The 57,177-nt window shown below is 69.4% G+C and carries 48 protein-coding genes and 2 pseudogenes (3 of these 50 running past the window's edge); 26 read left to right on the top strand and 24 right to left on the bottom strand.

What is annotated here, in order from left to right; translation table 11 throughout:
• A protein-coding gene (locus DMC64_RS43335) for an HEXXH motif-containing putative peptide modification protein (protein WP_233629812.1) crosses the window boundary here: on the bottom strand, positions 1 to 111 show its beginning. Its footprint begins 879 nt before the window's first position; only the first 111 of its 990 coding nucleotides appear in the window; the start codon lies at positions 109 to 111; its stop codon lies beyond the left edge, outside the window.
• Positions 1 to 923, bottom strand: partial view of a hypothetical protein gene (locus tag DMC64_RS43330; RefSeq protein ID WP_233629811.1) — the 5' portion only. Its footprint begins 4 nt before the window's first position; the window shows 923 of its 927 coding nt (coding positions 1-923); its start codon is at positions 921 to 923; the stop codon falls past the left edge of the window. The genes DMC64_RS43335 and DMC64_RS43330 overlap by 115 nt, the downstream gene beginning before the upstream one ends.
• On the bottom strand, positions 923 to 1,138 hold the full coding sequence (locus DMC64_RS26040; protein ID WP_125735651.1) for a hypothetical protein: 216 nt from the start codon (positions 1,136 to 1,138) through the stop codon (positions 923 to 925). Before DMC64_RS26040 ends, DMC64_RS43330 begins: the two co-directional genes overlap by 1 nt.
• A gap of 58 nt (positions 1,139 to 1,196) precedes the next feature.
• Complete coding sequence (locus DMC64_RS26035; RefSeq protein ID WP_037346295.1) at positions 1,197 to 1,910, bottom strand: Crp/Fnr family transcriptional regulator; 714 nt, start codon at positions 1,908 to 1,910, stop codon at positions 1,197 to 1,199.
• Between the two features lie 185 nt (positions 1,911 to 2,095).
• Between DMC64_RS26035 and DMC64_RS26030 the strand changes: the two genes are divergently transcribed.
• Complete coding sequence (locus DMC64_RS26030) at positions 2,096 to 2,509, top strand: hypothetical protein (RefSeq protein ID WP_125735650.1); 414 nt, start codon at positions 2,096 to 2,098, stop codon at positions 2,507 to 2,509.
• Positions 2,510 to 3,026: 517 nt separating this feature from the next.
• On the top strand, positions 3,027 to 5,558 hold the full coding sequence (locus DMC64_RS26025) for a phosphocholine-specific phospholipase C (protein WP_125735649.1): 2,532 nt from the start codon (positions 3,027 to 3,029) through the stop codon (positions 5,556 to 5,558).
• 10 nt (positions 5,559 to 5,568) lie between these two features.
• Here the strand turns inward: DMC64_RS26025 and DMC64_RS26020 are convergent, their stop codons facing one another.
• Positions 5,569 to 6,075, bottom strand: a complete 507-nt coding sequence (locus tag DMC64_RS26020; RefSeq protein WP_125735648.1) for a MarR family winged helix-turn-helix transcriptional regulator — start codon at positions 6,073 to 6,075, stop codon at positions 5,569 to 5,571.
• A 93-nt stretch (positions 6,076 to 6,168) separates the two neighbouring features.
• On the opposite strand from DMC64_RS26020, the gene DMC64_RS26015 reads away from it, so the two are divergent.
• Positions 6,169 to 7,086 carry an EamA family transporter gene (locus DMC64_RS26015; protein ID WP_125735647.1) on the top strand — a complete coding sequence of 306 codons (918 nt, stop codon included), beginning with the start codon at positions 6,169 to 6,171 and terminating at the stop codon, positions 7,084 to 7,086.
• On the opposite strand, the gene DMC64_RS43555 is transcribed toward DMC64_RS26015, so the two are convergent.
• The 4 genes and pseudogenes from DMC64_RS43555 to DMC64_RS26000 form a co-directional block, all read right to left on the bottom strand.
• Entirely contained in the window at positions 7,043 to 9,724 is a 2,682-nt protein-coding gene (locus DMC64_RS43555) for an SDR family NAD(P)-dependent oxidoreductase (protein ID WP_255432742.1), read from the bottom strand. The genes DMC64_RS26015 and DMC64_RS43555 overlap by 44 nt on opposite strands.
• A gap of 145 nt (positions 9,725 to 9,869) precedes the next feature.
• A pseudogene (locus tag DMC64_RS43550) lies at positions 9,870 to 13,337 on the bottom strand (beta-ketoacyl synthase N-terminal-like domain-containing protein); the annotation flags it as partial.
• An 82-nt stretch (positions 13,338 to 13,419) separates the two neighbouring features.
• Positions 13,420 to 14,259 carry an acetylxylan esterase gene (locus tag DMC64_RS26005; RefSeq protein WP_125735646.1) on the bottom strand — a complete coding sequence of 280 codons (840 nt, stop codon included), beginning with the start codon at positions 14,257 to 14,259 and terminating at the stop codon, positions 13,420 to 13,422.
• A gap of 530 nt (positions 14,260 to 14,789) precedes the next feature.
• Positions 14,790 to 16,004, bottom strand: coding sequence for a cytochrome P450 (locus tag DMC64_RS26000; RefSeq protein ID WP_125735645.1), 1,215 nt, complete (start codon positions 16,002 to 16,004; stop codon positions 14,790 to 14,792).
• Positions 16,005 to 16,137: 133 nt separating this feature from the next.
• Here DMC64_RS26000 and DMC64_RS25995 point away from each other — a divergent pair, with 133 nt between their 5' ends.
• Entirely contained in the window at positions 16,138 to 17,070 is a 933-nt protein-coding gene (locus DMC64_RS25995) for an ATP-binding cassette domain-containing protein (protein WP_125735644.1), read from the top strand.
• Positions 17,067 to 17,810 carry an ABC transporter permease gene (locus tag DMC64_RS25990; RefSeq protein ID WP_037346317.1) on the top strand — a complete coding sequence of 248 codons (744 nt, stop codon included), beginning with the start codon at positions 17,067 to 17,069 and terminating at the stop codon, positions 17,808 to 17,810. The genes DMC64_RS25995 and DMC64_RS25990 overlap by 4 nt, the downstream gene beginning before the upstream one ends.
• On the opposite strand, the gene DMC64_RS25985 is transcribed toward DMC64_RS25990, so the two are convergent.
• The 3 genes from DMC64_RS25985 to DMC64_RS25975 form a co-directional block, all read right to left on the bottom strand.
• Positions 17,794 to 20,919, bottom strand: coding sequence for a BTAD domain-containing putative transcriptional regulator (locus tag DMC64_RS25985; protein ID WP_125735643.1), 3,126 nt, complete (start codon positions 20,917 to 20,919; stop codon positions 17,794 to 17,796). The two genes, DMC64_RS25990 and DMC64_RS25985, sit on opposite strands and share 17 nt — an antisense overlap.
• Before the next feature lie 32 nt (positions 20,920 to 20,951).
• Positions 20,952 to 21,503, bottom strand: coding sequence for a YbhB/YbcL family Raf kinase inhibitor-like protein (locus DMC64_RS25980; protein WP_037346323.1), 552 nt, complete (start codon positions 21,501 to 21,503; stop codon positions 20,952 to 20,954).
• Between the two features lie 341 nt (positions 21,504 to 21,844).
• Complete coding sequence (locus DMC64_RS25975; RefSeq protein ID WP_233629810.1) at positions 21,845 to 22,630, bottom strand: NBR1-Ig-like domain-containing protein; 786 nt, start codon at positions 22,628 to 22,630, stop codon at positions 21,845 to 21,847.
• 231 nt (positions 22,631 to 22,861) lie between these two features.
• On the opposite strand from DMC64_RS25975, the gene DMC64_RS25970 reads away from it, so the two are divergent.
• Positions 22,862 to 23,680, top strand: coding sequence for a peptidoglycan-binding protein (locus DMC64_RS25970; RefSeq protein ID WP_125735642.1), 819 nt, complete (start codon positions 22,862 to 22,864; stop codon positions 23,678 to 23,680).
• Positions 23,681 to 23,726: 46 nt separating this feature from the next.
• Here DMC64_RS25970 and DMC64_RS25965 read toward each other — a convergent pair whose 3' ends face one another.
• Positions 23,727 to 24,401, bottom strand: coding sequence for a helix-turn-helix domain-containing protein (locus tag DMC64_RS25965; RefSeq protein ID WP_125735641.1), 675 nt, complete (start codon positions 24,399 to 24,401; stop codon positions 23,727 to 23,729).
• A gap of 121 nt (positions 24,402 to 24,522) precedes the next feature.
• On the opposite strand from DMC64_RS25965, the gene DMC64_RS25960 reads away from it, so the two are divergent.
• Complete coding sequence (locus DMC64_RS25960) at positions 24,523 to 25,338, top strand: oxidoreductase (protein WP_125735640.1); 816 nt, start codon at positions 24,523 to 24,525, stop codon at positions 25,336 to 25,338.
• 1 nt (position 25,339) lies between these two features.
• On the opposite strand, the gene DMC64_RS25955 is transcribed toward DMC64_RS25960, so the two are convergent.
• Together DMC64_RS25955 and DMC64_RS25950 are read right to left on the bottom strand one after the other, a co-directional pair.
• Positions 25,340 to 25,582, bottom strand: coding sequence for a hypothetical protein (locus DMC64_RS25955; RefSeq protein ID WP_233629809.1), 243 nt, complete (start codon positions 25,580 to 25,582; stop codon positions 25,340 to 25,342).
• A 40-nt stretch (positions 25,583 to 25,622) separates the two neighbouring features.
• On the bottom strand, positions 25,623 to 26,240 hold the full coding sequence (locus DMC64_RS25950) for a TetR/AcrR family transcriptional regulator (RefSeq protein WP_125735639.1): 618 nt from the start codon (positions 26,238 to 26,240) through the stop codon (positions 25,623 to 25,625).
• 67 nt (positions 26,241 to 26,307) lie between these two features.
• On the opposite strand from DMC64_RS25950, the gene DMC64_RS25945 reads away from it, so the two are divergent.
• The 4 genes from DMC64_RS25945 (at position 26,308) to DMC64_RS25930 (ending at position 29,186) form a co-directional block, all read left to right on the top strand.
• Positions 26,308 to 26,937: an MSMEG_1061 family FMN-dependent PPOX-type flavoprotein gene (locus tag DMC64_RS25945; protein ID WP_125735638.1), complete on the top strand. Its 630-nt coding sequence runs from the start codon at positions 26,308 to 26,310 to the stop codon at positions 26,935 to 26,937.
• Positions 26,938 to 26,941: 4 nt separating this feature from the next.
• Complete coding sequence (locus tag DMC64_RS25940) at positions 26,942 to 27,838, top strand: PDR/VanB family oxidoreductase (RefSeq protein WP_199755105.1); 897 nt, start codon at positions 26,942 to 26,944, stop codon at positions 27,836 to 27,838.
• Positions 27,839 to 27,848: 10 nt separating this feature from the next.
• A complete protein-coding gene (locus tag DMC64_RS25935; RefSeq protein ID WP_125735636.1) occupies positions 27,849 to 28,805 on the top strand; it encodes an alpha/beta hydrolase in 957 nt (318 codons plus the stop codon).
• Positions 28,806 to 28,889: 84 nt separating this feature from the next.
• Complete coding sequence (locus DMC64_RS25930; protein WP_016331847.1) at positions 28,890 to 29,186, top strand: DUF1540 domain-containing protein; 297 nt, start codon at positions 28,890 to 28,892, stop codon at positions 29,184 to 29,186.
• A 217-nt stretch (positions 29,187 to 29,403) separates the two neighbouring features.
• Here DMC64_RS25930 and DMC64_RS25925 read toward each other — a convergent pair whose 3' ends face one another.
• The 4 genes from DMC64_RS25925 to DMC64_RS25910 all read right to left on the bottom strand — a co-directional run bounded on the left by DMC64_RS25925 (position 29,404) and on the right by DMC64_RS25910 (position 35,277).
• On the bottom strand, positions 29,404 to 30,072 hold the full coding sequence (locus DMC64_RS25925) for a hypothetical protein (RefSeq protein WP_037346336.1): 669 nt from the start codon (positions 30,070 to 30,072) through the stop codon (positions 29,404 to 29,406).
• 152 nt (positions 30,073 to 30,224) lie between these two features.
• Positions 30,225 to 32,405 carry an RICIN domain-containing protein gene (locus tag DMC64_RS25920; RefSeq protein ID WP_125735635.1) on the bottom strand — a complete coding sequence of 727 codons (2,181 nt, stop codon included), beginning with the start codon at positions 32,403 to 32,405 and terminating at the stop codon, positions 30,225 to 30,227.
• A gap of 160 nt (positions 32,406 to 32,565) precedes the next feature.
• Positions 32,566 to 33,444 carry an AraC family transcriptional regulator gene (locus DMC64_RS25915; RefSeq protein WP_125735634.1) on the bottom strand — a complete coding sequence of 293 codons (879 nt, stop codon included), beginning with the start codon at positions 33,442 to 33,444 and terminating at the stop codon, positions 32,566 to 32,568.
• A gap of 18 nt (positions 33,445 to 33,462) precedes the next feature.
• Entirely contained in the window at positions 33,463 to 35,277 is a 1,815-nt protein-coding gene (locus tag DMC64_RS25910; protein ID WP_125735633.1) for a glycoside hydrolase family 15 protein, read from the bottom strand.
• A gap of 138 nt (positions 35,278 to 35,415) precedes the next feature.
• On the opposite strand from DMC64_RS25910, the gene DMC64_RS25905 reads away from it, so the two are divergent.
• The gene (locus tag DMC64_RS25905) at positions 35,416 to 36,723 is read left to right on the top strand and encodes an MFS transporter (protein ID WP_125735632.1); all 1,308 of its coding nucleotides are present in this window, start codon (positions 35,416 to 35,418) and stop codon (positions 36,721 to 36,723) included.
• Between the two features lie 87 nt (positions 36,724 to 36,810).
• Here the strand turns inward: DMC64_RS25905 and DMC64_RS43320 are convergent.
• Positions 36,811 to 37,050 (bottom strand): annotated as a pseudogene (locus DMC64_RS43320) (ion channel); the annotation flags it as partial.
• 186 nt (positions 37,051 to 37,236) lie between these two features.
• Positions 37,237 to 39,882: a LuxR C-terminal-related transcriptional regulator gene (locus DMC64_RS25895; protein ID WP_370324767.1), complete on the bottom strand. Its 2,646-nt coding sequence runs from the start codon at positions 39,880 to 39,882 to the stop codon at positions 37,237 to 37,239.
• Positions 39,883 to 40,003: 121 nt separating this feature from the next.
• On the opposite strand from DMC64_RS25895, the gene DMC64_RS25890 reads away from it, so the two are divergent.
• Together DMC64_RS25890 and DMC64_RS25885 are read left to right on the top strand one after the other, a co-directional pair.
• Positions 40,004 to 40,348 (top strand): hypothetical protein, encoded by a 345-nt coding sequence (locus tag DMC64_RS25890; protein WP_125735808.1) that lies wholly within the window; start codon positions 40,004 to 40,006, stop codon positions 40,346 to 40,348.
• The gene (locus tag DMC64_RS25885) at positions 40,345 to 40,599 is read left to right on the top strand and encodes a hypothetical protein (protein ID WP_233629808.1); all 255 of its coding nucleotides are present in this window, start codon (positions 40,345 to 40,347) and stop codon (positions 40,597 to 40,599) included. The genes DMC64_RS25890 and DMC64_RS25885 overlap by 4 nt, the downstream gene beginning before the upstream one ends.
• Before the next feature lie 23 nt (positions 40,600 to 40,622).
• Here the strand turns inward: DMC64_RS25885 and DMC64_RS25880 are convergent, their stop codons facing one another.
• Positions 40,623 to 41,129 (bottom strand): DUF1269 domain-containing protein, encoded by a 507-nt coding sequence (locus DMC64_RS25880; protein ID WP_125735631.1) that lies wholly within the window; start codon positions 41,127 to 41,129, stop codon positions 40,623 to 40,625.
• Between the two features lie 199 nt (positions 41,130 to 41,328).
• On the opposite strand from DMC64_RS25880, the gene DMC64_RS25875 reads away from it, so the two are divergent.
• The gene (locus DMC64_RS25875; RefSeq protein ID WP_125735630.1) at positions 41,329 to 41,790 is read left to right on the top strand and encodes a hypothetical protein; all 462 of its coding nucleotides are present in this window, start codon (positions 41,329 to 41,331) and stop codon (positions 41,788 to 41,790) included.
• 113 nt (positions 41,791 to 41,903) lie between these two features.
• Positions 41,904 to 44,384 (top strand): LuxR C-terminal-related transcriptional regulator, encoded by a 2,481-nt coding sequence (locus DMC64_RS25870; RefSeq protein ID WP_125735629.1) that lies wholly within the window; start codon positions 41,904 to 41,906, stop codon positions 44,382 to 44,384.
• Between the two features lie 8 nt (positions 44,385 to 44,392).
• On the opposite strand, the gene DMC64_RS25865 is transcribed toward DMC64_RS25870, so the two are convergent.
• Positions 44,393 to 45,556, bottom strand: coding sequence for an AI-2E family transporter (locus tag DMC64_RS25865; RefSeq protein ID WP_125735628.1), 1,164 nt, complete (start codon positions 45,554 to 45,556; stop codon positions 44,393 to 44,395).
• Between the two features lie 207 nt (positions 45,557 to 45,763).
• On the opposite strand from DMC64_RS25865, the gene DMC64_RS25860 reads away from it, so the two are divergent.
• Together DMC64_RS25860 and DMC64_RS25855 are read left to right on the top strand one after the other, a co-directional pair.
• Positions 45,764 to 47,116, top strand: a complete 1,353-nt coding sequence (locus tag DMC64_RS25860) for a hypothetical protein (protein WP_125735627.1) — start codon at positions 45,764 to 45,766, stop codon at positions 47,114 to 47,116.
• Positions 47,117 to 47,482: 366 nt separating this feature from the next.
• Positions 47,483 to 47,947 (top strand): hypothetical protein, encoded by a 465-nt coding sequence (locus tag DMC64_RS25855; protein ID WP_125735626.1) that lies wholly within the window; start codon positions 47,483 to 47,485, stop codon positions 47,945 to 47,947.
• Here DMC64_RS25855 and DMC64_RS25850 read toward each other — a convergent pair.
• Entirely contained in the window at positions 47,868 to 48,533 is a 666-nt protein-coding gene (locus tag DMC64_RS25850) for a TetR/AcrR family transcriptional regulator (RefSeq protein ID WP_233629807.1), read from the bottom strand. The genes DMC64_RS25855 and DMC64_RS25850 overlap by 80 nt on opposite strands.
• 68 nt (positions 48,534 to 48,601) lie before the next feature.
• Between DMC64_RS25850 and DMC64_RS25845 the strand changes: the two genes are divergently transcribed.
• The 8 genes from DMC64_RS25845 to DMC64_RS25810 form a co-directional block, all read left to right on the top strand.
• Positions 48,602 to 49,327, top strand: coding sequence for an alpha/beta fold hydrolase (locus tag DMC64_RS25845; RefSeq protein ID WP_125735625.1), 726 nt, complete (start codon positions 48,602 to 48,604; stop codon positions 49,325 to 49,327).
• Positions 49,328 to 49,448: 121 nt separating this feature from the next.
• Entirely contained in the window at positions 49,449 to 50,480 is a 1,032-nt protein-coding gene (vanH, locus tag DMC64_RS25840) for a VanH-AOV family D-lactate dehydrogenase (RefSeq protein ID WP_081976009.1), read from the top strand.
• 1 nt (position 50,481) lies between these two features.
• The gene (vanA-Ao2, locus tag DMC64_RS25835; RefSeq protein WP_037346376.1) at positions 50,482 to 51,528 is read left to right on the top strand and encodes a D-alanine--(R)-lactate ligase VanA-Ao2; all 1,047 of its coding nucleotides are present in this window, start codon (positions 50,482 to 50,484) and stop codon (positions 51,526 to 51,528) included.
• The gene (vanX, locus tag DMC64_RS25830; RefSeq protein ID WP_125735624.1) at positions 51,518 to 52,126 is read left to right on the top strand and encodes a D-Ala-D-Ala dipeptidase VanX; all 609 of its coding nucleotides are present in this window, start codon (positions 51,518 to 51,520) and stop codon (positions 52,124 to 52,126) included. The genes vanA-Ao2 and vanX overlap by 11 nt, the downstream gene beginning before the upstream one ends.
• 1,138 nt (positions 52,127 to 53,264) lie before the next feature.
• Positions 53,265 to 54,062 carry a helix-turn-helix domain-containing protein gene (locus DMC64_RS25825; RefSeq protein ID WP_037346381.1) on the top strand — a complete coding sequence of 266 codons (798 nt, stop codon included), beginning with the start codon at positions 53,265 to 53,267 and terminating at the stop codon, positions 54,060 to 54,062.
• Between the two features lie 137 nt (positions 54,063 to 54,199).
• A complete protein-coding gene (locus tag DMC64_RS25820; protein ID WP_125735623.1) occupies positions 54,200 to 55,030 on the top strand; it encodes a prephenate dehydrogenase in 831 nt (276 codons plus the stop codon).
• Between the two features lie 175 nt (positions 55,031 to 55,205).
• Complete coding sequence (locus DMC64_RS25815) at positions 55,206 to 57,158, top strand: ABC transporter ATP-binding protein (RefSeq protein WP_125735622.1); 1,953 nt, start codon at positions 55,206 to 55,208, stop codon at positions 57,156 to 57,158.
• Positions 57,159 to 57,160: 2 nt separating this feature from the next.
• Positions 57,161 to 57,177: the 5' end (the start) of a non-ribosomal peptide synthetase gene (locus tag DMC64_RS25810; protein ID WP_158634255.1), read on the top strand. It continues 6,163 nt past the right edge of the window; only the first 17 of its 6,180 coding nucleotides appear in the window; it begins with the start codon at positions 57,161 to 57,163; its stop codon lies beyond the right edge, outside the window.

Genomic DNA, 57,177 nt, shown 5'->3' with positions numbered 1-57,177 from the left:
GGTTTCGGCGAGGGAGGCCCCGTCGGTGGGCAATCCGACGACCGCGCTGCCGAATGCCTCCCCGGTCGACGCGCTCGGGTTCCGGAAGAGCACCTGGGGTTTCGGAACCAAGAAGCCAATCCCACCGGCATGATGCGGGCCAACCCGGGCAGATGGGTGGCGACCAGACGGCAGGCTTCATCGATCAGCCGTTGCCAATCCGCCAGATCCTTGCCCGGTAACCGTTCCGGTGGGATCGGTTCGTAAAGCCCGCGATAGGGGTCGACGTCGTCGAGCCACAACGAGAACCGGTGCGCGCCGACCTGACTTCGTACCCGTCGGATTCCCCACCAACCCGGGGCGCCGGTGTCGGGTGCGTCCGGCAGATGAATCGTCGCGTCGGCGTTCGACACGGAGTACCGGCCGTTCGCGCCTCGCACGACGACCGAAGAAAACGTTTCGGTGTCCGGAAAGCGGGCCATTCCGAGTGAAGGGAGTATTGCGTTGCCGTGCCACGCCGGGATGACGGTCTCGAAGTCGAGCTCCGCCCGGATCGCCGCGGCCGCCGCGATCGCGTGCGCGTGCCCCAGGTGCATCCACAAAGGACCGACGCCGTCGATTCCGTTGCGGAGCAAGCGAGTCGTGTAGCCGGCCCAGCTTCCGGTATACGGATTGGTGAGCATCCTGTTCACCGAACGGGGTGCTCGTGCTTCGGCACGGGCGAGGAGTTCCCAAGCTGAATCCAGCGGCGGTAACGGGCCTGAATGATCCGGTGCCTTCGCGGCTTCGGTCAGCAAGGCGTGGATCAACAGTTTCCGGCGGCTTCGTTCGGCCCGTCGCAGTCGCCGTGTCATGTCCTCGTCGCCGTCGAGCCGCGCGAGCGCGTCGAAGTCTCGCCATGACAACCGGTGGAACGCGGGACGAGACCCGGCTGCTGCCGGCATCAGTCGATCCGTTCGCCTTGCCCGGCACCGTTGCTTCTGTAGCGTGCGCGGAGGAGGGTGGTGCGTTCGACGACATGGTGAGCCGACTGGCGGAAGGCTTCGCCGTCCAGCTCCCGTAACGCGGTGAAGGAGACCGCGTCGAGATCCATCAACGCGGATTCGATGTCCGGTTCCGTGTCTGCCGAGAAAGAACTCATCTTGCCGATTCCCTCCACCCGTGAAACGGTTGCGAGAGTTGAACCTCGCTCAGGATAGCCGAGATTTCGCGCCGGATCAGGCCTCGGCGGCCGGTGGAGGCCGTCCGGCCGCCAATTCCCGTAGTGCGCGAGGGCTGGTGATGGTGACGCGCTGACGTGCGGTGCGCACCACGCCCAGCCGCCGGAGTTCGTCGAGGCCACGGATCAGGGTGCTGCGCGAGACCCGCGCGAAGCCCGCCAATTCCCCTTGGTTGAAGCGGAGATCGACCTGTTTCCCGGCCGTCCAGTCGACGGCGTGCTGCAGCGCGAGTTCCAGGAGAACGGCGGCGAGGCGTTGCGGGAAATCCGGGCCGCCGGATTCGAGACGCAACCGGTCGGATTGTTGCAGCCGGATCGCCGCGGTCCGGAAGATCTCCTCGGCGATACGTGGTTGCTCGCGTAATACGCCGAGGAATTTGTCCCTCGGTACGACGAGGGTGTGCACCTCGTCGATCGCCGACATCGTCGCGGAACGGGGGAGTCCGCTGATCGGGGCCAGTTCGCCGACGATTTCCGCCGGGCCGCGGGCGGCGAGCGGGGCGTCCTCGCCGCGATAGTTGGTGGCGCTGATCTTCACCCAGCCGTGCAGGACGACGAACATGCTGGTGGGCGGACTGCCCTGGAGGGCGAGGATCTGGCCGGGTCGCCACACTTTCAGGTGGCCGGCGCGCCGGAGGGCGGACTGCTCCGCCGGTGTCAGCCGCCTCCAGGTGCCCAGACTCCCGTTTTCAGCCGCGGAGGAACCGGTCATCCTGGCCCTCCGGTTCCCCGGGAACCGGATCGGTGCTGTGTTCCATTTGACGCATCAGCCACTCCCCCGACTCGTCAGCATGGTCAGTGGGCAGAACGACCCGGAAGTTTCGAACCGCGACCGGTAATTGTGCCAGGCACGGGGTGACTTCACCAGGCCTCGGGCCGGCGACGGGGGAGGGTGTCATGCACAGTGCGGAAAGTGTCATGGGACGGCCGAAGGATCACCGCCGCCTGCCGGTGGGGCAGAACCCGCGGACGCCCAAGGCGTTCGGCCGAAGACCGGCGTTCTTCGCGCCGCATCCGCCGCTGATGTCGGGCGGGTGGTATCAGGGTGACGACCACGAGGTCGTCGGGCCGGGGCGGTATCCGGTGCCCCGGCCGCCCGCCAAATCGGCGAAGGCCGCGCTGCTGTGGGCGCTCTTCTTGGGTCCGTTGGGTCTTTGTTACGTGTCACCCGTCGGTGGGTTGATCGCGACGGCGGTCTCGATCACGGCGATCACCTTCGGCGGCGCCGCGCTGGTGGCCGTGATCTGGCCGGTCGTCGTGGTGCTGTCCCTGGCGGCCTTGTCCGGGCGGCCGGACGACGACAGGAGATGACGTCCGGCCGGTTCCCGGCCGGACGAACCGTGGTGGGGGACGCTCAAGGGGGGCGGCCCCCACCACGGTTCCCGCCTCGTGAGTGGCGATTCGGGTTCTAACCCGAATCGCCACTCACGACCACCTGTACCGATCGGCCGCACTCGCGTGATCGAAGCCGGAACTCGCGTGATCAGCGGCGGAACACCCGAGTGCGGCCTCCAGTCACGCGAGTCACGTGCCTGATCACGCGAGTCACGCCTTCGCTCACACCGCGCCTGGGAGGCCTTCACGGACTTCGGATCGGTAGGTACATAGGGCACGGTGGCTCTAACCGAATCGCCACTCACGACCACCTGTACCGATCGGCCGCCCTCGCGACCATCCGAAAGTCGCGTCCTCTTGCTCCGATCATGCAGCCCCTGGGCCGAACCCTTGAACCGATCAGGCACCTATGTTTCTATCTGCTCGATAGCCGCGTCAAAGGTGCAGTTTCGAACACGATCGAACGGGTTCAACGCAATTCCTGGAGGGCTCCGTGCGCCGTCGTACCCTGCTGAAGGCCGCTGGTGCGGCTTCCGCCTTCACCTTGCTCCCGGCGAGCGTCCGGCAGGCACTCGCCGCCGAAGCGCCGACGGGCGGGCTCGGCGTCATCGAGCACGTCGTGGTGTTCATGCAGGAGAACCGGTCGTTCGACCACTATCTCGGGACGTTGCGCGGCGTCCGGGGTTTCAACGATCCGGCCGCGATCCAACTCCCGTCGGGAGCGTCGGTCTTCCAGCAACCCGACGGCACGGGCACCCTGCTCCCGTACGCGATCGACGATCAGTTCATGGCCGACGTCGACCACAGCTGGTCCGGCGGGCACCGGGCGTGGAACAAGGGCCGGCACGACGCGTGGCGCGCGGCAAAGGGGGTCCGGTCGCTGACCTATCACACCCGTTCGGCGCTGCGGTTCTATCACGAACTGGCCGACGCGTTCACCGTCTGCGATGCCTACCACTGCTCGGAAATGGGGCCAACGAACCCGAATCGGATGTACCTGTTCACCGGCAAACTCGGCTACGAGCCGGACGGGACGACCCGGGCGATCGGCAACGCCGCCTGGCAGAACCCCGGGCACACCGGCTACACCTGGAAGACCTACGCCGAGCGTCTGCAGGCCGTCGGCCGTAGCTGGCGCGTCTATCAGGAATGGGACAATTACGGCGACAACTCGCTGGACTATTTCAGCAGTTTCCTCGCCGTCGGCACCAAGGCGCTGTCGAAGGTGAAGGACTCCGCGGGCAAGGCCTTTCCGAAGCTGGAGTACTTCTACTACGCCCTCGATTCGGCGTCGGCCGCCGAGCGCACCCGGCTGCTCGACGGATTGGCGGCCGGTGTGGCGACCCTGTCCGCGTCCGAACGCGCGTTGTACGACCGCGGGCTGGCGCGGGTCGCGCCGAAGCAATTGTTGAGCGCCTTCAAGAGCGATGTCGACGCGGGCAGGTTGCCGTCGGTGTCGTGGATCGTCGCGCCGGAATCCCAGACCGAACATCCCGCGTGGGGCCCGAACACCGGGGCCGATCTGGTGAAGTCGATCCTCGACACGATCGCGTCCAAACCCGAGGTGTGGAACAAGACCTTGTTCCTGCTGACCTACGACGAGGACGGCGGTTTCTTCGACCACATGCCGCCGCCCGCGCCGCCGGTTTCCGACGACGAGGGCAAGAGTTCCGTCGCCACGACCGACGAATTCGTCTCCGGTGAGCCGATCGGGCTGGGCATCCGGGTGCCCATGTTCGTGATCTCGCCGTGGAGCCGGGGCGGGAAGGTGTGTTCGGAGGTCTTCGACCACACTTCCGTGTTGCGCTTCCTCGAACAGTGGAGCGGTGTCGCCGAGCCGAACATCTCGCCGTGGCGGCGCACCGTCTGCGGTGACCTGACTTCGGCACTGGACACGACATCACCGAGCGCGACCTATCCGGCGCTGACCAAACCGGTGCCGACGAGTGGACCGTGGAACACCCAGCCGCAGCCGCCGTCCGTGCAGAAGCTTCCCGTCGCGGAGACCGGGGTGCGGACCGCGCGCCCCTTGCCGTATCGGCTGACGGCTTCGGGACGGGTGACCGCCGAACGATTCTGGATCGACTTCGCCAACACCGGAACGGCGGGCGCGCACTTCTACGTCTACGCCAACGCACACCGGACCGACGGGCCGTGGCGCTACACCCTCGGCGGTAACGCGACGCTTTCCGACTATTGGCAGGCCGGTTCCCCGGACGGCGCGTACGACCTCACCGCGCACGGCCCCAACGGTTTCGTGCGCCGGTTCGCGGGCAACCGGATCACCGCGACGACCGGCGGCAAGCCGAATCCGGAAGTCGTGCTGCGGCCCGGTTCCGGCGTCGTGTACCTGAAGATGACCAACGCCGGCGCCGCTTGCGAGCTGACCGTGCGGACCGGCAACCGGGGCGGCGGACCGTGGACGTACACGGTCGCCCAGGGCGCGACGGTCGAGGACTGGTTCAGCACCGAAGGCGGCATGGGTGGCTGGTACGACCTGACCGTTCAGGGGCCGGACGGCTTCCTCCGCCGCTTCGCAGGGCATGTCGAGACGGGCGTGGAAACCATCAGCGACCCCGTGATGGGCTCCGGACCGCTCACCGCCACCGTCCGTTCGGCCGACAGTCAGGAGACGGTGGGGGAGAACGGTGCCGCCGCGAACGCCGTCGACGGGAATCCCGCCACCCATTGGCACACCAAGTGGTCCGGCGGGGAAGACCCGCTGCCGCACGAACTGCATCTCGATCTGGGTGCCGCCCGCACGGTCACGGGCTTGGCCTATCTGCCGCGTCAGGACGGCTCCGACCACGGGCGCGTCGGCGGCTACGAAGTCCACTTGAGCACGGACGGTTCGGCCTGGGGAAGTCCTGTCGCCACAGGTACTTTCGCGGACGACGCCGCCCGTAAGACGCTGCGGTTCTGGCCCACCCGGGCGCGTTATGTGCGGTTCCGCGCCCTCACCGAGGCGGGTGGACGCGGGCCGTGGACGTCGGCGGCGGAGGTCACCCCGCTCGGCTGGAGCTGACGCGCCGGGGTCACTCCAGTGACGTGTCGCCGAAGTGTTCGAGCAGCAGCCGCAGGCCGCCGATCAGTTCGGCCCACTGCGCGGGTTTCAGATCGGGCAGGAGGTCGGCTTCGTTCTCCAGGTGGAGGACGAAGACCTCGTCCACGACCTGACGTCCCTTGGCGGTCAGCCGGATCTTGACCGAGCGGCGGTCGTCGCTGTCGCGCACCCGCTCGACCAGGCCCTTGGTCTCCATGCGGTCGATGCGGTTCGTGATCGCCCCGGACGTGACCATCGCGGCCTTGAGCAGCGCGCCGGGCGTCAGGCCGCCGGCTTCCCCGGAGCGGCGGAGTGTCGTGAGCACGTCGAACTCCCACGACTCCAGGTCGTGCTTGGCGTTGAACTCCTTGAGCTTCCGGTCGAGGATCCGCGAAAGCCGCTGAACGCGCCCGATCACCTCGGCGGGCCAGAGCTTGTCTTCGAGGTCCGGCCGCTCGTGTCGCCAAAGCGCGATCACCGCGTCCACCGCGTCGGCCATGACACCCTCCAAACGTCTCAACATTAAGAGACTTGACATTGACAGAACTCGCTGGTGTTATCTCAACGTTGAGATTATCAGTGAGGAGACATCATGGCGATCATCGCCGAGCGGCCCGTCGTCCCGGCGGAACCGGCGGCCGCGAAACCGACGCTGCGTGACGCCGGGCTCGCCGCGCTGGCCCCGGCCAGCTGGGGCACCGTCTACGTCGTCACCGCGACCCTGTTGCCCCCGGACCGGCCGTTGCTGGCCGCCGCGCTGCGGGCGCTCCCGGCTGGGCTGCTCCTGCTGGCACTGACCCGGCGGCTCCCGCACGGGTCGTTGTGGTGGAAGACGACGGTGCTCGGAATGCTCAACTTCGGCGCCTTCCTGCCATTGATCTTCTTCGCCGCGTACCGCCTCCCCGGCGGGGTCGCCGCGACCCTCGGCGCCCTGCAACCCCTGCTGGTGGCGCTGCTCGCGCTCCCGATGCTCCGCGTCCGGACCCCGGCGCCGATCCTGCTCGCCGCGATCGCCGGCGCCGGCGGGGTCGCGCTGCTGACCCTTTCGTCGGAAGCCCGGCTCGACCCGCTCGGCTTGGCCGCCATGCTCACCGCCGTCGGGCTCATGGCCGTTTCCCTGATCCTGACCAAGAAATGGGGCCGCCCTGAGCATCCGCTGGCGATGACCGGCTGGCAGCTGACCCTCGGCGGCATCGTCCTCGCCCCGGCGACGCTGCTGTTCGAAGGGCTCCCGAGCTCGCTGACGACGGCGAACCTGATCGGCTACGGCTACATCGGCATCGTCACCACCGCGCTGGCGTACCCGCTGTGGTTCCGCGGCATCGACCGGCTCGCCCCGGCGTCGGTCTCCCTGCTGACGTTGACCAACCCTCTCGTCGCCACGGCCGCGGGATTCCTGGTGCTGGGCCAGACCCTCACCGGCTGGCAGCTCACCGGATTCGCCGTCGCGCTCACCGCGTTGACGCTCAGCCAGACCCTCGCCCGGCCCGGTCGCGCAGGTGCCCGGTGAGCTCCATGACGGTCGGATGGTCGAACAGGACGCGGGCGGGGAGCTCGACGCCGGTCAGCTCCCGGAGCCGCGTCCGCAGATCGATGACGGCCAGGGAATCGAGCCCGAGTTCGGTGAACGGCTTGTCCACGGGGATCGTGCCCGGATCGTGGTGGCCGAGGACCTCGGCGAGTTCCACCCGCAGCAGCTCGCGCAGTTCCCGCTCCGTGGGCTGATCCGGCCAGCGCCGGCCGGGTGACGGCGGCGCGGGTCTCGCGGCGGGGCGGCCGAGTCCGTCGGCGATCGGGGGCAGACCGGCGGCGGTGGGGTCGAGCCGGGCGGCGATCAGGACCGGTTCGGCGTGTCCGAGCGCGGCGTCGAACAGCGCCATTCCCTGCTCCAGGGTCAGCGCGGCCACCCCGGAGGTCTGGATGCGATGCCGCGCCGCTTCGGGGATCTTCGAGCCGAGGCCGATCTCCAGATCCCAGAGACCCCAAGCGATCGACGTCGCGGGAAGCCCCTCCGCCCGCCGTCGTACGGCCAACGCGTCGAGGTAGCGGTTCGCCGCCGCGTAGTTCGCCTGTCCCGCGTTGCCGAAAGTGCCGGCCAGTGAAGAAAAGAGCACGAAAGCCGACAGGGGGAGATGCCGGGTGGCCTCGTGCAGGATCGTCGCGGCGTCGGCCTTCGGGCGGAAGACGGTGTCGATCCCGGCGGTCGTCTGCGCGGTGAAGGCGGCATCGGTGACGACGGCGGCGGAATGCACCACGGCGGTCAGCGGCGGATCGCACGAGTCGACCAGTCGCCGGACGAAGGCCGGATCGGCGATGTCGCCGTCGACGATCCGCACGTCGGCGGGCAGCCCGCGGAGCTCGTCCGCACCGGGCGCGGCCGGGCCGCGGCGGCTGACCAGCAGCAGATGCCGGACCCCGTGCGCGGACACGAGATGCCGGGCCAGTGCCCCGCCGAGCGCGCCGGTGCCGCCGGTGATCAGCACGGTCCCGGCCGGGTCGATCGGACGGCCGGACGCGGGCGCGGTGCGGGCGATCCGCAGCGCGTGCGGTACGCCGTCCCGGATCGACAGCTGGGGTTCGGGGTTGCCGCCGACTAGTTCGCGCACCTGCTCCACCGGGAGCGCGGTGTCGACCACGGTGACCAGGCCGCGGTACTCGCTCGACGCGGCGGCCCCGAGCCCGAAGAGGGCGGCCGACGCCGGATCGGCCGCGTCGCGGGTCACGACGATGGTGCGTTCCCCGCGCGGAAGGGTGTCCTGCAGCGCGGTGAGCGCGCTCCGGACGTCTTCGGTCTCGACGATCCGGACGTCGTCGGCGCGCGCGGCCGGGACGGGGATCCAGCGCGGCGCGTAGAGCATCGTGTTCCCGGCGGGCAGCGGACGGGTGAGCAGGGATTCCACCACCGCGACGGGTGTTCCGGTCGGGTCGAAGAGTTCGACGCGGACTTCGCCGGGGCCGGACCGTACACAGTGGACTCGCGCCCGGCGCGCGACGGGGGCGAACACGTGGACGCCGCTCCAGAAGAACGGCACGCGTGCTTCGTCTCCGGGCGCTCCGGCCATCGCGAGGGTGTGCACCGCCGCGTCGAGCAGCACGGGATGCAGGGCGAACCGGCCGTCGACGTCTTCGGCGAGCGCGATGTCGGCGAACAGTTCGTCGCCGTCCTGCCACAGTCCGGTCACCGCGCGGAACGCGGGACCGTAGTCGAGGGCCGCGTAAGCCCGGTCCAGGTCGACCGGTTCGGTGGCGGAAGGCGGCCACTCGCCCTTCCATGGCTGTGCGAAGACCTCGGAAGTCCCCAGACGGCCGGTGGCGTGCCGCGTCCAGGTGTCGGAATCCTTGGCGTAGATGTCGATCCGGGGTCCGTCCACGACCACTTGGAGCGCGACGTCTTCGGTACGGCCGAGCCGCAGCGGTGCCTCGATCGTCAGCTCGGCCACGTTCGTTCCGCCCGCGTGGACGGCGAGTTCGACGAAGGCACTGGCCGGGAACAGTGTCGCGCCGCCGACGACGTGGTCGGCGAGCCAGCCGTGCGTGCGGACGCCCGCCGAGCCGCCGTGCACGACCCTGGGCGAGTCGGGGGCGACGAGCGCCGGGCCCAGCATCGCATGGCCGTCGTGGCTCCGGCGCGGTTGCGGATCGAGCCAGAACCGCTCGCGCTGGAAGGGATACGTCGGCAGCGTCACCCGGCGGGCGCCGCTGCCGTCGAAGACGGATCGCCACGACACGGGCACGCCGGCGGTGTGCAGCTCGCCCGCCGCCTCCAGGACGCTCCGGCTAGTGTCCATAGTGGACACAGTAGGCAGGACCGCGCCCGCCGCCCTGCTCAGCACGGCGGACGGGCCGATCTCCAGGCAGATGGCGGTTTCCGTCGCGACGACGGTGTCCAGCGCGTCGGCGAACCGGACCGTTTCCCTGGCGTGCCGCACCCAGTACTCCGGGTCGACGCCGGTGATCGCGCGGCCGGTCAGGCCGGAGATCAGGGTCGTCTCCGGTGCGCGGTAGGTCAGCCCGGCGGCGACGTCGTGGAATTCGGCGAGCATCGGATCGATCAGCGGCGAGTGGAACGCATGACTGACGCGCAGGCGCGTGGAACCCGGCCACTGGGCCGCGATCGCTTCGGTCACGCTCGCGGCTCCGGACAGCACAAGGGATCGAGGGCCGTTGACGGCGGCGATCGCGACCTGGTCGGCGAACTCCCCGACCAGCGGGGCGACTTCGGCCTCGGCCGCCCCGGACGGCGATCATGACGCCGCCCGGCGGCAACGCGGCCATCAGACGGCCGCGCGCGGCCACGAGGACTCCGGCGTCCTCAAGGGACAGGACACCGGCGACGTGCGCGGCGGCGATCTCGCCGATCGAGTGCCCGGCGACCGCGCCGGGCCGGATACCCCAGGATTCCAGCAGCCGGTACAGGGCGACTTCGTGGGCGAACAAGGCGGCTTGCGCGTGATCCGTCCGGTCGAGCAGTTCTCCGCCTTCGAACGCGACTTCACGGACTCCGCCGCCGAGCGCCTCGCACGCCGCGTCGAACGCCTTGCGGAACACCGGGAACCGCTCCGACAGTTCCTTGCCCATTCCCGCGCGCTGCGCGCCCTGCCCGCTGAACAGGAACGCCGCGGCCGCCGGTCCGCGCACGGTCCGGCCCCGGCGTTCGCCCGTGGCGAGGGCGCGCAACGCGGCGAGATCGCCGGACGGGACCAGCGCGCGATGCTCCAGCGCGGAGCGGGTTGCGAGGGTGAACGCGACGTCGTCTTCGTCCCGGCCGCCCACGGTCGCCAGCAACCGGGAGGCGGCGGCTCGCAGGGCGCCGTCTCCGGCGGCGCTCAGCAGCCACGGCGCTCCGAGAGACGCAGGCGTTCCATTTTCCGGCGAGGGCGGCGCTTCCGAGACGAGAACGTGCGCGTTGGTGCCGCCGATCCCGAACGCGGAGACCCCGGCGTGCCGCGGTTTCGGTCCGGCACGCCATTCCCGGCCTTCGGCGAGCAGGCGCACGTCGCCCGCGGACCAGTCGACGCGAGGGCTCGGCTCGTCGGCGTACAGCGACGGCGGCAAATGCCCGTGCCGCAAGGCTTCCACCATCTTGATCACCCCGGCGACGCCCGCCGCGGCCTGGGTGTGCCCGATGTTGGCCTTCACCGAGCCGAGCCACAGCGGCCGGTCACGTCCGCCACCGTAGGCGGCGATGAGGGCTTCCGCCTCGATCGGATCGCCGATCGGGGTGGCCGTTCCGTGCCCCTCCACCGCGTCGACGTCGGCCGGGGACAGACCGGCGTCGGCCAGCGCGGACGCGACGACCGCGCGCTGGGCCCGCCCGCTCGGCGCGGTCAGCCCGTTCGACGCGCCGTCGGAGTTGACGGCCGAACCACTGAGCAACGCCTGCACCGGATGCCCGTTCCGGCGGGCGTCCGACAACCGCTCCAGGAGGATGACACCCGCCCCCTCGGACCACGCCGTGCCGTCGGCGCCCGCCGCGTAGGAGCGGCATCGGCCGTCCGGCGAAAGGCCGCGCTGGCGGCTGAATTCGAGGAACGTGCGCGGGGAGGACATCACCGTCGCGCCACCGGCCACGGCGAGCGAACACTCCCCGGCACGGAGCGCGCGCACGGCCCAGTGCAGTGCCACCAGCGACGAGGAGCAGGCGGTGTCGACGGTGACCGCCGGGCCGTTCAGCCCGAAGGTGTAGGAGATCCGGCCTGACGCGAGCGCGTGCGAGGACCCGATGCCCAGCCGCCCCTCCATCCGATGCCCTTCGAAGCGGCTGGCGTAGTCCTCGTTCATCACGCCGACGAACACCCCGGTGTCGCTTCCGCGCAGCGTGGCGGTGTCGAGACCGGCGCGTTCGAACAGCTCCCACGACGTCTCCAGCAGCAACCGTTGCTGAGGGTCGGTCGACAGGGCCTCTCGCGGCGACATCCCGAACAGGGCGGGGTCGAAATCCAGGGCGTCGTACACGAATCCGCCGCGGCGGGTGGTGGAACCGCCGAGCCGGCCGGGGTCCGGGTCGTATCGGACGGAGTGCTCCCAGCCCCGGTCGGTGGGGAAGTCGCCGGTCGCGTCGACGCCGCCGGCCACCAGGTTCCACAGGTCTTCGGGCGAGGTCACGCCGCCGGGGAACCGGCACGCGGTCGCGACGACGGCGATCGGTTCGTCGTCGCGAACGGGGACGGTTCTTCTCGTGGCGGGTCTGCTTTCCCCGGCCAGAAGCCGTTCGAGCTCGGCGATGACCGCGGCCGGGGTCGGGAAGTCGTAGACGAGCGCTTGGGGGAGGGGCAATCCGGTCGCTTCGGCCAGCCGGTGCCGCAACTGCACTCCGCTCACCGACGTCAGGCCCAGTTCGGCGAACGGCCGGTCGCGCCACCGCTCACCGATGTCGCACAGTTCGGCGATCGCCTCGCGCACCAGCGTTTCCACCTCGGGCGGCGGAACGCGCAAATCCTTCCGCAGCGCCTTCCCCGACGGTGTCCGGGGGAGGCGTTCGACGAGGTGGAAGGCGACCGGAACCTTGTACGCGGAGAGCCGGTGGCGGCACAGGCGGCGCACCTCGTCGAGATCCGGCTCGTCGGAGACGAGGAACGCCACCGGGACCGCGCCGAGGACCTCGTCGGGTCTTCCGGTCACCAGAACGTCTTTGATGCCAGGGACTTCGGCGATGACCGCCTCGATCTCCGTCGGGTGCACGTTCTGGCCGCCGCACACGATGACATCGTCGGCGCGGCCTTCGAGGATGAGCCGTCCCTCGGCGAGACCGCCCACATCACCGGTCCGGTACCAGCCGTCCGGCCCCGCGGCGCTCGGCGCCACGCCGGGTCCGCGCACTTCGATCTGCTCGTCGACGACGCGGATCTCCATGCCCGGCACCGGTGTCAGATGATCCTCGCCGGGGAGCTGGACGGCGATCTTGCCACTGGTCTCCGTGCTGCCGTAACCGTCGAGGACTTCGATGCCGAACAGTTCCCGGACGGCGGCGCGAGTCGGCGCGGTGCACGGCGAGCCTCCGGAGAGGCACAGTCGTGGCGCGGGGAGAACGCCGCGAACCTCCTGACGCAGATTCAGAAACGTCGCCGGAACACCGGCGAGGACACTGCCGGGGAACGCGGTGAGCGCCCCGCGCAGATCGCGGTCGACGATCCTCGTGTGCGTGCCCAGCACGATCGTCCCGGCGAAGGCCAGCGACAACGCGTACGCGTGGTGCAACGGTAGCGGCCACAGAACGGTGTCTTCGCCGGAGATCCCGTACATCGGGCCGTAGCAGGCGGCCGACGACCAGAGCATCGCGCGCTGGGTCGTCAGCACGCCTTTGGGGCGGCCGGTCGTGCCGGAGGTGTAGAGCAGCCAAGCGGGTTCGTCGAGGCCGAGATCGTCTCGCGGTCCACCCCGCGGGGGCGACGGCTCGTCCTCGACGAACACCACTCGTAACCGGAGCTTTCGCGCGAGTTCCGCGTGCCTGGCTTCCGTGATCAGCAGAACGGCGCCGGAATCGTCGGCGACGCGGGCGAGTTCGGCCGCGGTCGACCGCGCGCTCACCGGAACGCCGACCCCGCCCGCCCGCAGCACCGCCAGGCCGTACTCGGCGAATTCGACGCGACCGCCGACGTGGATGAGCACCCGTTCGCCGCGGGCGATCCCGAGCCCCGCCGCCAGGCGGCCGCTCGACTCCAGCAGTTCCCCGAAGGTCAGGGTCCGGTGCTCGTCGGTGAACGCCGGCCGAGCGGACTGCCGTTCGCGTAACAAGGTCACCAGCGGGCGGATCTCGGTCATCCTTCGAAGGTATAGGCGCGCGGGTCCGCGCGGCGACGTGCTTTCCTTCCCGAACGGGCACTTTTCGCCGACGGATCGCGCATCAGGCGGCCTTCTTGTTCCGCTCGGTCGCGGACCAGCCGTCGTCGTCCTGGTCGAGACCGGAAACGGTGCCGTAGAAGACACTCTCGGCGTTCTGGTCACCGGAGAGGTGGAACCGCAGCCACGCGGTGATGGCGCCGATGAGCCGGTAACGGGTGTCGCCCTGGAGGAAGTGCGTGGCGCCCTTCAGCTGGCCGTACACGGCGGGAACCTGGTCACAGGCAAGGAAACGGCTGCGCACGTAGAAGGCGGGCACGACGACGTCCGCCTGCCCGGACACGAAGAAGGCGGGTCCGTGCAGCTTGTTCACGTTGCCCTGCGGTCCGGGCATGATCGGCAGCGTGGTCTTGACGAGCGGATCCGCCCCGGCCGCGATCGCGCCGCCCCCGCCTTGCGAATGCCCGGCGGCGGCGATCTTCCCGGTGGCGATCCGGCCCTGGAAGACGCTGCCCGCACGGGAATTCTCCGCGGTCAGGTATCGGGCGCCCGCCAGCATCTCCTCGCCGGACCCCGACTGGCCGGTGTTCGCGGCCGCGACGACGTAACCCCAGCTCGCGAGATGGGTGAACAGCTGCTCGTACTGGTCGACGGTGGCGTTCGTGCCGTTGCCCCAGATCAGCACGGGATGCTCGGTGCCGTCCGAGGCGATGTCGGCCGGGTAGTAGAGGGTGTGCGCCGGACCGCCCGCCGCCTTGACCGCCTGGTGTGGCCCCGCTTTCTCGTACACGCGCGGACTGGTCGGGGCGGCGGCGGATGCGGCGACGGCGGTCTGCGGGACCACCGTCGCCGACACGGCCAGTGCCAGCACGGTCAGCAATGCCCTGCGGCTCAAGGAACGCATGGTGTCTCCGAACGGTTTCGAGGAGTGATGTCGTGATCATTCCAAGCGGAGCGCCTGTTGTTTCCTGGAAGTTCCCCAGAATCGCGGGCGGGCGGATTGTGAACGGTGACAATCGGTGGAACGGAATGAATACGGGTACTTATTCAACCGCGGTTGATCGCAAGTCCGTGAAGGCATCCTTGCCTACCTTCAGGGTAGGGAAGGATGCCTTCACGGACTTGTCGATCGCCACCCGCGGCTCTGCAACACCACTACTCCCAGCAGTCACCGCGCCCGCGCGTGAAGGACTCCTTTCCTCGGCTCAGCCGAGGGAAGGCGTCCTTCACGTCTTCCCCAAGTACATGAAGGCCCCCTTCACTGCGTCTAGCGCAAGGAAGGGGGCCTTCACAGACTTCACGATCGCCACCCGCGGCCCTGCAACACCACCAGTCCCGGCAGTCACTGCGACTGCGCGTGAAGGACTCCTTCGCTCGGCTCAGCCGAGGGAAGGGGGCTTCACGTACTTGCAGGGGCGAGCGAGCGTGGTAGGCCTACGCAGTCCAGGTGACCGGAAGCTCGTGCACGCCGTAGATGTTCATGTCGGTCTTCAGCTTGACCTCCTCGGCGGGCACGGCCAGCGCGAGCGTCGGGAAACGGCGCAGCAGTCCCTCGAAACCCGCGCGCATCTCGATCCGCGCCAGCTGCTGCCCGAGGCACTGGTGGATGCCGTGCCCGAACGACAACAGACCGCGGGCGTTGCGGTGCAGGTCCAAGGCGTCGGGGTTTTCGAACCGCCGCGGATCGCGGTTGGCGGCCAGCAGCGAGATGATGACCGTCGATCCCGCGGGGATCGTTTCGCCGCCGAGCTCCAGATCCTCCGTGGCGTACCGGAAGAAGATGTCGGCGACGGACAGGTAGCGCAGCAGTTCTTCGACGGCGCCGGGGAGCAACTCCGCGTCGGCCCGCAGTTCGGCGAGCTGCTCTGGGTGCTCCAGGAGCGCGAAGGTGCCCAGCGCGAGCATGTTCGCGGTGGTCTCGTGTCCCGCGAACAGCAGCAGGAACGCGGCGCCCGCCAGCTCCTCGATGGTGAGGTCTTCGTGGCGGCCGAGGTCGGACAGGATGTCGTCCTCGGGCGTCTCGCGTTTGCGGGTGACCAGTTCGGTGAGGAACGTGTTCATCCCGATGAACGCGGCCATCTTCTCCTCCAGCGTCTGGTCCCTGACCATGAGCTGCGCGGAGTTGGCCTGGAAGCTCTCGCGGTCCTCGTAGGGGACGCCGAGCAGTTCGCAGATCACCAGCGACGGCACCGGCAGCGCGAACTCCTTGACCAGGTCGATCGGCGGAGTCAGGTTCGCCATCGCGTCCAGCCGCCGTTCGGTGATCTCGACGATGTGCTCTTCGAGCTGCTTCATCCGCTTCACGGTGAAGGCGCCGGTCAGCCGCTTCCGCAGCCGGCCGTGGTCCGGCGGATCCATCGCGACGAACATGCCCGGCATCGGCGGCGACGGTTCGGTCGGGGTGGGCATCCCCGTCTCGTACGGCACGTGCAGGATGCCGATGTCCTGGCGCGAGCTGAAGCGGGTGTCGGCCATCATCTGCCGGACCTCGTCGTAGCCGGTGACGAGCCAGCCCTCGTGACCGTCGGGGAAGACCATGGGACTCACCGGGCGGGCCTCACGCAGCCGGGTGATCTCGCGGGGCGGGTCGAAGGGCCCCGCGTCGCGCTCCATCGGGAGGCCCTGCGGGACGGGAACCGTCTGAGTCATCGCTTCGCCTTTCGTGGTGGTTGTGACGGCCACTCTCCCCGCGAGGCCTGACATCCGGCTGACACGGCGCTGACACCACCCGTGTCAGCGGCGTGGCGGGGCCGTGTCAGCGCGGCCGCCCAAAGTGGTGCCCATGAACGACACAGCGATCGCGGTCTCCGGACTGCGCAAGACCTTCGGCGACAAGGTCGTGCTCGACGGCATAGACCTCGAAGTCCAGGCGGGCACCATCTTCTCCCTGCTCGGCCCGAACGGGGCGGGGAAGACCACGACGGTGAACCTGCTGACCACCCTGATGAAGGCCGACGGCGGCACCGCGAAGGTCGCGGGCCACGACCTGGTGACCGAGGCCAAGGCGGTGCGTGCCGCGATCGGCGTCACCGGCCAGTTCGCGGCGGTCGACGAACTGCTGACCGGCCAGGAGAACCTCCAGCTGATGGTGGACCTGAGCCGCGGGAAAGCGGGCAAGAACGTCGTGTCCGAGCTGCTGGAACGCTTCGACCTGGTGGAATCGGCGCGCAAGCCGGCGTCGACCTACTCCGGCGGTATGCGCCGGAAGCTGGATCTGGCGATGACGCTCGTCGGCGATCCGCGGATCATCTTCCTCGACGAGCCCACCACGGGCCTGGACCCGCGCAGCCGTCGCACGATGTGGTCGATCATCCGCGAGCTGGTGGCGGGCGGCGTGACCGTCTTCCTCACCACCCAGTACCTCGAGGAAGCCGACCAGCTCGCCGACCGGATCGCGGTCCTCGACCAGGGCCGCCTGGTCGCACAGGGCACGCCCGCCGAGCTCAAGCGCCGGATGCCCGGCACGCACGTCCGGCTCCACTTCACCACCGTCGCCGAACTCGACGCGGCGGCGCGGATCTTCCCCGGCGCCACTCGCGACGACGAGGAACTCGACCTGCGGATCCCCAGCGACGCCGGGACGAAATCCCTGCGCTCGCTGCTCGACCGGCTCGACGAGTACTCGATCGCCGCCGAGGAGTTCTCCGTCCACACCCCTGATCTCGATGACGTTTTCCTCGCCCTGACCGGCCACGACACGGAGGCAGCCCGATGAACTCCCCCTCGACGGTGATGTTGCGCCGTAACTTCAAACACCTCGTCCGCAATCCGACCTCGGTGTTCAACGCGATCCTGATGCCGGTGGTGATGATGCTGATGTTCGTCTACGTCTTCGGGGACGCGTTCAGCGTCGGCGTCGACTACATCGACTACGCGACACCGGGTTTGATGCTGCTGGCCGTCTGCTACGGGCTCGGGGCCACCGCGACCGCGGTGAACTCCGACATGACCAAGGGCATCATCAACCGGTTCAAGGTCATGGACGTCTCCCGCGGCGCCGTGCTGACCGGGCACGTCATCGCCAGCGTGCTGACCAACCTGGTCGCCATCGCGGCGCTCACCGGGGTGGCCTTCCTGCTGGGCTTCTCGCCGGCGGCCGGTTTCCTCGACTGGCTCGGCGTGGTCGGCATCGTCGTCCTGCTCGGTTTCGCGGCGGCCTGGCTCACGGTTGCGCTGGGACTGGCGGCGAAATCCCCGGAAACCGCGGGAATGGCCTCGGTTCCGCTGGTCATGCTGCCGTTCTTCAGCAGCGCGATCGTGCCCGCCGAGAAGATGGGACCGGGACTCCGGGAGTTCGCGGAGTACCAGCCCTTCACGCCGATCATCGAGACCTTGCGCGGGCTTCTCAACGGGGCACCGGCCGCGGGCGACGTGCTCCCAGCGCTGGGCTGGTGCGCCGGGATCGCGCTCGCCGGATACCTGTGGGCGTCCTCGACGTTCAAGAAGCGAGCGTGACCTCGGCCAGCTGTTTCCAGTCCGTCGCAGCGCCTTCTCGCGCCGCCTCCGCGAACTTCGCTTCGCCGAGGCGGCGCAGCGCTGTCTCCTCGACGCGGGTCACGTCAGGACGGGACCGGTCCGGCAGCCCGCGCAGTTCGTCGGCCGCCCCGAGCAGCCGCGCGGCCTGTTCGGGATCGTCCTGGCGCAGGGCCAGATCGGCGATCCCGACGAGCACGTGGGCGATCAAGGGCTGGTACTGCACTTCACGTGCCGCCTGATAGGCCGATTCCCGGTGGTCACGGGACCGGCCGGGATCGTCGGTGAAGTAGCCGCGAAGGTCGTGGGTGATGGCGCGGACGTGTCCCAATCCCGCTTCGTCGCCCATCACGGTCGTCGCGAAGTCGAGCTGCTTCGCCGCTTCCTCGGTTTCACCGCGCCAGTGGGCGAGTTCCGCCTGCGAAAGGGCGAACATGCCCAGGGCGCCCGGCCAGGTGACCCGCTCGGCACGCCGTTCCGCATCGGCCGCGGCGGCCGCGCTGGCCTCTTCGTCGCCCATCAGCCAGAACAGCTGTGCCTGCCGCGACCGCAGCCGGATCAGGTCCTCGACGGAACCGACCTCGGTCACCACCGTGACCGCCTGTTCGTAGTACTCGCACGCGGTGGCGAACTCGCCGCGCGTGGCGAGCCGGTCCGCCAATTCGGTCAGGGCGAACGAGATCCCGAACCGTTCGCCGATGGCCCGGAACTCCGCGAGCGCCCCCTCGAGGTATTCGTCCGCCTCCCGGCCGGGATGGCCGAGCGAGACCCGCATCTTGCCGAGGTGCAGCCTGCCCAGCGCGCGGACCCAGGGGTTTTCGTCCGCCAGCACCGGTTCCCACGCGGACAGCGCGTCTTCACCCGCCAGCATGCGTTCCAGCGGGACGACGAGGCCCAGCAGCGGATGCTTCTTCTCGGTGCGCGTGCCCAGCCGGTACGACTCGTGGATCCACTTCGCCGCGGTGTGTTCGTCGGCGAAACCGGAGCTCACGAAGAGCGAGACGAGCCCGTACACGACGGCCGCGATCTCTTCCGGTACCTCGCCCGGCGTTTTGACGGCCGCGCTGACCAGTTCCATGCCTTCCGTGCGGTGCCCGCTGAGCCACCAGTACCAGCCGCAGGCCGCCGCGAGCCGCATCGCTTCCGGCGCTTCGCCCGCCGTGAGGGCGCCGCGCATCGCGGCGGTGATGTTGTCGTGCTCGGCGTTGAGCTTGGCGAGCCATTCCAGCTGCTCGGCCTGGCGGAGCATCGGCTCGGCGGCCTCGGCGAGGCCGGTGAAATACGCGAGATGCGCGTGGCGTGCCAGCAGCGTTCCGTCCGCCTCGGCGAGCCGTTGCGCGGCGTACTCCTTGATCGTGCCGAGCATCCGGTAGCGCGGAGCCTCGTCGCCCGCGGAGACCAGCAACGATTTCTCGGTCAGCGCGGTGAGCAGTTCGAGGACCTCGTACTCCTCGACGGCCTCGCTGACGCAGACCCGCTCGGCCGCTTCCAGGCTCGCCCCGCCCGAGAACACCGAAAGACGGCACAGGACCGTCCGTTCGGCGTCGGACAGCAGCTCCCAGCTCCAGTCGACCATGGCGCGCAACGTCCGGTGCCGGGGCAGCGCGGTCCGGCTGCCGCCGGTGAGCAGGCGGAACCGGTCGTCGAGCCGGTTCGCGAGCTGCTCGACGGACATCGTGCGCAGCCTGGCCGCGGCCAGTTCGATCGCCAGCGGCATCCCGTCCAGGATCCGGCACACACGCGCCATCGTGTCGAGAGTGCTCTTGTCGGCCACGAAATCCTTGCGCACCGCGCTCGCCCGGTCCCGCAGCAACCGGACGGCGGGGGAGGCTTCGATCTCGCCGGGGGCGGCGTGCCGGTCCGGGACGGCAAGCGGCACGACGTGCCACAGCGTCTCGCCGGTGATGCCGAGCGGCTCCCGGCTCGTCGCCAGGATCCGGAGACGACGGCATTCCCCGAGCACCCGATGGGCGAAGGCGGCGGCCGCCTCGATCACGTGCTCGCAGTTGTCCAGGATCAGCAGGACTTCCCGATCGCGGATCGCGGCGACGACCCGCTCGGCGGGTTCGGCGTTGGAAGAGTCGCCGAGCAGCGCGTCCCGCAGGCCCAGCGCCGCGAGCGTCGCTTGAGCTACGTCATCGTCCGGGCCGATGGCCGCGAGCTCCACCAGCCACGCCCCGTCCGGGAGGTCGCCGAGTACGGTGCGCGCGGTTTCCGTGGCCAGCCTGGTCTTCCCCGAACCGCCGGGCCCGATCAGGGTGGTGAGCCGGTGCTCGGCGACGAGCTCGCGGACCTTGGCGACGTCGTCGTCCTTGCCGACGAAGCTGGTCAGCTCGGCGCGCACGTTGGTCTTGCGGTTCTCCTCGCGCCGTCCCAGCTCGCCCCGCAGCAGCTGGACGTGCACTGCGGACAGTTCCGGCGAGGGGTCGACGCCGAGCGCGTCGGCCAGTGCTTCCCTCGTGCGCTGGTAGACGAGCAGCGCTTCGGTGTCGCGGCCGGTCGCCGCGAGGGCCCGCAGCAACGCGGCGACGAGCCGCTCGCGCAGCGGGTGCGCGGCCACCAGATCGGTCAGCTCGGTGACCAGGTTCGCGCCGTGCCCGAGGTCGAGTTCCGCGTCGAACCGGTCCTCCAGCGCCGTCAGGCGAAGCCCTTCGAGCCGGGTGACCGCGGCGTCGAACGCGCCACTGTCCTGCAGGCCGACGTCCTGCATGGCCGCCCCGCGCCACAGCCCGAGCGCCTCGCGCAGCCGCCTCGGCTCCTCGTCGCCGCGGGCCTGCTCGATGAGCCGCTCGAAGCGCACGGCGTCGACGTCTTCGGGCGTCACCTTCAGCCGGTAGCCGTCGGTCTGTCCCTCGACGACGCCGTCCGGGAGCACCTTCCGCAGCCGGGAAACCAAGCGCTGCAAGGCGTTCGTCGCGTCGGCCGGGGGCTGCTCGCCCCAGATCCAGTCCACGAGCGACGCTTTCGGGACCACCCGGCCCGGCTCGAGCGCGAGGGCGATCAACAGCCCGCGCAGCCGTGCGCCCGGCACGTCGGCGAGCCCGCCGTCGTGCGTGTGCACCTCGAAGGGCCCCAGCATCCCGATCCGCATTGGGCCGATTTTGCCACGGGTGACCAGGGGACTTACGACTCGCCGGTGATCCTCGCCGAACCGATCGAAGCCGCGGTGATCGCCCTGGCGGCGGCCTGGGTCGACGAACCTGAGTTCAGGCCGGTGAGCGAAGCGCGGTCGAGAGCGTGCACGACGAACTCGTAGGTGTTCACGGTCGAGGGCGAGCACGGGCCCTGGTAGCCGTAGAGGCTGGCGCTGCCGCGGTAGTAGACCTGCCTGGAGCCGGCGGGCACCGGCGGCCGGTAGACGTGCTGGACGTTCTGGGGGAGCGAGGCCGTGGATGCCGGGATGTCGTAGATGACCCAGTGGATGAGGTTGGCGTTGTCGAGGTCGCGCATGACGATCGCGTAGCTCTTCGCCGCGGCGGGAGCGCCCGACCAGGCCAGCGGTGGCGACTCGTTCTTCTTGGCCGGATCGTTCCCGCCGCCGCTGGTGCACTCGTGCACCTTGGGTATGAGGCCGCCGTTGGCGAACGCGGTGCTGGACAGGGTGAACGCGTTTTGCGCCGCCGACGCCGCGGGGGAAAGACAGGCGGCGCCGAGGGCGAACAGGGCGCAGAACACGATTCTCGTTGCTCTCACTGGAGTCTCCCGAGGCCGTTTGTGGTTCTCGTGCGCGGAATTCAGCGTAGGGAGCCCGGAAAGCGGCGGCTAGCGCACTTTTCCGGCCGAACGAGGTGTTTTCCCCGGGCTCAGGCGCGTCTCATGCGTGATCAGAGGCGTAACTCGCGTGATTGCACGGCGAACTCGCGTGATTGAAGGGCGAACTCGCGTGATTGGGAGGCGAACACGCGGGGAACCGGATCCGCCGCGTGATCGCCGTCCGGACACGCGAGTTCCGCTTTCAATCACGTGAGTTCCGCTTTCAATCACCTGAGTTCCGCCTCGGGGCACGCGAAAACGGCTCAGGCGCGCACGAGCACCGAGAAGTAGATCGGCCTGCTGGCCGGGAAGAGTTCCTGGTTCTCCTCGTCGACCATCTTCCAGAAGACCTTGCAGTCGGCGGGCGCGGTCGGCGGGGCGCTCACGGTGACCGTCACCTGGACGTTTCCCTGCGGGGCGGTGTCGTTGACCGGGATCCGGTCCGGGGTGCGGCAGGCGCCGGGCGCGACCGGGAGGTCGGTGCGGCGCAGATACCGCTTCCGCCATTCGACGGTGCCGGTGTTCTTGAGCTCCCACACCTTCACGAACTGGCTGCCCGGTTTGACCACGGTGTCGTCGGGGATGGTGACGTCGGCGACGAACTTGCTCGCGTCACCGGGATGGGGCGGCACGGACGGCTCCTGCGCGTCCGGCAGCAGGACGACCACGACGGCGGCGATCGCGGCGACGGCGACGAGGGCGAGCGTCACCAAGAGGAGTTTGGACCGCGACCGCGGCGCGGGATCCGGTTCGCGATCCGCGGCGAGCACGAGCTGGACACCCTGCCATCGGGCGTGCCATTCCTCTTCGTCACCGTCGCAGGCGCGGACGAACTCCCGGACCGTCTCCCACGGCTGCAACCGCTTGCCGGTGACGGTGAGATGCAGGGTCGCGTGGGACACCGCGCCGGACTTCGCGGCCATCTTCCGGAAGGACGGCTCCCCGGCTCGCGTCCGGAGCTTCCGCAGCTCCTCCATGAACGCTTCGAGCTCCGGCGCCCGTTCTCCTGTTCGCGGTTCCGGCACGCTCCCCCTCGCGATCGTGTCCACCGTGACAACGCTTTTCGTCACTCTTCGCGGCTTGGTGACTATATCGCGAAGAGTGTCCGGATCGCCGCGCCGACCAGCGGAAGCGGCCCGCCGCAGGCGCTGTCAAACGCTGTCAACCTGCGGTTTTTGACGTCAGACGTTGTGTACAGGCGGTTCCGGGTGACACCGCTTCCGGGCCAGTGTCGGTCATGAGCTGCTCACGGGGAGCAGCCATCGAGTGAAGGAGCAGTCATGCGCAAGGTGGCAACCGCCGCGATGTTCGCCGCTCTGTCCGGGGCCACGCTGGGGATGACGGCGGCACAGCCCGCGGTGGCCGCACCCTCGGTCAACATGGAGGCCGTGGTCAAGGCGGCCATGTGGGATCCGTACAAGGCCGACCAGTCGATCACGCCGGGTTCCGGGGAGAGCGTCAAGGTGGTCGAGCAGGCGCTGGCCGCGAAGAACCTGCTCGACAAGAAGCAGGTCGACGGGCACTTCGGCACCTCGACGGTGACCGCGTACCAGAAGTACCAGAAGTCGCTCGGGCACAGCGGCCTCGCCGCGAGCGGTCTGCCGGGCAAGGGCTCGCTGACCGAACTGGGCAAGGGCCGCTACACGGTGACCGCGCCGATCGGCGTCGGCTCGAAGACCAGCCTGGACGGCAAGACGGTCAACAAGCGCACGGCCGACATGATCGCGGCCGCGGAGAAGAAGGCCGGGGTCAAGTTCACCATCACGCAGGGCTCGTACAACGCCGGCGGGGTGGGCGCTTCGGGCGGTACGCACGACGGCGGCGGCGCGGTCGACATCTTGGTGAACAACCTCCCGAACAAGACCGCCGCGGTGAAGGCGCTGCGCGAGGTCGGGTTCGCCGCGTGGCACCGCACGCCGAGCCAGGGCGACTGGGTCGAGCACATCCACGGCATCGCGATCAGCGACACCGACATGTCGCCGCAGGCGCAGGCCCAGGCCGGTGACTACTTCAAGGGCCTCAACGGGCTGGCGAGCCACGCCAAGGACGACGGCCCCAAGGTGAAGAAGGTGACCTGGGAGGAATTCAAGCGTGGGTGACGCCACGACGTTCCGGACGGGCGGGCGGCTTCGGTCGCCCGCCCCGTCAGCGTGGGCCGGTCCGGCGCCAGTGTTCGGCCGCCTCGCCCATGTCCTCGCGCAGATGCCGGAAGAACCGGCTGGTGGCGTCCAGCCGGGCGCCCGCCGGGCCGTCGAGCAGGGCGGCACCTCGCCGGGTGACCTCGGCCCATTGGGTCATCGCTTCGAGACTCGTCTGCCAGGCGCGGTAGCCGAAGTCGTCGTCGATGACGTATCGCTGCCGTCTGCCGTCACGCTCGCGAGTGATCAGGCCGCGTTGTTCGAGCCAGCCGACGGCCTTGGACACCGACGCGGGGCTGACCTCCAGCCCGGCCACCAGTTCGGCGGCGGTAGCGCCACCGGAATCCGCGGTGAACAGGCACGCCAGAACCCTGGCCATCATCGCCGGTACGCCGGTCGCGGCCATCGTTTCGGCGAATTCTGTTTCGAAGTCGCGCAGCGTTTCCGGGGGTTGTGGTTTTTCCGGCGCCGGGCCGGGTTTGCGGCGGCGCGCCCGCCATCGCGTCGCCTGCTGCGCCTGATCCGCCCGGTAACCGTGGGCGCCGCCGTTGCGTGCCACCTCACGGATCACGGTCGATTTGGGGCGGTCCATCCGGCGGGCGATCTCGGCGTAGGCGAGCCCCGCCGCCAGCCCCGACGCGATCTGCCCGCGTTCGTCGCGGGTCAAACGGTTTCCCGGCACCCGTCCTCCGGTGCATTCAGTGTCATGGTCATTGCATCGATTCTAGTTTCTATGTTGCAGCAGTAGGAAAAATGAGCCTACGGTTTCTTTGTAAGCGAAGAAATCAGGAGGTGCACCCGGAATGACGGCCAAGGTATGCCTGGTCACCGGAGCTTCGTCGGGGATCGGCCACGCCACCGCGCTGGAACTCCTGCGCGCCGGGCACATCGTCTACGGCGCCGCGAGGCGTGTGGAGAAGATGGACGACCTCCGCGCGGCGGGCGGTCAGGTGCTCAAGATGGACGCTCGGAACGAGGACGATCTCCGCCGAGCGGTCGGCACCGTTCTCGACGAGCGGCAACGAATCGACGTGCTGGTCAACAACGCGGGGACCGTGCTGCACGGCGCCGTCGAGGACGTGCCGCTCGACAGCGCGCGCGACCAGCTCGAAGTCAATCTCCTCGCGCCCGCCAGGCTCGTTCAGCTCGTCCTGCCCGCCATGCGGGGCAGGCGATCCGGCACGATCGTCAACGTCTCGTCGATCGGCGGCGAGATCTCCTTGCCGTTCGGCGCTTGGTACTACGCGTCCAAGCATGCGCTCGAAGCCTTCTCCGACACGCTCCGGATGGAGGTCGAGCCCTTCGGCATCGACGTCGTCATCATCCAGCCGGGCATCATCAAAACCGAGTTCGAAGACCAGACTTCCGCACAGCTGAGGGAGAATTCCGGTCACGGGGCTTACCGCGAGATGGCGGAAGCCATGGCGCGGCACGGGGAAACCGGGCTCAGCGACGGCTCCGACCCTTCCGTGGTCGTGGACGCCATCCGCCGCGCCATCGAGGCCGAGAAGCCGGAGACGCGGTACGCCGTCGGTCACCTCGCCGAGCAGCTCCTGGAGCTCAACAGGACCCTGCCGGATCGCGAGTTCGACCAGCTGGCCATGCGCGCGACGAAGTAGCTCAACCGCTCGGCTGTTTCTCGACGACCCTCCGGCGGCGAGTGCGCGCGACACCGATCCACAGCAGGACGGTGACGACGGCGCCCGGTGCCGCGGTCAGGTACACCGGCCACGCCCGGAAGCCGGACACCCACAGCATCGTGACCAGGCCGAAGGTGATCAATGTCCAGATCAGCGCGAGTGCGCCGCCTCGCCGCCGCCACCGGGCGGTGAGGCCGCGCACGCTGTCCCCAAGTCGGCTCACACCGGTGGATACCCGCTCATCGCCTGGTCAACCCCGGAAATCAGGCCCGGAGGTAACCGGTGATCATCGCCACCAGCTCGTTCTCGAGGCGCGTGACGTCGATGGAGCCGGGCGAGGCGATGAGCTGGTGCACGGTCAGCTCCACGGTCGACGCGACGAGCCGGGCGGCGGTGTCCTTGTCCCGCACGCGGACTTCGGGGTGGCCGTGGAGCAGTTCCCGCAGATCGCCGATCATCTCCCATTCCAGCCGGGTGATGCGGTCCAGCAGTTCGCCGGAACGGGGCGCCTGCTCGATCATGATCTGCAGCAGCCGCGGATCGTCGAGATGGTTCTCGATCACCGTGTGCACGAAATCCCGGATGACGGTTTCGAGCGGCTCCGGTGATTCCTTGTACCGGCGCAGCGTCTCGGTGGCCCGGTCGCCGTCGAGGTGGCGGGTCAGCAGCTCGGCCAGGATCGCGTCCTTGTTCGGGTAGTACTGATACAGCGAACCGATCGAGATCCGGGCCCGTTCGGCGATCCGGTTCGTCGTCCCGGCGGCGTACCCGAACTCGGCGAAAACGTGAGCAGCCGCGGTGAGGATGCGCTGCCTGGTGAGCTCGGCCCGGACCTGGCGAGGCTGTTTACGTGGCTGAATCCGTCGTTGCTCCGACGTCATGACACTCCCGGTGAAGCGGCGCGAAAGCGAGTAGCGAGCGGGCTGAACAATTGCTCATAATTGTGCCATGACCAGCACTGATACGCGTCCGCGCAGGCTGTCGCCCGAAGAGGTCCGTGCCCGGCTGGGGGAGCCGGAGGCCATGATCAGGGCCAAGGTCCACGACCGGATCGACCGGCACGGCCACCGGTTCATCGCCCATGCCCCCTTCATGGCGATGGCGACGTCGGACGCGACGGGCCTGCCCGACTGCTCGCCGCGCGGCGACTACCCCGGCTTCGTGAAGGTGCTCGACGAGCGCACCCTGGCGATCCCCGACCGGCCGGGCAACAAACTCGCCGACTCGTTCCGCAATCTCGCGGAGAACGACGGCATCGGCCTGATGTTCGTGGTCCCCGGCGTGCGGGAGGTGTTCCGGGTCAACGGCCGCGCCTATCCCACCGACGAGCCGGACGTGCTCGCCAGGATGCGCACCGAAGGCAAACCGGCGATTCTGGCGATCGTCGTGGACGTGGTGGAGACCTTCTTCCACTGCGGCCGCGCGCTGATCCGGTCCCGGCTCTGGGATCCCGCGAGTCAGGCGCTGGCCGACGAATTGCCGTCCGTCGGCGAGGTCGCCGCCGAGCAGATGGGTCCCGGCGTCGATCCCGCGGTGCTGCAGACCATGCTCGAGACCGGCTACCGGCAGTTGTACTGAGGTGATCCCGTTGACGCAGAAGACCGTGCTCGACCGTGTGGAACCGGTCGCCGAGGATGTCGTCTCGCTCGTACTGCGCGGCGCCGAGGGACCGTTGGCGCCCTGGGAGCCGGGCGCGCATGTCGATCTGTCCCTGCCGAATTGGCTGACCCGGCAGTATTCCCTGTGCGGGGACCCGGCGGATCGCGGCAGCTACCGGGTCGCCGTCCGTCACGACCGGCTGAGCCGGGGCGGTTCGGAATACGTCCACCTGTTCCTGCGCGCGGGCCGGACCCTCGATGTCTCGTTGCCCCGCAACAACTTCCCATTGCTGCCCGCCCCGGAGTACCTGTTCATCGCGGGCGGGATCGGCATCACGCCCATCCTGCCGATGCTCGCGGCGGCGGGTGACTCGGCCAGGTTGGTGTACGTCGGCCGGTCCGAAGCGACCATGCCGTTCGCCGCCGAACTCAAGGCGGCGTACGGCGACAGGGTGCGCCTGCACACGGACGGCAGACCCGATTTCGCCGCGTTGGCGGCCGGACTCGGCCCGGACGCGCTGGTCTACTGCTGCGGCCCCGCGTCGATGCTCGACGCGGCGGAGGCGGCGTTTCCCGCGCACCGCCTTCACCTCGAACGGTTCCGGCCGGTGGCCAGGGAATTCGCGCCCGATGTGCCTTTCGAGGCGCACTGCGTTCGTTCGGGCCGGACGGTGCCGGTCGCCGCGGAGGAATCCTTGCTGGACGCCTTGAACCACGCGGGGTTCCGGATCCCGTCCGGGTGCCGTGAAGGCGTTTGCGGGAGTTGCGAGATCCGCGTCGTCGGTGGGGAACCGGAGCACCGCGACGACATCGGCGCGCCGGACGGGCGGATGTACTGCTGTGTCTCGCGTGCGTCTTCGAGGTTGGACATCGACCTCTAAACTCACGCGGATGGTGGAACCCGCATACGATCCCGAACTCGCCGCCGTCCTGCCCGCGCTGAAGGGCAACGTGCCGGTCGGCATGACGGCGGATCAGCTGGAGCGGTACCGGGCGTTGCCGTTCCCGACGATCGAAGAACAGATCGGCGATCGCCCGGTCACCTGGACCGATCACACGATCCCCGGATACGGCGGCGCGGAAATCACCGTTTCGGTCATCGCGCGCCGGGATCATCGCGGCGGCGGGCCGGGGATCTATCACGTGCACGGCGGCGGAATGGTGATGGGCGACCGGTTCGCGTCGGTGGGGCCGCTCGTCGAATGGGCGATGAAGTACGACGCCGTCTCGGTCACCGTCGAATTCCGCCGCGCGCCCGAACATCCGGATCCGGTGCCGGTGGAGGACTGCTACGCCGGCCTGGAGTGGATGGCCGCGCACGCGGACGAGCTGGGCTTCGACCCTGGCAAGCTGGTCGTCTTCGGCGGCAGCGGCGGAGGTGGCCTCGCCGCCGGGGTCACGCTGCTGGCGCGCGACCGCGGCGGGCCGGCGCTGTGCGGCCAGCTGCTCCAGTGCCCGATGATCGACGACCGGAACGACACCGGGTCCGCGCGCCGGTACGACGGCGTCGGCGTCTGGGATCGGACGAGCAACCTGACGGCGTGGACGATGGTCCTCGGCGACCGGCGAGGCGGCCCCGACGTCTCCCCGTATGCCGCCCCGGCCCGCGCGACGGATCTCGGCGGACTGCCGCCGACGTTCATCGACGTCGCCGCCGCCGAGGTGTTCCGCGACGAGGCCGTGGCCTACGCGAGCGCGATCTGGGCGGCCGGGGGAGAGGCGGAATTGCACGTCTGGGGCGGCGCGTTCCACGGCTTTTACGATCTCGCACCGGAAACGGCCGTCGCCCGATCGTGTCTCGCCGCCCGCGATTCCTGGCTGGACCGGCTGCTCGCCGGACGTGAATGAATTTCCCCGAATTGCCGCCGCATCGGGCCGGTGTAACCCTGGTCATACCGAACGACACCACCACCACGAAGTACAGGAGTCGTTATGACCACCACCGAAATGCCCGCCGTCCACGAATGCACGGTCAGCGGATGTTCGTACAACCACGACGGCTGTCACGCTTTCGCCATCACGGTGGGCGGCGGCAATGGTTCGGCCGATTGCGGAACGTTCGTCCCGCTCAATACCAAGGGCGGACTCGATCGAGTGACCGCGCAGGTGGGCGCCTGCTCCCGGTCCGACTGTCGCCACAATTCCGCACTGGAATGCACCGCTTCGAGTGTCCGGGTGGGACCGGGCGAGGGTGACCACGCCGCCAACTGCCTGACCTACGCGCCTTAGCCGCTTGGGGACGGAGTTCATGTCGCGAAAGCCACTTTCGGGACGTCTGAGGTCCCCAAAGTGGCTTTCGCGACGTGCCCGGCGGCATCGACTCAACCCGGAACTCGCGTGATTGAAGACGTAACTCGCGTGATGGAAAGCGGAACTCGTGAGTTCCGGCTTCGATCACGCGAGTGCGGCTCCCGATCACGCGAGTTCCGTGTCGGCGCACGGGCCGTCAGGCGCCGGGCTGGTCGCAGCTCGCGGCGTCGGTGCCCAGCACTGGGTCGGTCACCGGACGGCTCGTGATCGGGATGGTCTTCTGCGTGGTCAGCGCGCCGTCGCGAAGGGTGTAGACGGTGCGGGTGCCCGAATAGGTGAGCGGGTCGGCGCCGACGTCGTCGGCCTCGGCCGCGACGGTTTCGAAGGTGCGGCCGCCGCCGTCGAGCGGGGTGCACTGGTAACCCAGGTGGGCGGCGATGCCACCGCCTTCGGCGACCGACAGCGGCTTGTCGTCGTCGCCGACGACCTGGGCGAGGTTGCGGCCGTCGTAGTGCAGCGCGGTGAAGAACGTGGTGTTGGCGCCGACGGACTGGGTGACGATCAGTTCCGCGCGGCCGTCCCCGTTGAGGTCGGTGACGCGCGGGGCCGCCAGCGGCACGGAGCTGTCGGCGCCCAGGTGGATCGACGTGAAGGTGCCGTGCACGGTGGCCGAGATGACCTGGTCGTCGGGTCCGGTGAGCTGCGCGGTGACGGTCTCGATCTCCCCGTCGCCGTCGAGGTCGGCCACGGTGGTGACCGGGTCGGCGGAAGCCGGGCTCGCCAGCGCCGGGACGATGGCAGCCAGGCTCAGCGCCGCGACGACGCCCGTGATGGTGGTGGTGCGGATGATGCCGGTGTGCTTCATGGTGTTCTCCCTCCCACGCTCTCGGTGAACTTTTCACCGAAAGTGTTCTCATGCAGGGAGACGGTTGCGGATCATGGACGTGCAGTGAGAGTGTGATGTGCCACACAAACGCAACCCGGTGGCCCGCCCCCGACGGAGCGGGCCACGCGGGGTCAGCCGATGGCCCACGCTTGCAGCGCGGAGCCCGTGTCGGCCCGTTGCGTCACGGCCGAACCGTCCGAAGTGGACGCCGTGGTCAGCAGCAGACCCGAGCGGACACTGGCGATCTTGTAGGTGCCGTTGGGCTGTTTCGTCGCGTTCCAGCGCTGGTTGGCCCCGCCGGTGCACGTCCATTGGATGACGCGCGCGCCCGCGGTGGTGGCCCCGCCTTCGACGTCGGCACACAGTTTCGAATGCGCGTTGGTCAGCGTGTAGGAGCCGTCGGACTGCCTGGTGAACAGCCACTTCTGGTTGGCGCCCTGGTTCGGCGTCCAGGTGACCAGCGGGGTTCCGGCGGCGGTCGACGAGTCCGGGTCGTCGAGGTTCTTGCCGGACGCGGCCAGGGTGTGGACGCCGTCGAGGGTGCCCACGCCGGCGTCGGTGAACTTCAGTGTCTGCTCGGCGGCGGTCCGGCCGCCGCCGACCGTGTTCCCGGTGGTGTCGGTCCAGGAGCGCAGCGGAGTGGTCTCCGCCAGGCGTGAGGTCTTGCCGGACAGGCCGAGCACGAGGCCGCTGTACCGGTTCACCAGCCGGAAGGACCCCTTGTCCACAGTGGACGGGATGACGAACCACTGCTGCCCGACCGTCGAAGCCGACGTCACGGTCGGTTTCGCGCCCCACGCCCGGCCCGCCTGCACGGTGTCGACGCCGAGGAGCTGGCCCGTGGCGGCGTTGGCGATGCGGTACGAGCCGTCGCCGTCGGAAGAGAACTGCCACGCCTCGCGGTCGGATCCGGTCGTGGCCGCGACCGACGTCGTCGCGGTTCCGGTGCCCTGCGCGAGAACCCGGCCGTCCCCGAGACCGATCCGGTACTTGCGCGAAGTGTCCACAGGGGACGGTGCGGGCGCCGACGAAGTGATGGTCTGCGTGGTGTACTCGCCGCCCGCGTTGTTCGAGCAGGCCACCGCGCAGTACGACCGGAACTGCTTGCCGATGATGGTCGAGTTCGTCTTGTTCGCCGCGTCGACGAACCAGCGGTACCACGACTGGTTGGTGTAGCTCCCGGTGTCGCCGATGAGACGCCATTTCTGCGTCGTCAGATCGTCGGTCACGTAGTAGCGCTGGGGCACGACGCTGTCCACGGCCTCCGGAGCGCCGATGTAGAGCCCGAGATGCGCGTTGTAGGCGATGTTCATGATGAACAGGTCCGACTTCTTCGGCAGCTGTCCCGCGGCGATCTGCTGGGTGACGTTGCCGGTGTTGGCCGGGTCGTAGTCGTCCGCGACGGGTGTGTAACCGGTGTCGCCCGCGGCGGACACAGGGACCATGTTGCTCTCGCGGCCGCCGACGCCGGGCTGGCTCCAGTCGCCGTCGAACCACTTCTGCCACGAGCCGGACGCCATCTTGGCCGAGATCGGCGAACGCGCGACGTGCGCCAGCCCGGTCATCGGGCCGCCCGCGCCGGCCTTCGGCACGATGCGCGAGCCGTAGTAGACGTAGAAATAGCCGGAAGCGGTGTCGACGAACAGGCGCGGGTCGCCGTCGCCGTAGTCGAACGTCTGATGCGGGAACGCCGCCGTGTCACCGCGTTTCGTGCTGTACGGCGAAGTGATCGCGTGGTCCTTGATGGTCCAGGTCTTGCCCTGGTCCTTCGAGACGGCCATGTCGATCGCGTCGTAGTGGGAGAACGAGTACGCGCCGAACGGTTCGGGGGTGAACTCGTTGTGGATCAGGCCGTACCAGTCGCCGGTGTCCGGATCGACCCAGGTACCGACGAGATCGCAGAAATTGCGCTGCGAATAACCCGACCCGGCGGGCGGATCGGTGGATTCCTTGCCGGTGGGGCTGTTGTTGCAGCGCCAGGTGGTGTCGTCGTTGCGGTCGGCGGGATTCGCCGGGTTCACCGCCGAACTGATCGGGTTCTTGGTGAAGCTGTCGAAATCGCGTCCGCTGTAGAAGTCCCATTCCCGCGGCTGGTCCGCGCCGTAGAGCGCGGCCGCCTGCTGGAAGTAGAACGTGCCGTCCTTGTCGACATAGGTACTCGCCGGGGTGTCGGTGGTCGGGCTGAACGACTTCTTGGCGTCGACCGTGATGGTGTACGTCGCGTCCGGCGGCGCGGCGTCGGACGACACCGGTACCACCGTGGTCGCCGCCACGGCCAAGGCCGCGGCGCCGAGAAGAGGCAGGGTCCGCATGACTCTCTCCCAAGGGTGACCCGCACCACAGTTGGCGGGGCGGTCGCCGATGCTATGAACGTTATTGCGCGTAAGTCAACGCTTTCAGTCAACTTCAAGCGTCGGTCATGCGCATATTGCGCGGAAAGTCCAAGCGGTCCGGTGCGGAAGTCCAAGGCGGTCAGTGGGGTACCAACGGCGGGTCGTCGGCCGGGGGAACGCGCGAACTCCAGCCGCCGGGGACGGCCTGGACGCGCGACTCGCGGAAGCGCGCGGGGGAGACGCCGGCCCGGCGGGTGAAGAGCCTGCTGAAGTAGGCGGCGTCCTCGTAACCGATCGCCTGCGCCACCTCCTGCACCGGCATCCGTGTGGTGGCGAGGAGTTCCTTGGCGCGGTTGAGGCGGAGGGTCAGCAGGTGATCCTTCAGCCCGGTCTCGGTGCTCCGGCGCACGGCGGTGCGGAGTTCGGGCAGCGTCATCCCGCGGCGGGCCGCGATCTCGGCGACGCTGAGCGGCAGCAGGGCGTCCTGCGCCAGCGCCTCCAGCAGGGGGCCGTCATCGGGGGTGCTGTCGGCGGCCCGCCGCAACGCCACCAGCAGATGATGCACGGCCGCCGAGGCGTCGACCTGGGCGAGCGGGCTGCCGCCGCGCGCGCAGCGCACGATCCGGCTCACGATGTCGCGCACGGCCTCGACGTCGCCCAGCGGCACCACCGGCGTCCCGGGCGTGACGTAACCGAGTTCGACATAGGCGTCCACGGCGCTGCCGTCGAAGTCGACGAAGCATTCTTCCCAGCCGTGCGCGGGGTCGGGCGCGTAGTGGTGCCCGACCCCGGGCACCAGCCACAGCAGCGCGGGCGCGACGACCTCCTGCCGTTCCCCGCCCGTCACGGCGAACCACCCGCGCCCCTTCGACACCACCACGGCCACGTAATGGTCGAGCACCCGCGGCCCGACGGCGGGCAGGACGCCGTGCTGCAGCCCGACCCCGAGGCACACCAGGCCCAGCCGTCGGTGCACGGCGGACGGTGTGAAGTACCGCATCCAGGTCCGGTAACCCATCCCCGCATCTTCGCGCAATCAGCCCAAAGCGGCGTCGAGGGTGACCGCCGCGTCGATCAGCGCGAGATGGGTGAAGGCCTGCGGGAAGTTGCCGAGCTGTTCACCGCTGGGCGCGATCTCCTCGGCGTAAAGGCCGACGTGGTTGGCGTAGGTCAGCATCTTCTCGAACGCCGCCCGCGCCTCGTCCAGCCTGCTCGCCCGGGTCAGCGCGTCGACGTAAGCGAAGCTGCACAAGGAGAAAGTGCCTTCCGTGCCCGCCAGGCCGTCCGGCGACGCGGCCGGGTCGTACCGGTGCACCAGGCTGTCGACGACCAGGTCCTTCCCGATCGCGTCGAGCGTCGAGAGCCAGAGCGGATCCCGCGAGGGGAGGAATCCGGTCCGGGGCATCCGCAGCAGCGACGCGTCCAGTTCGTCGCCGGTGTAGTGCTGGACGAACGCCTGTCTCGTCCGGTGCCAGCCCTGGTTCAGGATCTGGTCGTAGATGCTGTCGCGCTGCCACGTCCAGTCCTCGACCGGCGCGGGACGGCCGTGGGTGCTCGCCATCCGGAGGCCGCGGTCGAAGGCGACCCAGCTCATCAACCGGCCGTAGGTGAAGGACCGGCGGCCGCCCCTGGTCTCCCAGATGCCCTCTTCCGGCTGGTCCCAGTGTTCGCCGAGCCAGTCGAGCGCCGCGCGGACCGCGGTCCACCCGCGATGGGGCAGCTCGAAACCCGCCCGGTCGGCGGCGTAGACGCTGTCCATCGCCTCGCCGTAGATGTCCAGTTGCAGCTGCCCGGCCGCGTCGTTGCCGATCCGGACCGGGCTCGACCCGCGATAGCCGGACCAGTGCGGAAGGTCCTCCTCGCGGAGATCCGTCGCGCCGTCCACGCGGTAGAGCACGGCCAGCGGCCCGCCGTCCCCGGTGCCGCCTTCGCGGATCCGGTCGCCCAGCCAGCCGCCGAAGCGGGCGGCCTCTTCGGTGAAACCGAGCGCCAGCAGCGCGGAGACCGAGAACGACGCGTCCCGCACCCAGGTGTAGCGGTAATCCCAGTTCCGTTCCCCGCCGAGTTCCTCCGGCAGTCCGAGGGTCGGCGCGGCGACCAGCCCGCCGGTCGGCCGGTAGGTGAGCAGTTTCAGGGTGATCGCCGAGCGGGTCACGATCTCGCGCCAGCGGCCGCGGTAGGTGGAGCGGGCCAGCCACGAACGCCACCAGCCCACCGTGCCGTCGAACAGGGCGGTGAACTCGCGGAGCCGGATCTCCCGCGGCGGTTCCGCGGTGTCGGTCTCGAGGACGACGCCCCGGACCTGGCCCGCCGTGAGACTCAGCCGCAGATGCGCGTCGCCGCCTTCGAGCCGCGTCTCGGCCAGGTGCTCGTCGCCGGGTTCGCGGACCGGGTGCAACGTCAGCGACAGTTCGCTCGACACGAAGACGACGCCGTGCCCGAACGGGATCGCCTCGTGCGGACGACGGCCGTAGTCGAACCGCGGCGCGACCTCCATCTCGAAGGTGATGCTGCCCCGGACGCAGCGCACGAGACGGGCGATCCGGTGCCGGGCGGTCGCGGCGCCGTCATGCGGGGGCATGAAGTCGACCACCTCGCCGATCCCGTCCGCGCCGGAGAACCGGGTGATCAGGACCGCGGTGTCCGGGTGGTACATCTGCCTGCTCGTATGCGGCCCGCTCGGCCGGATCCGGAACCGGCCGCCGCGTTCGTCGTCGAGCAGCGCGCCGAAGACCGACGGCGCGTCGAAACGCGGACTGCAGAACCAGTCGATCGACCCGTCGGTGGTGACCAGCGCGGCGGTCTGCAGATCGCCGATCAGGCCGTGGTCGGCGATCGCGGTTTCGGGCATGGCGCCTCCTCGGGCATCGGGTGCGGTCGGTGATCACCGTCGTCCGGACGGATGGGCGCCGCCTCATCCGCCCGGGGTGAGGTGGCCGGGTGGCGGCCACGACACCGTGGTCGGCACCCCGACCGGAAGGCCACGCCGATGCTCGTGCCGCCCTTGGCCCTCGCCCAGTTCGTCGCCAGTTACGCGGCGACGACGATGACCGTGGCCGTGAGCGTGCTCGCCGCGGACCTCGGCACCACGGTGCTCGGCGTCCAGACGGCGATCACGTTGTTCACCCTCACCATGGCGGCGCTGATGGTGCCCGGCGGCAAACTGACCGACGTCCTGGGGCGCAAGCGATGTTTCGTCGCCGGCCTCGGCGTCTACGGCGCGGGCGCGCTGCTCGCCTCGGTCGCGCACGGGCCGGTGGCGCTGGTGCTGGGGTATTCCCTGCTGCAGGGCATCGGGTCGGCGCTGATGATCCCGCCGATCTACATCCTGGTGACCGTCGCCAGTCCCGACGTCGAGACGAGGGCCCGCCGGTTCGGCGTGATCTCCGGCGCCGGCGCGCTCGGCGCCGCCGCCGGTCCGCTCCTCGGCGGGCTGATCACGACATGGCTGGGCTGGCGGTCCTCGTTCCTCCTCCAGGTGCTGATCGTCGGCGTGATCGTCCTGCTGGCGCTGCGGATCGCGGAACCGCCGGAAACCCCCGCCCGCGCCCCGTTCGACGTCGGCGGTGCGGTGCTTTCGGCGGCGGGCCTGTTCTTCGTCGTGGCCGGTGTGCTGCGCCCGGCTTGGTTCCTCATCGGACTCGGCGCCGCGATCCTGGTCGCGTTCCACCTCCACATCCGCGCGCGGGAACGGGGCGGCCGCGAACCGCTGGTGTCCTCCGCGCTCTTCCGCGACCGCGTCACCCGGCTCGGCCTGATCACCCAGCACGTGCAATGGCTGGTCCTGCAGGGCTCGTTCTTCGTGATCGCCGTTTTCCTGCAACAGGCCCGCGGGTACGACGCGGTCGAAACCGGGCTGACGCTGACACCCGCCACGATCGGCATCCTCGCCGCTTCGGCGGCCGCGGGACGGATGGCCCGGCGGCACGCGCAACGCCGGCTGATCCGCGGTGGTTTCGTGCTCGCCATCGCCGGGCTGCTGCTCGTGCTCCTGCTGGTACGGGCGGATTCAGGGGTGGCGAGCGCCGTTCCGGGGCTGTTCCTGCTCGGTGCCGGGGTCGGGATCATGCTGACGGCGTCGGTGAACCTGGTCCAGTCGCGCAGCCCGGACGCGGCCCAGGGCGACATCTCGGGGGTCTCGCGCGGTGTGTCCAACCTGGGTTCTTCGGTGGGGACGGCGCTCGCGGGTTCCGTGCTGGCCGGGGCGGCCGGCCACGGCTTCGCCTGGGCACTCGCGACGATGACCGCGGCCGGGGTGATCGGCCTGATCGCCGCGGTGCTGCTGCCCGCGCGGTAGGTCCACTGTGGACGAACGCCGGTGCCGCACGGCGGTCACGATCACCCGCAGGGCGATGCTCAGCACCAGCAGGTTCGCCACCATCTGGATCATCACGAGGATCCGCGCCGTCGCCGAAACCGGCGCGATGTCCCCGAAACCGACCGTCGTGAACATGGTGACCGTGAAGTACAGGGCGTCGGTTCGCGTCAGCTCCGTGCCGAACGAACCGGGCCGGTCCTGCCCGAGCACGTAGTAGACGTCGGCGAACAGGAGCAGGAACAGCGGCACGACCAAGGCGAGCGCCTGGATCCCTTGCAGCGCCGGGAACGGCGAGCGCAGGATCATCCGCACCTCGCCGACGACGACCAGCACCACGATCGCGAGGCCGCCGGCGAAGGCGGCCACCGTCCAGGGACGCAGCCCTTGGTCGACGGGAAGCAGGTAGTACAGGCACAGCAACGCGGTGACGGTGAGCAGCGGCCGCAGCACCGCGAGATGGACGAACCGCCAGCCGGCCGCCATGATCTCTCCTCACGACTCGGTGTCCAGCAGGCCGCGCCGGAGCGCGATCGCCACGGCGTCACGTCTGCTGCGGACGTCGAGTTTCGCGTAGATGCCACGGACGTGGGTCTTGACGGTGTTCGGCGAAACCGTCAGATCCTGGGCGATCTCGTCGATCGAGCGCTGGGTCGGCAGCAGGCGCAGCACACTGCGTTCCCGTTCGGTCAGCGGCGCCGGCATCGGCGGAGTGCGCGACTCGCGGCGCCGGGCGAGCACTTGGGAGGCGAACCGCTCACCGCCGCCGAGTTTGCCCAGCCGCGCGGTCAGGAACGCGATGACGTCGGAAGGGGCGAACACGAACGGGAACCGGACGTCGCCGGGTTCGGCGGCGCGCAGGGCGTCGTCCAGCGACCGCACGGCCCGTTCCGGCGCACCGGCCGCGAGCGCCGCCCGCACGCCGATCAGCGACGCCTCGATCCCCGACCACGGCAACAGCATCGGCGCGCCGTCCTCCGACAGCGAGCGCAGCACGGCACTCGCCGCGCCCTGCCTGCCGAGCCGCAGCTGGGTGCGGGCCCGCATCAGCAGCAGTTCGCCCGAACCGGCGATGATCGGCTGGGCCCAGCGGAAGGTCTCCCGTGCCTGATCGGCCGCGCCGAGCCGCAGCGCCGCCCGGTGTTCCAGCACCGCGCACCACGCCGCGTGTTCGGCGGAGAAACTCCGCCCGGTGCCGAGCCGGGTGCGGGCGCGGCGCATCCTGCGCAGTCCCGAATGCCAGCCGCCGAGCTCGAATTCCGCCGCGCCACGCAGGGTTTCGGCGATCAGGCCCAGATTCGCGGCCGCGCGGGCAGGCGCGTCACCGAGCATCCGGCCGATCTGTTTCGCGTGTTCGACGCATTCGGTGGCCTCGCCGCGCAGCAAGGAGCCGTAAGCGAGTTGCGCGGACACCTGGGCGCCTTCGAGCGAGCGATGCGGGTCGTGTGCCGCGTGCCGGGCCTGCACCCGCCGGGCGAGCGCCTCCATTTCGCGGTAATCGCCCTCCGATCCGGCCAGTCCGCTCAGCGTGACAAGGCATTGCGTGGCCAGGAAATGGTGACGCGCGTTCCCGGCGGACTCGGCGACGCGAGCCAAAGCCGCCCGTGCGGAGGCACGATCACGGCGTGCGGTCAGCACACCCACCCGGTGCAGGGTCGCCAGCCCGTTGAGCCGGGTGTCCGCCGCCAGCTGCTCGTCGACCTGTTCCGCCGCGCGGACGGCCTGCGCCGGGCCGCGGTCGACCTGGGCCAGCCGGGATCGCACCAGTTGCCGCAACACGGTCAGCTCCGCCTCCGGTTCGGCGGGCCAGGCCGCGTCCGCGCAGCTCAGCTGCGACTCGGCCGACGTCGGTTCACCCCGTTCCAGATACAGCGCGGCCGAGACCAGCGCGAGCAGCGGAGAGGCCACGGCCCGCCGTTCGCCGAGGACGGCGAGCGCGAGCCGCAGGACGTTGTGCTCGCCGCCGAGGTACAGCGGCACCGCGTGGCGGCGCGAAAGTTCGCCGACGCGGGTGGTGTTCCCCGAACGGACGCTGTGCAGCAGCGCGGCGGCGGCCTGGTCGTGTTCGGCGAACCAGCGCGCCGCGGCCGCGTGCAGGGATCTCGTCCGGTCCGGATCCCGGCGCAGCAACTCGGCCCGGAGGTAGGTGCGCAGCAGGGGCGGGACCCGGTGGCGCGGCGGGGTTCCGCCGGTGTGGACCACGCGCGCGGGTTCGCCGAGTTCGCGCAGCAGCGCCTCCGCGTCCGGCCGGTCCGTCAACGCGGCCGCCAGCCCCGCCGGGACCTCGTCGCAGATGCTGATCGCGCGCAACAGATCCCGGTGGACGGCGGAGAGGGGAGCGAGCACCTCGTCGGTCAGGTAGTCGAGCACCGCCCGGTCCCGTCCGGCGAAGAAGTCGGCCAGATTTCCTTGACGTGCCGCCGAAGCGGCGGCGAGGCGCAGTCCGGCGGGCCAGCCGCCCGTCCTGCTCACGAGCAGCCCCACCTGATGGGGCGGGATGCCCGGCCCGATCGCCGCGATGAGGGCGTCGGCCTCCTCCGGCGAGAAGCGCAACCGGTCCACGCCCACTTCGACGAGCCCTCCCGCGACCCGGGCGCGCACCAGCGGCAGCGGTGGCTCCAGACGGCTCGAGACCACCAGCCGCAGCCCCGACGGCTGATGCCGCAGGAGCGCACGTACTCCGCGCCAGGTGCCGGGATGGGTGATCTCCTGCGCGTCGTCGAGGACGAGCAGGACGGGTTCGTCCACCGTGTCCAGCGCGTCGGCGATCGTCGCCAGGAACGCGGGATCCGTTCCGGGGGACTCGGGGACCGCCAGCGAGCGCAGGGGATTCCCCGCCGGGATCCGGTCGCAGCCGCACAGTGCTTCGAGGACCGCCGACCAGAAGAGCCGCTCGTCGTCGTCCTCCGCGTCGGCGGACACCCAGGCCACCGCGCCGCGGCGGCGGGCAGCCCATTCGGCGAGCAACACCGTCTTACCGAGACCCGCGGGTGCACCGACGAACACCAACGCGTGTTCTCCCGCTTCGTCGAGAGCGGCGAGCAAACGCGGCCGGGAAACGAGATCCGGGGGTGGATCGGGGATGGTCACCTTTGTCCTCGGAACCCGTCTTCGCGGCGGAATATGCTGATCCTGCATCATGCGCCAGCCTCCTTCGCGGTCAGTTTCACATCATCGGATCGGATACTGCCAGGCAATTCGGCGGTCTCACCCGCGCTGGGCGAGGAAAAGGGCGAGCGCACCCAGAATCGTGTGCCGCGTGATGGCCCGTGGAGATTGCCGGAGAAAAGGGAATGGCCGGAAACGGCCGACGTCGGTATTCGTCGCGACACAGTTCTTCTGGATCGGTCCCGCCGAGTTCGCGGTACTCGACCTGCTGGGGACCGGCCGGGTCGGGCCCGAGACGGGGTTCTTCTCGCTCGCCGTCCTGCTCGCCGCGCTGACCTCGGTGACCTCGATCCGGCTCGCCGCGCGGGCCGGTCTCGACCTGTTCGCCCGAATGCTCTTCCTGCCGTGGCACACCTGGTCTTCGATCATGGCGGCGGTCGACCTGGCGGTACTCGCCGCGGCCTGGTACCTGGCCGGGCGGGGAAAGGGGAACCGATGAGCCCGTTGGCCGGAATGAATTACGTCTTCCGGGGCAGTGGCCGAATCCCCGAACAGGCGAACCGGGCGGTAGACGATTTCCGGGGAATGTTCGTGGTCCCGGTCGGCCGCGAGCTGATCGTCTTCGGCACGGTGACCGAGCAAAGAAGCGTTTCGCGCATTCTGTGCGCACTCGAAGCGCTCGGGATGCGCGTGGACTCCGTGCACCGGGTCCGGGAACTGCCGTCGCGGGTTTTCCCGATCGCGCGGTGAATCGGGAAAACCCGCGGCCGGGATCAGAGCCGTTCGGGGAGGGCGAACTCGCCGAACGCGGCACGCAACCGCGTCTCTTCCTCGTCGGTGAGATTCGTGGTGACCAAGGCGGCCCCGGTCTCCTTGAACGGCTCGGCCACCCGGTCGAGCACGGCGCCGTCCGCCATCACGAACAACGCGGACGTGCCGGGCGTGACCTTGGCCCGGACCGCGGCGATGAAGTCGTCGTCGATGCCGACGCGGGAAAGCGAGCCGGTCAGCGCCCCGATCGCCGCGCCGACGGCCATTCCCAGCAGCGGCAACAGGAAGATCAGGCCGAACAGCAGTCCCCAGAACCCGCCGCCGAGCGCGCCGGCGCCGGTCAGCGAACCGAGGTCCTTGGTCTTCGGCTTCTTCCTGCCCTCCGGCCAGGTGACATAAGCCGCGTCGGCGATCTTGATGAGCTGTTGTTTCTGCAACCGTTCGAGCAGCGCGAGCGCGTTCTCCGCGCCGTCCGCGGTGGGAAAGGCCCATACGGTCAGCGAACTCATGGTGTGTCCTCCTCGGTCGGGATCGGTGCTCGGAGGCCGCACTGTGCTCCGGGCGGCGGCACCCCCGCATCGCCCGGGCGGGATGAGGCGGACCGGCGGGATCGCGGCCCTGATCTCACCTGGCGCGGGGGAGGCCGCCGTCACGGTGGACCGACCATGATCGCCCGGGTCCGCAGCCCCGCTTCCGAAAAGAGGGACCATGAGCGAAAGAGCGCATCACTGGACCACCACGGCGGGCACCGGCCCGTCGTCCCCGCCGGAACACGCCGCGAGGGTGTCGCGGCGATCGGGCTGGGTCTGGTTCGCCGCGTCGATCACCATCATGGCCGGCCTGTTCACCGCGGTGGAGGGACTGGTCGCGCTGTTCGAACAGAACTACTACCTGCTCGGCCCGTCGGGGCTGCTCGTCTTCGATCTCGGCGCCTGGGGCTGGATCCATCTGATCGTCGGGGTCCTCGCCGTGTTCGCGGGGAGCGCGTTGTTCACCGGGGCGCCGTGGGCCCGCGTCGTCACCGTCCTGCTCGCCGGGTTCAACGCGTTGGCGCAGCTGGTGTTCCTGTCCGCGTACCCGATCTGGGGCGTGGTCGTCATCGCCCTCGACGTCCTGGTGATCTGGGCCGTGCTCGTGCACGGGGACGAAACCTCGGACGAGCTCTGGTGACCCGCTGACCAGTACAGTCGTGGCCTCGCCGGGGTCGCGATCCTTCGGACGATCGAGAGGTTGACTTGCCCGCTCGAACGACATCGCGGTCCTGGCGGATTCCTTCGGCCAAGGTGACGGTGCCACGCGTGCCGGGGATCTTCGTCCCGCGCGCCCGGCTCACGGCCCTGTTCGACCGTGCCGGAACCCGGCCGGTGACCGTGCTCCGGGCGCCCGCCGGTTCCGGCAAGACCACCGCATTGGCCTGCTGGGCCCGCGATCGGCGGGACGTGGCCTGGGTGTCGCTGGACGAAGACGACAACGACGAGCGCCGTCTGTGGTCGGCCGTCCTCCTCTCACTGCGCCGGAACCTCGGCCTCCCGGAGTTCCGGCTCGGGCCACCGTCACCCGGACGGCGCACCGAGTTCCTCGCCGATCTCGGTGACGTGTTCACCGGACTGCGTGAACCGGTGTGGCTCGTCCTGGACGACGTCCAGGAGATCTCCCGTCCGGAGCCGGTGGAAGCGCTCGCCGCGCTGGCCCGGCACCAGCCGCCGATGCTGCGGCTGGTGCTGGCCACCCGCGTCGAGCCGAAACTGCGGCTGGCCCGCCTGGCGGTCGAAGGCGCGCTTTCGCGGCTCGGCGCCGCCGAACTCCGCTTCAGCGTGGAGGAAACGGCGCACCTGCTTCGGTCCACCGGGGCCACGGTGGGCGAGGACCGGGTCCGCGAACTGACCGAGCGCACCGCGGGATGGGCCGCCGCGCTCGGCTGGGCCGCGGTCTCGGTGCGCGAGGCCGAGGACGCGGACGGGCTCGTCGCGGCCGTCGGGGGCGACGAGCTCGCCGTGGCCCGGTTCTTCGCCGACGAGGTGCTCTCGCGGTTGCCATCCGCGACGTCGGATCTGCTGCTGTGCGTCAGTGTCTGCGACAACGTGAGCGCGGCGCTCGCGGCGCGGCTGACCGGTTCGCCGGACGCCGGGGTGACGCTGGACGAGCTGGAGCGCGAGACCGGATTGGTCGTGCGCACGCCGGCCGACACCTACCGGCTTCCCGCGCCGCTGCGGGGTTTCCTGCAGGCGGAGCTGACGCGCCGGTCCCCGGCGCGGGCACGGCGGCTGCAGGGGATCGCCGCCCGCTGGTACGCCGGGGAAGGGCGGTTCGGGGAAGCGCTGACGCACGCCGTCGCGGGCCGGGACCGTCAGGGCGCCTTACGCCTGGCACGCGACCACGCGGTGCGCCAAGTGCTGGCAGGAGACGGGAAACTCGTCCGGGGCGCGCTCGCCTATCTGGGCGAGGGGGCGTTGAGCGCGAGTCCCCGGCTCCGGCTGGCGTCCGCGCTGGAACACGTCCAGCGCGGGGAGTTCACCGCCGCCGCCACCGACCTCGGTGACGACGGACTGCGACGGCTGGCCGCACCCCATCTCGCACTGGTGACCGGGAACGGGCCGCCCGAACGCACGGTGACGCGGTCGCCGGAGTCGGTCGCGTGGGACAAGGTCGACCTGGTCTGGCGGGCACTGCACCGGGGCGCCCGCCGGCACGCCGTCGCCCGTGCCGAAGCCGCGCTGCGCCTCGCCCACGGGGAACGGCTCGAACATCTCGTCCTGCACAGCAGACTCGCGCTCGCCGTCGCGACGGGATTGCTCGGTGACCACACGGCGATGCGGCGCGCGTGCATCGGAGCACTCGCCGTCGCCCGGCGGCACGGCTGGTGCCGCGCCCCGGGCGTCGCCGAATGCCATCTCATGCTCGCCTACGACGATCTGATGCGCTTCGAACCCGTGGCGGCCGCGGGTGAGTTGAGCAGGGCCCCGCGGGCGGAAGTGCCCGTCTCCGCGCCGGTTCTGGGGCCACTGCGGGGTTTCTTCGAAGGCATGGTCCGCTTCGACGGCGGCGACCGGGCGGCGGGATCGCAGGCCATGCGGGCGGCCCGGCGGCGGCTCGCGGATCTCGAACTGCCCCGCGAGATCACCGGGATGTGCACGGTCGTCGAACACCACGCGGCGCTCGTGGTGGGTGAGGGTCTGCACGCGGCCGAAGTGTTCGCCTGGGCACAGGAAAGCTTGTCCGGCACCGCCGAACTGGCCCTGCTGCAGATCCGGGCACATCTCGCCGTCGAGGAGACCGACCTCGCCGAAAAGGTCCTGCGTGCCACCGAATCCGCTCCCGCGTTGCTGCCGGCCACGCCGGTGGACACCCGCCTGGCCGAGACCGCGCTCGCGTTGCGTTCCCACCGGCGGACCCTGGCGCTGCAGGCGCTCGACCGCGCGCTCACCCTCGCGCGGCCGCAACGGCTGATCCGCCCGTTCGCGCTCGCCGAACCGCGCGTCAGGAACCTGCTGATCGACCATTCCGGCGGTTTCGGCTCACTGGACCGCTTCGCGCAGACGGTCCGCGGGCGTCTCGTGCCGAACACCCCGGCCAGCGAACTGACCGATCGCGAGCAGGTGGTGCTGCGGCGGCTGCCGTCCCAGCGTTCCCTCGACGAGATCGCGTCGGATCTGACGGTGTCGGTCAACACGGTGAAGACCCACGTCCGGTCGATCTACGGCAAGCTCGGGGTGAACAACCGCCGGTCGGCCGTGGTGGTCGCACGCCACCACGGCCTGACCTGAGCGGGCGGTCAGCCCTTCCGGCGATCCGGCGAGCACAGCAGCGCCTCGGCCCAGCGCGCCCGCGGATCGACGTCGATGAGCAGCGCCTTGGCCAGCAGCGTCGCCGGCACGGCGAGGACGGCGCCGAGCGGCCCGAGCAGCCAGGTCCAGAACACCAGCGCGAGTACGGTGACCAAAGTGGACAGACCGACCGACTCGGCGACGAACCGGGGCTGGATCAGCGACTGCACCACGAAGTTCAGCAGAACGTACACGGCGATGGTCACGAGCATGGCGCGCCAGCCGCCGTCGAGGAGCGCGATGAGCGCGGGCGGGGCCACCCCGATCACGAAACCCACGTTGGGCACGTAATTGGTGACGAAGGACAGCAGTCCCCACAGCACGGCCGCCGGGATGCCGAGCAGGGCGAGCGCGATCGTGTCGAGTATCGCCACCGCCCCGCCGAACACCGTCGTCACGACCAGGTATCGCCTGGTGCCGAAGGCGAACCGCCGCAACGCCGCGCCCACCCACGGCCGATCCCGCGAGATCCGGCCGAGCCGTTGCCCGGCCCACGCCGATTCGGTGCTCAGGAAGAGCATCAAGGCGAGCAGGAAGGCCAGGTTCGTGACCAGGCCGCCGACCCCGGCGAGCAGGGATCCGGCGAACCCGATCAGCTTGCCCGTGTCCATAGTGGACAAGATTTCGCGCAGTTGCGGTTCGCCGACCCCGAACCGGCCGAGGAACGCCGTCCCGTCACGGAGCAGTTCGTCGGCCTGCCCGGCGTAGCGGGGGAGCAGGGCGGAAAGCTGTGCGAGGGAGACCACGACCACCAGGAAGAGCGCGAGCAACGCGGCGTAGACGGTGACGACCAGGACGGCGACCGTGAGCCAGCGCGGGAAACCCTTGCCGCGCAACCAGGTCCGCACCGGGTCGAGGGTGATCACGATGACGAGGGCGAGGAACACGGGCCCGGCCAGCCAGGCGACGGCGTTCAGGCCGGCCAGCACGACGACCGCGGCGGCGGATCCCAGCAGCACCACCAGCGCGCGGGGAAACGGTGTGCCGGTCGCGGGAGGTGGCGCCGGAATCGGGGGCGGCCGTTTCGTGAGGTTCCGGGTTTTCTGTCGCCCGCTGGTTTTCCGGCGGCGGAACCGGTACGCGGGGAATGCGGCGAACGATATTCGCACCATCTGGCACCTTCCGGGAGGACGGATCGGCGTTCCACGGTGACAGGCCGCCGGTTTCCGAAGATCACCCGGCGCGGGCGAAAAGTGGCGCGCGGCCGCCCTTTCGGGCGCGCTCCGGTGCCTGCACGATCATCGGAATTTCCGGTATACGTGGAAGGGAGGGCGCCGCCGGGGAGGACGGCATGGCGCTTCAAGCAAGGGGGAATACCGATGTTCGACGCGCGTCTCGTCGCTGATCAAGTCAGCCCGTTCGCCAAACCGAAGATCAGAATCCTGTTCTACACCGATGTCGTCGGCTTCTCGGGTAACGGCGGCTTCTCCTTGGGAATCATCCGTGATCTCCTTTTGGGGAATCAGCCATTCTTCGCCGAGTTCGAGATCGATTTGATCAACCGGCACGCGGGCGGGCACGCCGCCAACAAACTCACTTCCGAAGTGCTCGGCCGCTACGAGCAGGTGTGGTTCTTCGGCATCCTGCAGTCCAACATGCCGGGGGAACCGGAAAACGAACTCGTCGACGCGGAGGTCGCCGCGCTGCGCTCGTGGATGGACGCCGGTGGTGGCGTGCTCATCTGCGGCGACCACTCGAATCCGCGTCCGCCGGGCGCGGACCCGTCGCTGCCCGACTACCTGAACCTGGGGCGGGCGCTGGGGCACCGGGTCCCGCGCGCGGGTGAGCTGCGGGTCTGGAACGACCGGCCGGACGCCAGTGTCGAGTTCAGCCACAACACCCACCAGCCGGATCCGTGGGGCAGTGACATCAACAACCCGATTCCGAACGATCTCGACCCGTACCCGCAGGAGCTGATCCTGCGGAAGCGGTTCGGCAGGCCGCACGCGCTGTTCCAGGGACGGCGGGGGCCGATCACGATCTTCCCCGACCACATGCACGAGGGGCAGCTGGTCATCCCGGCGCAATTCCCGGCGGATGTCTGGCCGTCCGGCCGTGCGGGGCAGCCGAAACCCGAAATCGTCGCGCAGGGCACCGACAAGCGCAACGGCCAGGTCTACGGCGTGTCCTGTGTGTACGACGGCGCGGCCGCCGGCGTCGGGCGAATCGTCGCCGACGCCACTTGGCACCACTATTTCGACATCAACCTGTGGGGTTTCGAAAAGGGCGGCGAAGTACTCGACCGCCTCACGGAGTACTACGTGAACCTCACGCTGTGGTTGGCGCCGAAGCCGGTCAAGCTGGAAGTGAATGCGCAGCTGCTGTACTGGCTTTCGCACAACATGAGCGTCCGCGCGGTGCTGCCGGAGGGGTTCCGGGTGCCGGGGAGCACCGCGGCGGGCCTGGTCCGCGAAGTCGGCGGGCAAAGCGTGCTCGACGACCTCGTCTGGCCGCTGGAGGGGGCGCCGGGGGTCCCCGAAGAACTGCTGCTCGGCGCCGTCGTCAAGGAATCCGTCGCGGCGCTGAGTGGAGGGGACGTCTCGACGTTCGACGCCGTGGACGTCGTCGAGCGGGGCCTGCGGGCCGGGGCCGAGGAGTACGCCGCCGAGCTGCGAGCAGCGCTCGACGACGTCGAAGGCCTGGGGGAACGGCTGGCGCAGGGCATTCGCTGAAGTACGTGAAGGCCCCCTTCCTGTACCTAGGCGCAAGGATGGGGGCCTTCATGTACCTGGGGATGCCTTCACGCGCGGCCGCTGTGACTGCTGGTGCTCATGGGGCTTGTGTGGCGTCTCGCAGGTCCGTGAAGGCCTCCTTGAGGGACCCAGAGTCCCTCAAGGAGGCCTTCACGGACTTATGCGTGTGTCCCCAATGTGGCATCGGAGACGCTCAGCGTCCCCAATGCCGCATTGGGGACATTCGCCCGCCAAAACGAGTCCCTCAAGGAGGCCTTCACGGACCCGGCCGGGTCACACGATCGAGGCATGAAGCCCGTCTCCCGGCGTTCCGCGGGTATCCCCCGCGAAACGGAGGAGGCAACGATGCCCGACAACGAACTTCCGGGTTTCCTGATCATCGGCCTGATCTTCGTCGTCGCGGACGGCCAGGTCCTGTACCGCGGCGCCCGCCGCTTCCTGACCGCGCCGGACGCTCGCGAGGGAAGCGGGTCGGTGGCCTGGATGGTGGTGACGGTCTTCCATCTGGCGGCGATCGGGATGCTCGCGCTGCTGGCGGTCGTGGCCCCGGACTGGTCCGGTTCGACGGCCGCGTTCGTCGGCAGGCTGGGCGTGTTCCTGCTGCTCATGGCGGTGGCCCACGTGCTCACCCTGTCGGTGCTCGCCCGGCGGCGCGAGGATGACGTGGCGGTCGGCACGCGGCGGCGGAAGCGCGCGGACGATGACGTCGAACCGGTGCGGGAGCCGACGGTCACCCCGGTGCCGGGGCAGGAGGGCGGGACCCCGCGGGTGAGCCCGGATCTCGGGGACCAGGGGCCGTATCGGGCCTGAGCCCGAGCGCCGAATGGAGCTGACGCGCCCACCAGCGCACTTGAGCGGACGAGTCGTCGGCCCCGGCACCGGTGAGCCCGGCGCTGCGCCGGAAATCGCTTCCGTACAGGGGCTCCGTGGCCATCGCCTGGTGCAGGGCGGCGACGGCGAGCCGCGTGTCGTCGAGTGAGCCGCCGGGGGGCCGGAGCCGGTGGAGGGCGTCGACGACCGGGTCGAGCATCCCGCTCCCCGGGTCGCGCCAGCCCGCCGCGTGCAGCGCCACCGCGAGCTCGCCGTAGCCGTCCCGGTACAGCGTGTGCAGGGCTTCGACGAATTCCAGCAGGTCGGCGTCATGGTCCAGCCAGCTGGTGAGCAGGTCCTGAAGCGCGTCCCGGAGACGGCGGCCGCCGTGCCGGAGGAGTTCGGCGAGCAGCTTCTCGCGGTTGCCGAAGTGGTGGGCGACGCCGGCGTCGGTCATGCCGACCCGCGCGGCCACGGCGCGCATCTGGACGGCGGCGACGCCGGACTCGCCGAGCAGGGCAGCGGCGGCGTCGAGGATCAGCCGCCGGGCTTCTTCGGGCGCCCGTCGTGCGCGGGAAGTCGTCACGAGCGGATCGTACCTTGATGGGCCAAGGTATCTGCGTTACCTTGACGGTCCAAGGTAAGGGGGATGCCATGCGTACCGAAATCAGCCTCGACCTGGGCGAGGTCACCCTGCGGGGCACGGTGACCGGCGCCGGTCCGACGGTCCTGTTGCTCCACGCGGGCGGCGAGCGCCGCGAGGTCTGGACGCCGGTCGCCGCCGTGCTGGCCCGGAACGGCTTCCGGTCGGTGGCCTTCGACCTGCGCGGACACGGCGACAGCTCCGGCCGGGCGACCACGCTCCGGGCCCTGGCCGACGACGTGGCCGGGATGATCGCGAGCCAGTCCGCGCCGGTCGTCCTGGTGGGCGCCTCGGTCGGCGGCCTGGCCGCCATCGCGGCGCTCGCGGATCCCGCCGTCGCGGCGCGCGCGTCGGGGCTCGTGCTCGTCGACGTCGTACCCGACCTGGAGCCGGGCAGGGCGCGTTCGTGGCTCGACTTCCATGGGCTCACCGGCCGCTACACCCGCCTGGTGGACGACGTCCTCGGCTCGGGTCCCGCCCTGCTCGCCACGGCCGGGGCCGTGGACCTGCCCATCCTGGTGGTGCACGGCGGCCAGGGATCGCCGCTGCGCGACGCCGATGTCGGCCGTCTGCGCGCGGCGGGCCGTCAGGTCACCGTCGTCCGCGTCCCGTCGGCGGGTCACCTGGTGGCCAGGGACGCCCCCGAACACCTCGCGGACCTCGTGTCCGGATGGCTTTGTGGCATCGGTCACGGGGCGGTTCCGGCGTCCGGGGGAGGTGGGCAAGATCTGCGGTAGAGCTGTGCGGCGCAGGTGAGCGACAACGACGTGCACTCGGCGCTACCAGTTGGTAACTTATTGTCGGGGCATCGAAAACCCCATAAGAAGCGGCAACAACGCGCTGCCTACAATGTCGGGCATGACCCACAGCGAACCAGCGCGATCAGCTGCCCCCCGCACCGGATCGCCGGCGTCCGCCTCCTCCTCGGCCGTCTTGGCGAGGGGAATCACGATTTATGGTTGCGGATCGGACGAGGCCGCCTTGTTCCGGGAGATGGCTCCTCGTTTCGGCGTGATTCCGACCATTGTGGACGAGCCGGTATCCGAGGCCAATATCGGGCTGGTCTCCGGAAATCGGTGCATCAGTATCGGTCACAAGACCAAGGTCACGAACTCCATTCTTCTCGAACTCGGCAAAGCGGGTGTCGAATACATCTCCACCCGGAGTATCGGCTTCAACCACATCGATGTGGAATACGCGGCGAGCGTCGGTATCACCGTGGGCAATGTCGCCTACTCGCCCGACAGCGTGGCCGATTTCACGCTGATGCTGATGCTGATGGCGGTGCGCGACGCCAAGTCCATCGTCCGCCGGACCGAGGTGCACGACTACCGGCTGAACGAGGTGCGCGGGAAAGAGCTGCGCGATCTGACCGTCGGCGTGGTCGGAACAGGGCGGATCGGGGTCGCGGTGCTGGACCGGCTGCGTGGTTTCGGCTGCCGGGTGCTGGCCTACGACACGCTGCTGACCGCGTCGGCCGATTACGTCCCGCTCGACGAATTGCTCCAGCAGAGCGACATCGTGACGCTCCATGTGCCGCTCAATACGGACACCTATCATCTTCTCGACCGGAAGAACATCGAGCGGATGAAGGACGGCGCGTACATCATCAACACCGGACGTGGCCCGCTCATCGAAACCGAAGCCCTCATTTCGGCGCTGGAAGACGGAAAACTGGGCGGAGCGGCATTGGACGTCGTCGAAGGAGAGGAAGGCATCTTCTACGCCGACTGCCGGAACAAGCCGCTCGAGAGCGAAACGTTGCTGCGGCTGGAAAAGCTGCCGAACGTGCTCATCAGTCCGCATACCGCTTATTACACGGACCACGCACTGAGTGACACTGTTGAAAACTCCATCATCAATTGTCTCCAATTCGAAAGCGGGAAGTAGTATGGGTAGGCTGAAAATCGGAATTCTGTTCGGCGGGCTTTCCGAAGAACATCCTATCTCCATCAAATCTGCGCGTGAGGTCCAGAAGAACCTCGACCTTGAGAAGTACGAGCCGTACTACATCGGGATCACCCGGAGCGGCTCCTGGATGCTGTGCGACGGCCCCGCCGAGGATTGGGAGAACGGGAACGTCCGGCCGGCCGTCGTGTCGCCGGACCGCGGGGTGCACGGTCTGCTCGTCCTGGACGAGGGCAAGTACGAGACGATCGCCCTCGACGTGGTGCTGCCGGTGCTGCACGGCAAGTTCGGTGAAGACGGCGCGATGCAGGGCCTGCTGGAGATCTCCGGCATCCCCTACGTCGGTTGCGACCTGCCGAGCTCGGTCATGTGCATCGACAAGTCCCTCACCTATTCCGTCGTCAACGGTGCCGGTATCGCGACGCCGACGTTCCACATCGTCACGCCGGACAAGGACGTCGATCCGGACGAGCTGAACTACCCGGTCTTCGTGAAGCCGGCCCGCTCCGGCTCGTCGTTCGGCGTCAGCAAGGTCTCCTCGAAGGAAGAGCTGCCCGCCGCGCTGGCGGAGGCGCGCCAGTACGACGCGAAGATCCTGATCGAAGAGGCCGTCATCGGCAGCGAGATCGGCTGCTCGATCCTGGGCGACGGCGAGGACCTGTTCGCGGGCGAGGTCGACCGGGTCGCGCTGACCCACGGCTTCTTCAAGATCCACCAGGAGGAGAGCCCCGAGACCGGTTCCGAGAACTCGACCTTCATCGTCCCCGCGGACATCCCGGACGAATCGCGCGACCTCGTGCAGCAGACGGCCAAGGTCATCTACCGCGCGCTGGGCTGCAGCGGGCTCGCGCGGGTGGACCTGTTCCTCAAGGAGGACGGCAGTGTCGTGCTCAACGAGGTCAACACCCTGCCCGGCCTGACCTCGTACAGCCGCTACCCGCGGATGATGAACGCCGCCGGCCTCTCGCTCGGCGACGTGATCGACCGCCTGGTGAAGCTGACGCTGGCGGGCGTGCCGAATGAGGGATGATTTCGTCTTCGTCGACGAGGTCGTCTCCGGAATCCGGTGGGACGCGAAGTACGCCACGTGGGACAACTTCACCGGCAAGCCGGTGGACGGCTACCTGGTGAACCGCGTCGTCGGCACGCGTGCGTTCTGCGCGGCGCTGGAAAAGGCGCGGGACAAGGCCGCGGAGCTCGGCTTCGGCCTGCTCCTTTGGGACGTGTACCGCCCGCAGCGCGCCGTGGACCGCTTCATGCGCTGGGCGGAAGAGCCCGAGGACGGCCGGAAGAAGGCCAGGCACTACCCGAACATCGAGCGGCCGCAGATGTTCGAACAGGGCTACGTGGCCACCAAGTCCGGGCACAGCCGGGGCAGCACGGTGGACCTGACGCTCTACCGCCTGGACACCGGTGAGCTCGCCGACATGGGCGGCGACCACGACCTGATGGACGTCGTCTCGCACCACGGTGCCGACGGTGTGCCGGAAGAGGCCGCGAAGAACCGCGCGCACCTCTGCGCGGTCATGGAGGGCTCGGGCTTCAGCTCGTACGAGTGCGAGTGGTGGCACTACACCCTGAAGGACGAGCCTTACCCGGACACCTATTTCGATTTCCCCATCGAGTAGACGGGCGCGCGTGAAGGCCCCCTTCCCCCGGCTCAGCCGAGGGAAGGGGGCCTTCACGTTTTACGGGTGTATCCCTCCAACCGGTCACGAACACCATTTCATCCCATGAATTGCCGGGGGTGCCACGACGTCGTGGATGGCCTGGGGCTGACCGCTTTACATCATGCCGGGCCTCACTTTGCTCCCGGCGTTCCACGCCGACCAGACCGTGGGAAGCGGGCTCGGCCGTTCGTGTGAACAAGTGTCGAAGAACGGAACGTGAACCGGCGGGGGCGGTGATCCTCCGAGTAGAAGGCAAGCCGCGCGAACGGCCTAATGGAGCCTGCGAACAGCCCAATCCGGAGTGCCCGGACAAGCGTGTACGCGGGTTCTTACTTATGTTCGTCAATCGAGTCAATACCGCATGCGGAGTTTCGGATATTGATCTTGGGGACGCCCTTCACTACGAAAATCACACTGTTCGTCAATTGCCGACATGGATTGTTCATGCCATGCTGCACATGTGCGCATCAGCTGGGGCTGACATGGTGTGCGCGCTTTACTGGGGACAGGGGGGACGCGTCGGGTGACTCGCGACCACGAGGCAGACCAAAGACTTCACTCGCCGAACCTCTGAACCGAAACCGTAAGATCGGACATGTCCGAGACCTCGCACGAAGCGGGCAGCGGTTCCGTCAGTGTTCGTCTCGCAGATCGCCGTCGGGGCGATGGGAGGATGCCGTTCAGCTTCGGTAGTTCGTCGGAATACGCGCCAAACGGTCAACTGGGAGACCGTTGTGGCGGGCCGCTCGCACGCGGTTCCGCCCGTGGCGCTTGAGGGATCCTCACCGTCGAGGACATCCCGTCCAACGGCCGAGGCCGGCATCGGACGGGTTCATGGTGTCCAACCGCCGAAGCCGGGCAGTTGGACGGTGGGGTTTTCGTGGCGTGTCCAAATAGTTGATGAATCAACAGATTCAATGGGGGCTAGGTGGATCCGACGAGAGTTGACTTGTCCGCTCTCCCTGTCGTCGAAATCGAGCTGTCGAGACTGTCTTCTGCCTGTTCGCCGCGGACTTCGGGCGAGGATCCAGAGCACGTCGAGACACTGTTGTCGGCGGAGTGGGAGCTTCCGCCCATTCTCGTTCACCGCCCGACGATGCAGGTGGTCGATGGCCTGCACCGGCTGAAGGCGGCACGAGTCAGGGGCGATACGAAAATTTCCGCGAGGTTCATCGACGGCGCCGAGTCCGACGCCTTCGTCCTCGCGGTGGAAGCGAACATCCGGCACGGGTTGCCGCTTTCGCTCGCGGATCGGAAACGGGCGGCCGTCCAGATCATCGGGACGCATCCGCAGTGGTCCGACCGGCGGGTGGCCTCGGCGACCGGCATTTCCGCCGGCACGGTGGCGGACCTGCGTAAACGCGGCGGCGAAGGCGGCAGCGGCGCCAGGATCGGGCGGGACGGGCGGATCCGTCCAGTGGACAGTTCGGAGCGGCGGAAGCTCGCCGCCGACCTGATCCGCAACGATCCCGGCCTGTCGCTCCGCCAGGTCGCCAAGCAGGTCGGCATCTCCCCGGAGACGGTGCGGGACGTGCGCGGCAGGCTGGAGCGTGGGGAGAGCCCGACCCCGGACGGGAGCAGGAGACTGCGGACCAAACCGGATCCGTTGAGCCTCACCGAAACCGACCTCGGTCATTCGCTGGACCGGGAACGGCTCACCGTGCTGGAGCGGCTCAAGGCCGACCCGGCGCTGCGGCTGAGCGAGGTCGGCCGGATCCTGTTGCGCATGCTCGCCATGCACTCCATGGACGGGCAGGAATGGGAACGGATCCTGCACGGTGTCCCGCCGCATCTCTACGGCGTGGTCGCCGGTTTCGCCAGGGATCACGCCCGGGTCTGGGCGGGGTTCGCGGATCATCTGGAGAACCGGGCGACCGATCTGGCGGCACGATGAGCGCCGACGGCATCGGGTAGGCACGGGCCGGGCGAAGGGGACTTTTCCGCTCCACGCGGTGAAAGTCCCCTTTTCTCGTGCGTGGTGCCCAGGCCCCGCCGCTCGACATCACCGGGTGGGCGGCCTAAGAAGTAGCTGTGACCATCGAGAAGGCGCTTGTCGTCGGCACCGGCCTGATCGGCACTTCGGCCGCGTTGTCCCTTGGGGAAAAGGGTGTGGCGGTTCATCTCTCCGACATCGACGCGCAAGCCGTCCGGGTGGCGCGGGAGCTCGGCGCCGGGCGCGAATGGACCGGCGAGGAAGTGGATCTGGCGGTGATCGCCGTCCCGCCGCAGCTCGTGGGGGAGCGGCTGGCCGAACTCCAGAAGCAGGGCGCGGCGCGGGCGTACACCGACGTGGCCAGCGTCAAGGTCGATCCGATCGCCGACGCGGAGCGCCTCGGCTGCGACATGACCTCTTACGTACCAGGGCATCCGCTCGCCGGCCGGGAGCGGTCCGGTCCGGCGGCCGCCCGGGTGGGATTGTTCGCCGGCCGCCCTTGGGCGCTGTGCCCCGGCCCCGGAACGGGAACTGAGGCACTGCGGCTGACCCGCGAACTGGTGGCGCTGTGCGGGGCCGAGGTCGTCACCGTCGGCGCCGCCGAGCACGACTCGGCGGTGGCGCTGGTGTCGCACGCCCCGCACGTGGCCGCCTCGGCGGTGGCGGCGAGCCTGGCCGCCGGCGACGACGTCGCCCTCAGCCTCGCCGGGCAGGGGTTACGGGACGTCACGCGGATCGCGGCCGGAAATCCTTTGCTGTGGCGGAGGATCCTCTCCGGCAACGCGGTTCCGGTGGCGGCGGTGCTCGACCGTATCGCGGCCGATCTCGCCGCGGCGGCCACCGCGCTGCGGGCCGGTGACCTGGACGATCTGACGGAACTGCTGCGCCGGGGCGTGGACGGCCACGGCCGGATCCCGGCCATCGGGTAGCGAGTGATTCAGCCACGTCCATGCGTGCTTGGAGCCGGAACTCGCGTGCTCGGGGGCGGAACACGCAAGTCCTTTGTGGACGAACAGACCGCGGTGTTCCCGGGGCGACTCGTGGACATCGACACGATTCAGCACGATTGAGCTCGCCGACTTCGTGCGTGAGAGGGATGCCCAAATGGAAGTAATGTTGCGCTTCGGGGCGTCGCCCAAGAGCGATGACGACCCCGATCCCTGGTCGAACCGGGTCCGCCCCGGGACGGTGCGCAGAGTCCTCGCGTACTTCCGTCCCCATGTCGGCAAGGTGGCGCTCTTCGTCCTCATCGCCGCGATGGAGGCGTTCGTCGTCATCGCGACCCCGTTGCTGATGAAGGAACTCATCGACGGCGGCATCCTCAAGAACGACTTCGGTGTCGTGATCCTGATGGCGGTCCTGACCGCCGGGCTGGCCGTCGCGGGCGCGTTGTTGTCGCTGATGTCGGCGTACGTCTCCGCGAAGATCGGGGAGGGCGTCACCTACGACCTCCGGGTGCAGGCGCTGGATCACGTCCGGCGCCTGCCGATCGCGTTCTTCACCCGCACTCAGACCGGGGTGCTGGTCGGCAGGCTGCACACCGAGCTCATCATGGCGCAGCAGGCGTTCGGTCATCTGCTGATGGCGGCCACCAGCGTGGTCACCGTCCTGCTGGTGCTGGCCGAACTGTTCTACCTGTCCTGGCTCGTCGCTCTCGTCACCCTGGTGCTGGTGCCGCTGTTCGTCGTGCCCTGGATCTGGGTGGGCCGGATCATCCAGCGGCGCACGGGCACGTTGATGGAGACGAACGCCGGCCTCGGCGGCCTGCTGCACGAGCGGTTCAACGTCCAGGGCGCGATGCTCTCCAAGCTCTTCGGCCGCCCGGACGAGGAGATGGCCGACTACCGCACGCGCGCCGGGAAGATCCGCAAGATCGGCGTGAGCATCTCCATCTGGGCCCGGATGTCCTTCGCCATGATGGCGCTGATGGCCTCGGTCGCCACGGCGGTCGTCTACGGCGTCGGCGGCGGGCTCGTGATCGACGGTGCGTTCCAGCTCGGGACGCTCATCGCCATCGCCACCCTGCTCGGGCGCCTGTTCGGGCCGATCACGCAGCTGTCGGGGATGCAGGAGACCGCGCAGACCGTCGTGGTGAGCTTCTCCCGGATCTTCGAGCTGCTCGATCTGAAGCCGCTGATCCAGGAACGCCCGGACGCGAAGGAGCTCGAAAAGGACGTCGCGCCGGGTATCGAGTTCGACGACGTGGCGTTCCGCTATCCCACCGCGGACGAGGTTTCGCTGGCGTCGCTCGAGCACCTGCGGACCAAACGGGAACACGGCGACGTCACGGCGGACGTCCTGCGCGGCATCAGCTTCGAGGCCCCTGCCGGAACCCTCACGGCACTCGTCGGCCCGTCCGGCGCCGGCAAGAGCACCATCACGCATCTGGTGTCGCGGCTGTACGACCCGAATTCGGGAGCGGTCCGTTTCGACGGCCACGATCTGCGCGACCTCACCTTCGACTCGATCCGCGGGACGGTCGGGGTGGTCAGCCAGGACGCCTACCTCTTCCACGACACGATCCGGGAGAACCTGCTCTACGCCCGCCCGACGGCCACCGAGGACGAGCTGATCGAAGCCTGCAAGGGGGCGCAGATCTGGGAGCTGATCCAGTCCCTGCCCCGCGGGTTCGACACCGTCACCGGCGATCGCGGCTACCGCATGTCCGGCGGGGAGAAGCAGCGGCTCGCCATCGCGCGGCTGTTGCTGAAGGCGCCCACGGTCGTCGTGCTCGACGAGGCGACCGCGCATCTGGACTCCGAGTCGGAGGCCGCCGTCCAACGGGCGCTCAAGACCGCGCTGCGCAGCCGGACGTCGCTGGTGATCGCGCACCGGTTGTCCACGATCCGCGAGGCCGACCAGATCCTCGTGATCGACGGCGGAACGGTCCGTGAACGCGGCACGCACGACGAGTTGCTGGCGCGGGGCGGGCTGTACTCGGAGCTCTATCACACGCAGTTCGCCAGGCCGGAGAACAACGCGGCCAAACCGGAGCCCGAGGAAGACGAGTTCGACGAAGAGCCTGAACCGCTGGACACCGTGGTCTACGGAGGATGACGATGAGTTCCGCAGCGCA

This window comes from Amycolatopsis sp. WAC 04197 (assembly GCF_003947475.1).
Classification (GTDB): Bacteria; Actinomycetota; Actinomycetes; order Mycobacteriales; family Pseudonocardiaceae; genus Amycolatopsis; species Amycolatopsis japonica.
The sequence above is the reverse complement of the archived record's forward strand: the minus strand, read 5'-3'. Positions and strand labels throughout refer to the sequence as shown.

Bases quoted from the DNA above. Each gene is read 5' to 3' on its own strand.
- DMC64_RS26035 (WP_037346295.1), bottom strand. From the start codon at position 1,910: ATGACCGGTTCCTCCGCGGCTGAAAACGGGAGTCTGGGCACCTGGAGG.
- DMC64_RS26030 (WP_125735650.1), top strand. From the start codon at position 2,096: ATGCACAGTGCGGAAAGTGTCATGGGACGGCCGAAGGATCACCGCCGC.
- DMC64_RS26020 (WP_125735648.1), bottom strand. From the start codon at position 6,075: ATGGCCGACGCGGTGGACGCGGTGATCGCGCTTTGGCGACACGAGCGG.
- DMC64_RS26015 (WP_125735647.1), top strand. From the start codon at position 6,169: ATGGCGATCATCGCCGAGCGGCCCGTCGTCCCGGCGGAACCGGCGGCC.
- DMC64_RS26005 (WP_125735646.1), bottom strand. From the start codon at position 14,259: ATGCGTTCCTTGAGCCGCAGGGCATTGCTGACCGTGCTGGCACTGGCC.
- DMC64_RS26000 (WP_125735645.1), bottom strand. From the start codon at position 16,004: ATGACTCAGACGGTTCCCGTCCCGCAGGGCCTCCCGATGGAGCGCGAC.
- DMC64_RS25995 (WP_125735644.1), top strand. From the start codon at position 16,138: ATGAACGACACAGCGATCGCGGTCTCCGGACTGCGCAAGACCTTCGGC.
- DMC64_RS25990 (WP_037346317.1), top strand. From the start codon at position 17,067: ATGAACTCCCCCTCGACGGTGATGTTGCGCCGTAACTTCAAACACCTC.
- DMC64_RS25985 (WP_125735643.1), bottom strand. From the start codon at position 20,919: ATGCGGATCGGGATGCTGGGGCCCTTCGAGGTGCACACGCACGACGGC.
- DMC64_RS25970 (WP_125735642.1), top strand. From the start codon at position 22,862: ATGCGCAAGGTGGCAACCGCCGCGATGTTCGCCGCTCTGTCCGGGGCC.
- DMC64_RS25960 (WP_125735640.1), top strand. From the start codon at position 24,523: ATGACGGCCAAGGTATGCCTGGTCACCGGAGCTTCGTCGGGGATCGGC.
- DMC64_RS25950 (WP_125735639.1), bottom strand. From the start codon at position 26,240: ATGACGTCGGAGCAACGACGGATTCAGCCACGTAAACAGCCTCGCCAG.
- DMC64_RS25945 (WP_125735638.1), top strand. From the start codon at position 26,308: ATGACCAGCACTGATACGCGTCCGCGCAGGCTGTCGCCCGAAGAGGTC.
- DMC64_RS25935 (WP_125735636.1), top strand. From the start codon at position 27,849: ATGGTGGAACCCGCATACGATCCCGAACTCGCCGCCGTCCTGCCCGCG.
- DMC64_RS25930 (WP_016331847.1), top strand. From the start codon at position 28,890: ATGACCACCACCGAAATGCCCGCCGTCCACGAATGCACGGTCAGCGGA.
- DMC64_RS25925 (WP_037346336.1), bottom strand. From the start codon at position 30,072: ATGAAGCACACCGGCATCATCCGCACCACCACCATCACGGGCGTCGTC.
- DMC64_RS25920 (WP_125735635.1), bottom strand. From the start codon at position 32,405: ATGCGGACCCTGCCTCTTCTCGGCGCCGCGGCCTTGGCCGTGGCGGCG.
- DMC64_RS25915 (WP_125735634.1), bottom strand. From the start codon at position 33,444: ATGGGTTACCGGACCTGGATGCGGTACTTCACACCGTCCGCCGTGCAC.
- DMC64_RS25910 (WP_125735633.1), bottom strand. From the start codon at position 35,277: ATGCCCGAAACCGCGATCGCCGACCACGGCCTGATCGGCGATCTGCAG.
- DMC64_RS25905 (WP_125735632.1), top strand. From the start codon at position 35,416: ATGCTCGTGCCGCCCTTGGCCCTCGCCCAGTTCGTCGCCAGTTACGCG.
- DMC64_RS25895 (WP_370324767.1), bottom strand. From the start codon at position 39,882: ATGATGCAGGATCAGCATATTCCGCCGCGAAGACGGGTTCCGAGGACA.
- DMC64_RS25890 (WP_125735808.1), top strand. From the start codon at position 40,004: ATGGCCCGTGGAGATTGCCGGAGAAAAGGGAATGGCCGGAAACGGCCG.
- DMC64_RS25885 (WP_233629808.1), top strand. From the start codon at position 40,345: ATGAGCCCGTTGGCCGGAATGAATTACGTCTTCCGGGGCAGTGGCCGA.
- DMC64_RS25880 (WP_125735631.1), bottom strand. From the start codon at position 41,129: ATGAGTTCGCTGACCGTATGGGCCTTTCCCACCGCGGACGGCGCGGAG.
- DMC64_RS25875 (WP_125735630.1), top strand. From the start codon at position 41,329: ATGAGCGAAAGAGCGCATCACTGGACCACCACGGCGGGCACCGGCCCG.
- DMC64_RS25865 (WP_125735628.1), bottom strand. From the start codon at position 45,556: ATGGTGCGAATATCGTTCGCCGCATTCCCCGCGTACCGGTTCCGCCGC.
- DMC64_RS25860 (WP_125735627.1), top strand. From the start codon at position 45,764: ATGTTCGACGCGCGTCTCGTCGCTGATCAAGTCAGCCCGTTCGCCAAA.
- DMC64_RS25855 (WP_125735626.1), top strand. From the start codon at position 47,483: ATGCCCGACAACGAACTTCCGGGTTTCCTGATCATCGGCCTGATCTTC.
- DMC64_RS25845 (WP_125735625.1), top strand. From the start codon at position 48,602: ATGCGTACCGAAATCAGCCTCGACCTGGGCGAGGTCACCCTGCGGGGC.
- vanH (WP_081976009.1), top strand. From the start codon at position 49,449: ATGACCCACAGCGAACCAGCGCGATCAGCTGCCCCCCGCACCGGATCG.
- vanA-Ao2 (WP_037346376.1), top strand. From the start codon at position 50,482: ATGGGTAGGCTGAAAATCGGAATTCTGTTCGGCGGGCTTTCCGAAGAA.
- vanX (WP_125735624.1), top strand. From the start codon at position 51,518: ATGAGGGATGATTTCGTCTTCGTCGACGAGGTCGTCTCCGGAATCCGG.
- DMC64_RS25825 (WP_037346381.1), top strand. From the start codon at position 53,265: ATGCAGGTGGTCGATGGCCTGCACCGGCTGAAGGCGGCACGAGTCAGG.
- DMC64_RS25815 (WP_125735622.1), top strand. From the start codon at position 55,206: ATGGAAGTAATGTTGCGCTTCGGGGCGTCGCCCAAGAGCGATGACGAC.